49 protein-coding genes and 1 pseudogene (1 of these 50 running past the window's edge) are annotated in these 57671 nt (G+C 72.8%); 42 read left to right on the top strand and 8 right to left on the bottom strand.

The annotated features are described in order from the left end of the window. The 12 genes from AB0K25_RS28775 to AB0K25_RS28720 form a co-directional block, all read left to right on the top strand. Nucleotides 1-1149 carry the 3' portion of a PLP-dependent aminotransferase family protein gene (locus AB0K25_RS28775; RefSeq protein WP_219463106.1) on the top strand. Its footprint begins 390 nt before the window's first position, so only the last 1149 of its 1539 coding nucleotides appear in the window; its start codon lies off the left edge, out of view; it ends in the stop codon at nt 1147-1149. Nucleotides 1150-1330: 181 nt separating this feature from the next. Continuing rightward, the gene (locus AB0K25_RS28770; RefSeq protein ID WP_363823709.1) at nt 1331-2545 is read left to right on the top strand and encodes a 3-deoxy-7-phosphoheptulonate synthase; all 1215 of its coding nucleotides are present in this window, start codon (nt 1331-1333) and stop codon (nt 2543-2545) included. A 45-nt stretch (nt 2546-2590) separates the two neighbouring features. Then, nucleotides 2591-4672, top strand: coding sequence for an aminodeoxychorismate synthase component I (gene pabB / locus AB0K25_RS28765; protein WP_219463103.1), 2082 nt, complete (start codon nt 2591-2593; stop codon nt 4670-4672). After that, a complete protein-coding gene (locus AB0K25_RS28760) occupies nt 4659-6593 on the top strand; it encodes an FAD/NAD(P)-binding protein (RefSeq protein ID WP_357534145.1) in 1935 nt (644 codons plus the stop codon). The genes pabB and AB0K25_RS28760 overlap by 14 nt, the downstream gene beginning before the upstream one ends. Next, the gene (locus tag AB0K25_RS28755) at nt 6590-8020 is read left to right on the top strand and encodes a lyase family protein (protein ID WP_363823707.1); all 1431 of its coding nucleotides are present in this window, start codon (nt 6590-6592) and stop codon (nt 8018-8020) included. Before AB0K25_RS28760 ends, AB0K25_RS28755 begins: the two co-directional genes overlap by 4 nt. Then, nucleotides 8017-9075: a nitronate monooxygenase gene (locus AB0K25_RS28750; RefSeq protein ID WP_357534149.1), complete on the top strand. Its 1059-nt coding sequence runs from the start codon at nt 8017-8019 to the stop codon at nt 9073-9075. The genes AB0K25_RS28755 and AB0K25_RS28750 overlap by 4 nt, the downstream gene beginning before the upstream one ends. 74 nt (nt 9076-9149) lie before the next feature. Further along, nucleotides 9150-9374, top strand: a complete 225-nt coding sequence (locus AB0K25_RS28745) for a tautomerase family protein (RefSeq protein ID WP_088647261.1) — start codon at nt 9150-9152, stop codon at nt 9372-9374. Nucleotides 9375-9406: 32 nt separating this feature from the next. Next, nucleotides 9407-10369, top strand: coding sequence for a cysteine synthase A (gene cysK / locus AB0K25_RS28740; protein WP_208570042.1), 963 nt, complete (start codon nt 9407-9409; stop codon nt 10367-10369). Nucleotides 10370-10397: 28 nt separating this feature from the next. Then, nucleotides 10398-11687 carry an ATP-grasp domain-containing protein gene (locus tag AB0K25_RS28735; protein ID WP_357534151.1) on the top strand — a complete coding sequence of 430 codons (1290 nt, stop codon included), beginning with the start codon at nt 10398-10400 and terminating at the stop codon, nt 11685-11687. 1 nt (nt 11688) lies between these two features. Beyond that, the gene (locus AB0K25_RS28730; protein ID WP_363823705.1) at nt 11689-12951 is read left to right on the top strand and encodes an ATP-grasp domain-containing protein; all 1263 of its coding nucleotides are present in this window, start codon (nt 11689-11691) and stop codon (nt 12949-12951) included. After that, on the top strand, nt 12948-14279 hold the full coding sequence (locus AB0K25_RS28725; protein WP_357534155.1) for an MFS transporter: 1332 nt from the start codon (nt 12948-12950) through the stop codon (nt 14277-14279). Before AB0K25_RS28730 ends, AB0K25_RS28725 begins: the two co-directional genes overlap by 4 nt. After that, nucleotides 14279-14950, top strand: coding sequence for a DNA methyltransferase (locus tag AB0K25_RS28720; RefSeq protein WP_208570038.1), 672 nt, complete (start codon nt 14279-14281; stop codon nt 14948-14950). Before AB0K25_RS28725 ends, AB0K25_RS28720 begins: the two co-directional genes overlap by 1 nt. 8 nt (nt 14951-14958) lie before the next feature. Here AB0K25_RS28720 and AB0K25_RS28715 read toward each other — a convergent pair whose 3' ends face one another. Both AB0K25_RS28715 and AB0K25_RS28710 read right to left on the bottom strand, forming a co-directional pair. Next, on the bottom strand, nt 14959-16602 hold the full coding sequence (locus AB0K25_RS28715) for an AMP-binding protein (RefSeq protein ID WP_357534156.1): 1644 nt from the start codon (nt 16600-16602) through the stop codon (nt 14959-14961). Continuing rightward, a complete protein-coding gene (locus tag AB0K25_RS28710) occupies nt 16592-18136 on the bottom strand; it encodes an NAD(P)-binding domain-containing protein (protein WP_219463086.1) in 1545 nt (514 codons plus the stop codon). Before AB0K25_RS28710 ends, AB0K25_RS28715 begins: the two co-directional genes overlap by 11 nt. A gap of 63 nt (nt 18137-18199) precedes the next feature. Here AB0K25_RS28710 and AB0K25_RS28705 point away from each other — a divergent pair, with 63 nt between their 5' ends. From AB0K25_RS28705 to AB0K25_RS28650, 12 genes are all read left to right on the top strand, one after another. After that, complete coding sequence (locus AB0K25_RS28705) at nt 18200-19717, top strand: aromatic amino acid ammonia-lyase (protein ID WP_219463084.1); 1518 nt, start codon at nt 18200-18202, stop codon at nt 19715-19717. Then, the gene (locus AB0K25_RS28700; RefSeq protein WP_219463082.1) at nt 19698-21269 is read left to right on the top strand and encodes an FAD-dependent oxidoreductase; all 1572 of its coding nucleotides are present in this window, start codon (nt 19698-19700) and stop codon (nt 21267-21269) included. Before AB0K25_RS28705 ends, AB0K25_RS28700 begins: the two co-directional genes overlap by 20 nt. 1 nt (nt 21270) lies before the next feature. Further along, nucleotides 21271-22332, top strand: a complete 1062-nt coding sequence (locus tag AB0K25_RS28695) for an alpha-hydroxy acid oxidase (protein WP_357534157.1) — start codon at nt 21271-21273, stop codon at nt 22330-22332. Beyond that, nucleotides 22329-23666, top strand: coding sequence for a cytochrome P450 (locus tag AB0K25_RS28690; RefSeq protein ID WP_308290809.1), 1338 nt, complete (start codon nt 22329-22331; stop codon nt 23664-23666). The genes AB0K25_RS28695 and AB0K25_RS28690 overlap by 4 nt, the downstream gene beginning before the upstream one ends. Then, on the top strand, nt 23663-24928 hold the full coding sequence (locus AB0K25_RS28685; RefSeq protein WP_219463080.1) for a cation:proton antiporter: 1266 nt from the start codon (nt 23663-23665) through the stop codon (nt 24926-24928). The genes AB0K25_RS28690 and AB0K25_RS28685 overlap by 4 nt, the downstream gene beginning before the upstream one ends. Nucleotides 24929-25008: 80 nt before the next feature. Then, nucleotides 25009-25650 carry a response regulator transcription factor gene (locus tag AB0K25_RS28680; protein ID WP_255597633.1) on the top strand — a complete coding sequence of 214 codons (642 nt, stop codon included), beginning with the start codon at nt 25009-25011 and terminating at the stop codon, nt 25648-25650. Continuing rightward, the gene (locus AB0K25_RS28675) at nt 25650-26930 is read left to right on the top strand and encodes a HAMP domain-containing sensor histidine kinase (RefSeq protein ID WP_219463078.1); all 1281 of its coding nucleotides are present in this window, start codon (nt 25650-25652) and stop codon (nt 26928-26930) included. Before AB0K25_RS28680 ends, AB0K25_RS28675 begins: the two co-directional genes overlap by 1 nt. Before the next feature lie 139 nt (nt 26931-27069). After that, entirely contained in the window at nt 27070-27477 is a 408-nt protein-coding gene (locus AB0K25_RS28670; protein ID WP_363823702.1) for a YciI family protein, read from the top strand. Nucleotides 27478-27480: 3 nt separating this feature from the next. Continuing rightward, on the top strand, nt 27481-28626 hold the full coding sequence (locus AB0K25_RS28665) for a DUF6596 domain-containing protein (protein WP_363823700.1): 1146 nt from the start codon (nt 27481-27483) through the stop codon (nt 28624-28626). Nucleotides 28627-28718: 92 nt separating this feature from the next. Further along, complete coding sequence (locus AB0K25_RS28660) at nt 28719-28973, top strand: hypothetical protein (RefSeq protein ID WP_363823698.1); 255 nt, start codon at nt 28719-28721, stop codon at nt 28971-28973. A gap of 86 nt (nt 28974-29059) precedes the next feature. After that, nucleotides 29060-29185 carry a hypothetical protein gene (locus AB0K25_RS28655; RefSeq protein ID WP_255554102.1) on the top strand — a complete coding sequence of 42 codons (126 nt, stop codon included), beginning with the start codon at nt 29060-29062 and terminating at the stop codon, nt 29183-29185. A gap of 129 nt (nt 29186-29314) precedes the next feature. Next, on the top strand, nt 29315-30382 hold the full coding sequence (locus AB0K25_RS28650) for a TauD/TfdA family dioxygenase (protein WP_219463071.1): 1068 nt from the start codon (nt 29315-29317) through the stop codon (nt 30380-30382). 15 nt (nt 30383-30397) lie between these two features. Here the strand turns inward: AB0K25_RS28650 and AB0K25_RS28645 are convergent, their stop codons facing one another. Then, on the bottom strand, nt 30398-30883 hold the full coding sequence (locus AB0K25_RS28645; RefSeq protein WP_363823712.1) for a DUF4386 family protein: 486 nt from the start codon (nt 30881-30883) through the stop codon (nt 30398-30400). Continuing rightward, on the bottom strand, nt 30823-31605 hold the full coding sequence (locus AB0K25_RS28640; RefSeq protein WP_357534165.1) for a DUF4386 domain-containing protein: 783 nt from the start codon (nt 31603-31605) through the stop codon (nt 30823-30825). Before AB0K25_RS28640 ends, AB0K25_RS28645 begins: the two co-directional genes overlap by 61 nt. 94 nt (nt 31606-31699) lie before the next feature. Between AB0K25_RS28640 and AB0K25_RS28635 the strand changes: the two genes are divergently transcribed. Continuing rightward, nucleotides 31700-32344: a TetR/AcrR family transcriptional regulator gene (locus AB0K25_RS28635; protein WP_219463068.1), complete on the top strand. Its 645-nt coding sequence runs from the start codon at nt 31700-31702 to the stop codon at nt 32342-32344. A 133-nt stretch (nt 32345-32477) separates the two neighbouring features. On the opposite strand, the gene AB0K25_RS28630 is transcribed toward AB0K25_RS28635, so the two are convergent. Together AB0K25_RS28630 and AB0K25_RS28625 are read right to left on the bottom strand one after the other, a co-directional pair. Next, complete coding sequence (locus AB0K25_RS28630; RefSeq protein WP_219463066.1) at nt 32478-34739, bottom strand: cytochrome P450; 2262 nt, start codon at nt 34737-34739, stop codon at nt 32478-32480. Between the two features lie 142 nt (nt 34740-34881). Continuing rightward, nucleotides 34882-35964, bottom strand: a complete 1083-nt coding sequence (locus AB0K25_RS28625; RefSeq protein ID WP_219463063.1) for an NAD(P)-dependent alcohol dehydrogenase — start codon at nt 35962-35964, stop codon at nt 34882-34884. 73 nt (nt 35965-36037) lie between these two features. Between AB0K25_RS28625 and AB0K25_RS28620 the strand changes: the two genes are divergently transcribed. The 12 genes and pseudogenes from AB0K25_RS28620 to AB0K25_RS28565 all read left to right on the top strand — a co-directional run. After that, nucleotides 36038-37507, top strand: coding sequence for an aldehyde dehydrogenase family protein (locus AB0K25_RS28620; RefSeq protein WP_219463061.1), 1470 nt, complete (start codon nt 36038-36040; stop codon nt 37505-37507). Continuing rightward, on the top strand, nt 37504-38820 hold the full coding sequence (locus AB0K25_RS28615) for a helix-turn-helix domain-containing protein (protein ID WP_219463060.1): 1317 nt from the start codon (nt 37504-37506) through the stop codon (nt 38818-38820). Before AB0K25_RS28620 ends, AB0K25_RS28615 begins: the two co-directional genes overlap by 4 nt. Nucleotides 38821-38993: 173 nt before the next feature. Next, entirely contained in the window at nt 38994-40016 is a 1023-nt protein-coding gene (locus AB0K25_RS28610) for a zinc-binding dehydrogenase (RefSeq protein WP_219463058.1), read from the top strand. Further along, on the top strand, nt 40013-41488 hold the full coding sequence (locus tag AB0K25_RS28605) for an amidohydrolase family protein (RefSeq protein ID WP_363823694.1): 1476 nt from the start codon (nt 40013-40015) through the stop codon (nt 41486-41488). The genes AB0K25_RS28610 and AB0K25_RS28605 overlap by 4 nt, the downstream gene beginning before the upstream one ends. Beyond that, on the top strand, nt 41485-42564 hold the full coding sequence (locus AB0K25_RS28600) for a BMP family ABC transporter substrate-binding protein (RefSeq protein WP_255597632.1): 1080 nt from the start codon (nt 41485-41487) through the stop codon (nt 42562-42564). The genes AB0K25_RS28605 and AB0K25_RS28600 overlap by 4 nt, the downstream gene beginning before the upstream one ends. Before the next feature lie 37 nt (nt 42565-42601). Then, nucleotides 42602-44194: an ABC transporter ATP-binding protein gene (locus tag AB0K25_RS28595; protein ID WP_308290808.1), complete on the top strand. Its 1593-nt coding sequence runs from the start codon at nt 42602-42604 to the stop codon at nt 44192-44194. Then, the gene (locus tag AB0K25_RS28590; RefSeq protein ID WP_357534175.1) at nt 44194-45582 is read left to right on the top strand and encodes an ABC transporter permease; all 1389 of its coding nucleotides are present in this window, start codon (nt 44194-44196) and stop codon (nt 45580-45582) included. Before AB0K25_RS28595 ends, AB0K25_RS28590 begins: the two co-directional genes overlap by 1 nt. Next, nucleotides 45579-46493 carry an ABC transporter permease gene (locus AB0K25_RS28585; RefSeq protein ID WP_208570019.1) on the top strand — a complete coding sequence of 305 codons (915 nt, stop codon included), beginning with the start codon at nt 45579-45581 and terminating at the stop codon, nt 46491-46493. Before AB0K25_RS28590 ends, AB0K25_RS28585 begins: the two co-directional genes overlap by 4 nt. Nucleotides 46494-46771: 278 nt before the next feature. Beyond that, nucleotides 46772-47716, top strand: coding sequence for an alpha/beta hydrolase (locus tag AB0K25_RS28580; RefSeq protein WP_357534177.1), 945 nt, complete (start codon nt 46772-46774; stop codon nt 47714-47716). A 4-nt stretch (nt 47717-47720) separates the two neighbouring features. After that, the gene (locus AB0K25_RS28575) at nt 47721-48968 is read left to right on the top strand and encodes a histidine kinase (RefSeq protein ID WP_357534179.1); all 1248 of its coding nucleotides are present in this window, start codon (nt 47721-47723) and stop codon (nt 48966-48968) included. Next, the gene (locus AB0K25_RS28570; protein WP_219463048.1) at nt 48965-49567 is read left to right on the top strand and encodes a response regulator transcription factor; all 603 of its coding nucleotides are present in this window, start codon (nt 48965-48967) and stop codon (nt 49565-49567) included. The genes AB0K25_RS28575 and AB0K25_RS28570 overlap by 4 nt, the downstream gene beginning before the upstream one ends. 123 nt (nt 49568-49690) lie before the next feature. Continuing rightward, nucleotides 49691-50188 (top strand): annotated as a pseudogene (locus AB0K25_RS28565) (LacI family transcriptional regulator); the annotation flags it as partial. A gap of 75 nt (nt 50189-50263) precedes the next feature. On the opposite strand, the gene AB0K25_RS28560 reads toward AB0K25_RS28565, so the two are convergent. Then, a complete protein-coding gene (locus tag AB0K25_RS28560) occupies nt 50264-51736 on the bottom strand; it encodes an arabinofuranosidase catalytic domain-containing protein (protein ID WP_219463046.1) in 1473 nt (490 codons plus the stop codon). Between the two features lie 324 nt (nt 51737-52060). Here AB0K25_RS28560 and AB0K25_RS28555 point away from each other — a divergent pair, with 324 nt between their 5' ends. The 3 genes from AB0K25_RS28555 to AB0K25_RS28545 all read left to right on the top strand — a co-directional run bounded on the left by AB0K25_RS28555 (nt 52061) and on the right by AB0K25_RS28545 (nt 55164). Further along, entirely contained in the window at nt 52061-52270 is a 210-nt protein-coding gene (locus tag AB0K25_RS28555) for a helix-turn-helix transcriptional regulator (RefSeq protein WP_363823691.1), read from the top strand. Nucleotides 52271-52396: 126 nt separating this feature from the next. Beyond that, nucleotides 52397-53608, top strand: coding sequence for a helix-turn-helix transcriptional regulator (locus AB0K25_RS28550; protein WP_091243678.1), 1212 nt, complete (start codon nt 52397-52399; stop codon nt 53606-53608). Between the two features lie 353 nt (nt 53609-53961). Beyond that, nucleotides 53962-55164, top strand: coding sequence for a helix-turn-helix domain-containing protein (locus AB0K25_RS28545; RefSeq protein ID WP_363823689.1), 1203 nt, complete (start codon nt 53962-53964; stop codon nt 55162-55164). Nucleotides 55165-55496: 332 nt separating this feature from the next. Here AB0K25_RS28545 and AB0K25_RS28540 read toward each other — a convergent pair whose 3' ends face one another. Then, complete coding sequence (locus AB0K25_RS28540; protein ID WP_363823687.1) at nt 55497-56525, bottom strand: aldo/keto reductase; 1029 nt, start codon at nt 56523-56525, stop codon at nt 55497-55499. A 186-nt stretch (nt 56526-56711) separates the two neighbouring features. Here AB0K25_RS28540 and AB0K25_RS28535 point away from each other — a divergent pair, with 186 nt between their 5' ends. Beyond that, on the top strand, nt 56712-57161 hold the full coding sequence (locus AB0K25_RS28535) for a VOC family protein (RefSeq protein ID WP_308290806.1): 450 nt from the start codon (nt 56712-56714) through the stop codon (nt 57159-57161). After that, a complete protein-coding gene (locus AB0K25_RS28530; RefSeq protein ID WP_363823685.1) occupies nt 57149-57589 on the top strand; it encodes a nuclear transport factor 2 family protein in 441 nt (146 codons plus the stop codon). Before AB0K25_RS28535 ends, AB0K25_RS28530 begins: the two co-directional genes overlap by 13 nt. Nucleotides 57590-57671 lie beyond the last annotated feature (82 nt).

The following is a 57671-nucleotide window of genomic DNA, read 5'->3' as shown; positions in this document are numbered from 1 at the left end:
CTGCGCTACCCGGACCGTCCGTTCACCCTCGGCATGCCCGCCCTGGACCTCTTCCCGTCGAAGGTCTGGGGCCAGATCATGTTCAGCAAGTCGCATCAGCTGACCAGTGCCCTCTACACCCACCGCGACCCGGCCGGCTACTGGCCGCTGCGCAAGGGCATCGCGGCCATGCTCGGGCTCATGCGCGGCGTCCGGTGCACCCCGGAACAGGTGATCATCCAGCCGAGCGCCCAGATCGCCGTGCACGTCATGGCCGTGACCCTGCTCGAACCGGGGGAGAAGGCCCTGGTCGAGGACCCGGGCCTGCAGGCCATCCGGGGTGCCCTGCACTCCGCCGGCGTCGAGACCTGCCCGGTGCCGGTCGACGCCGAGGGCATGTGCATCGGGGTGGGCCAGGCCCGCCATCCGGACGCCCGGATGGCGGTGGTGACCCCCAACAACCAGTTCCCCCTGTCGGTCCGGATGTCCGCGGCCCGCCGGGCCGAGGTGTTGGCGTGGGCCAGTGACAACGACGGCTGGATCATCGAGGACGACTACGACGGTGAGTTCTGGGCGGAGAATCCCGGTCCACCGCTGCACCAGGCCGACGAGCGTGGACGGGTCATCTACGTCGGGACCTTCAGCAAGGTTCTGTTTCCCGGCCTGTGCCTGGCCTATCTGGTGGTGCCACCGGATCTCGTCGACATCGTCACCGAGGTGCAACGGGCGACCGTCAACTCGCTCAACATCCTCACCCAGTCCGCGCTCGCCGAGTTCATCGAGGCGAATCATCTCGCCCGGCACGTCAGGCGGATGCGTGACGTCTATCGGGAACGCGGCGACATCCTCGTCGGCGCGCTGCGCGGCAGGCTCGGCGGGTTCGTCACGATCGACAACCCGCCGCGGGGCACCCACCTGGTCGCCAGCCTGCCGGAGACCGCCGACGAGCAGCGCCTGGCCCGGCTCGGCCGGGAGGCACGCCTGCGGGTCTATCCGCTGTCGTCGTTCGGCGACGAGCTGGAAGGGATCGGCCGGGGGCTGGTCCTCGGTTACGCGGCCACGCCACCCGAGAAGATCCTGGCCGGCGTCAACCGCCTGACGACAGTTGTCGAGCAATTCACCGGCCGTGCCCATCCGGGTAGTCGTACCGCATTGAGGAAGAGCGTATAAGTCGTTTCGTCGGTGCCAAAGGGCCATGTAGCCAAATAGTCAGGTGCCAATCCCAGTGGTACTAGCGAGATGGCAAACATGGCCCTGTGCCAATCGTCTTCCCCGCCGATACGGTCCGTACCGGATCGCGGCACCCTCTTCGGTGACCGGGCCGCCCCGAAGAATACAGGGGGAGACTTCCATGGCATCACCACAGCTTCTCGTACGGCGCCCCGAGGCGCCCACCACCGACAGTTGGAGCCCCGCCGGCTGGCGCAAGCTGCCCATCACGCAGCAGCCGACCTGGCCGGACCGGGACGAACTCGACGCTGTCGCCGACTACCTGTCCGGCCTGCCCGCGCTGACCGGCGTCGAGGAGATCAGGCGGCTGCGCGAGGAACTGGCCCTCGCCAGCGCCGGGAAGGCGTTCGTGCTCCAGGCCGGCGACTGCGCCGAGCCACTCGGCATGGCCGCCACCGCCTCGGCACGGGCCAAACACCGGGCCATCACGGCGCTCGGCGAGCGCCTGGCCCGTGAGCTGCACCGCCCGACCATCGGTCTGGGACGGCTCGGCGGCCAGTTCGCCAAGCCCCGCTCCGAGCCGTTCGAAGCGGTCGACGGGCAGCTGCTGCCCGTGTTCCGCGGGCTGATGGTCAACGAACCGGAGGGCACCGCGCTGGCCCGCCAGCCCGACCCGTACCGGCTGCTGTCCTGCTACTACACCGCCCGTCAGGTGGTGGCGGAGCTGGCGCGGGCCGGCGGCGGCGTATGGACCAGCCACGAGGTGCTCATCCTCGAGTACGAGCAGGCGCTGACCCGCCTCGACGAGGTCACCGGCGAGTGGTTCCTGCGCTCGACGCACCTGCCCTGGGTGGGTGACCGCACCCGTGGGGTGGACGATGCGCACCTGAACTTCCTGGCCGGGTTGGGCAACCCGGTCGCGGTCAAGGTCGGCCCCAGCGCCACCGTCGACGACGTGCTGCGGATCTGCGCGTTGCTCGACCCGCACCGCCGGCCCGGCCGGCTCATCCTGATCAGCCGGATGGGTCAGCAGCGGATCGCCGATCACCTGCCGCCCCTGGTGCGGGCGGTGGTCGACGCCGGCCACCCGGTCGCCTGGATGAGCGACGCCATGCACGGCAACACCGTCCGCGGCGCCGGTGGGGTGAAGACCCGCCACCTGGACGCCATCGTGGGCGAGCTGACCACCTTCGTCGAGGTGCTGCGCGGTCACGGTCTGGAGCCGGCGGGCCTGCACCTGGAGATCGCCGCGGACGACGTCACCGAGTGCGTGGGCGCGAGCGTGACCGACGAGAGCCAGCTCGGCCGCAACTACCGGTCGCTGTGCGACCCGCGGCTCAACAACGAGCAGGCCGACGCGGTCGTCGACGCGCTCGTCGCCGCGATGCACCGCTGAACACCCGTCCCCGACAACTTCGTGACCCGAGCGGAGGAGGCATCAGTGCGCACCCTGCTGGTCGACAACTACGACTCCTACACCTACAACCTGTTCCAGCTCATCGCCGTCGTCAACGGCGTCGAGCCCACCGTGATCCGCCACGACGATCCGGCCGTGGCCACCCTGGACCTGCGTCGTTTCGACAACGTGGTGATCTCGCCCGGCCCCGGTCGACCCGACCGGGAGAAGGACTTCGGCTTCTCCGCCCAGGTCATCGCGGACTCCCCGGTGCCGGTGCTCGGGGTCTGCCTCGGCCACCAGGGCATCGCCTCCGGCCACGGCGCGGCCGTCCACTCCGCGCCCGTGCCGCGGCACGGCCACCTGGCGTCGATCACCCACGACTCCGACGGCCTGTTCGCCGGCATCCCGCAGCAGTTCACCGCCGTGCGGTACCACTCGCTGTGCGTGTCGGACCTGCCCCCGGAGCTGGTGGCGACCGCCTGGGCCGAGGACGGCGTGATCATGGGCCTGCGGCACGTCAGCCGGCCCATGTGGGGGCTCCAGTTCCACCCCGAGTCGATCTGCACCGAGTACGGGCAGACCCTGCTCGGCAACTTCCGTGACCTGACCCGGGCCCACCAGGCCCGGGAGAGCATTCAGGTGGCCGCCCCGCCGCCCATCGCCGCGCCGACGCACCGGCTGCACGTGCGCACCCTCGGCTGGGAGACCGACGCCGAGCAGGCGTTCACCCGGCTGTTCCGGGACGCCACCCACGCCTTCTGGCTGGACAGCGCCCGGGTCGAGGAGGGGCTGTCCCGCTTCTCCTACCTCGGTGACGCCTCCGGGCCGCTGTCCGAGGTGGTCCGCTACGACGTCGGCACCGACGCGGTCGAGGTCACCTCGGCGGCCGGCGCCCCGACCCGGGTGCCCGGCACCATCCTGTCCTACCTCCAGCAGCGGCTGGCCGGCATCCACCTCGACTCGTCGGCCCTGCCCACCGACCTGACCTGCGGCTACGTCGGCTACTTCGGCTACGAGCTGAAGGGTGACCTCGGCGCTGCCGGGCCGCACCGCGCCGACACCCCGGACGCGTACTGGATCTTCGCCGACCGGTTCGTCGCGGTCGACCACCGGGACCGGCAGACCTACCTGGTGGCCCTCTCCGACGGCAGCGAGGGCAGCGACGACGCGGCGCAGGACTGGGTCGAGACCGTCGCCGAGCAGCTCACCGCGATCCCCGAGGCGGGACCGGTCACCCCGCTCACCCCGCCGCCGGTCGACACCACCTCGCTGGTCGCGTCGCTGGAGCGGGACCGGGAGCAGTACCTGGCCGACATCGCCGCCTGCAAGCGGGAACTGGTCGCCGGGGAGAGCTACGAGATCTGCCTGACCAACGGGCTGCGCCTGCCGCGTCCCCGCGACGGGTTCGCCTTCTACCGGGCCATGCGCCGCTACAACCCCGCGCCCTACTCGGCCTACCTGCGGCTGGGCGACATCGAGGTGGCCTGCTCCTCCCCGGAACGCTTCCTGCGGCTGACCGCCGACCGGGTGGTCGAGACCAAGCCGATCAAGGGGACCGCGCCCCGGGACCCGGACCCGACGGTCGACGCGGCGCTGCGCGACGAGCTGACCACCAGCGACAAGACCCGCGCCGAGAACCTGATGATCGTCGACCTGCTCCGCAACGACCTCGGCCGGGTGTGCGAGGTCGGCAGCGTCACCGTCCCCAAGCTGATGCAGACCGAGTCGTACGCGAGCGTGCACCAGCTGGTCTCGACCATCCGGGGCCGCCTGCGGGCCGAGGCCACCGCCGTCGACTGCGTCGAGGCGTGCTTCCCCGGCGGCTCGATGACCGGGGCGCCCAAGCTGCGGACGCTGGAGATCATCGACGGGCTGGAGACCACCGCCCGGGGCATCTACTCCGGCTCGCTGGGCTTCCTCAGCTGCAACGGCACGGCCGACCTCAACATCGTGATCCGCACCGCGGTGCTGTCCGGCGACGGGATGCGGGTCGGTGCGGGCGGGGCCATCATCCTCGACTCCGATCCGGAGGGGGAGTTCGACGAGATGCTGCTGAAGGCCGCCGCCCCGTTGCGCGCGCTGCTCAGCGGCGGCTACCAGGAGGACGTCGATGTCTACCAGTGATCCGCTGTCGGTGTGCGTCGTCGGCATGGGGCCGCGTGGCCTGTGCGTGCTGGAGCGCCTGGTCACCAACGCCGCGGCCGACCCCGACCGCCCGGTACGCATCGACGTCGTCGACCCGTACCCGCCGGGGGCGGGCCGGGTGTGGCGGGCCGACCAGTCCGACCGGCTGCTGATGAACACCGTGGCCTCCCAGGTGACCGTGTTCACCGACCCGACCGTGGAGCTGGCCGGCCAGCTGCGGGAGGGCCCCAGCCTCTACGAGTGGGCCCGCTTCCAGGTGCTGATGGGTGACCTCGCCCAGTTCCCGTCCGACGTCGCCGAGGAGCTGCGCGGGGTGGGACCCGACACCTACTCCACCCGCCGGTTGTTCGGCCACTACCTCACCTGGGTCTACCACCGGGTGGTCGCCACGGCACCGGCGAACGTCAGCGTCCACGCCCACGCCACGGTCGCCGTCGCGGTGTGGGACGAGTCCGACGGCCGGCAGTGCGTGCAGTTGCAGACCGGCGACCGGCTCCCCGGCCTGGACGCGGTGGTGCTGGCGCAGGGCCACTTCCCGGTCACCCCGACGGTGCAGGAGCAGAAGCTGGCCGAGTTCGCCGTCGAGCGGGGACTCACCTACATCCTGCCGGCCAACCCGGCCGACGTGGACCTGTCGATGGTGCGGCCCGGCGAACCCACCCTCCTGCGGGGGCTGGGACTCTGCTTCTTCGACTACCTGGCCCTGCTCACCGAGGGCCGCGCCGGCCGCTACGTCCGGGGCGACGACGGCCAGTTGACCTACCTGCCGTCCGGGTTGGAACCGCAGTTGCTGGCCGGGTCCCGGCGGGGCATCCCGTACCGGGCGCGGGGGCGCAACGAGAAGGGCGCGCACGGGCGGCACGAACCGCGTGTGCTCACCGTGGAGCTGGTGGAGCGGCTGCGTACCGCCCCGGACGCGACGCCGTTGGACTTCATGACCGACCTGTGGCCGCTGATCGCCAAGGAGGTGGAGACGGTCTTCTACGTGGCCGTGCTGCGCCGCCGCGGCTGCCGGGGCAAGGCCCGACGGTTCGAGGCCGAATACCTCGCCGTGCCCCGGGGCGACGGGCAGGAGGAGCAGATCCGCGAGCGTTACGGGATCACCGAACGGTGGGACTGGGACGCGGTGCTGGACCCGGCCCGCGACGAGACCTTCGCCGACCCGGCGGCGTTGCAGGAATGGATGCTGCGTTACCTGCAGGAGGACGCCGACACGGCACAGGAGGGCAACGTCAGCGGCCCGCTGAAGGCCGCCATGGACGTCCTGCGCGACCTGCGTAACGAGGTACGCCTCGCCGTCGACCACGGTGGCCTGCGGGGCAGCTCGCACCGCCACCACCTGGACGACTGGTACACCCCGATGAACGCCTTCCTCAGCATCGGACCGCCGGCCCACCGGGTCGAGCAGTTGGCCGCGCTCATCCGCGCCGGGGTGCTGCGGGTCGTCGGGGCCGGGATGCGGGTGTCACCCTGCCCCGAGCAGGGCGGGTTCCTCGTCGAGTCCCCCCGCACGCCGGGGACCCGGGACGTGGTGACCGCGATGATCGAGGCGCGGCTGCCGGAGGTCGACCTGCGTCGTACCGCCGATCCGTTGCTGGGGTGGATGCTCGCGCACCGCTCCTGCACCCCGCACGTGGTGGCCGACCAGGAGGCGCAGCCGCACGTCACCGGTGGGCTGGCCGTCACCGGCCGGCCGTTCCACCCGGTGACGGCGGCCGGCGAACGACACGCCCGCCGGTTCGTCTTCGGGGTGCCCACCGAGGGCGCACACTGGGCGACCGCGGCGGGGGCACGGCCGGGCGTCAACTCGGTGATGCTCGGCGACGCGGACGCGATCAGCCTGTCGGTGCTCGCCCTCACCGTGCGGGCGACCACCACGACGGGAGCGGTGACGACATGACCGAAGGCTTCGACCACGGGCTGCTCAGTCCCAGCAGCGCCGACCGGGCCATCGAGCACGCCGTGCGGGACCGGGCGGTGCTCCAGGCGATGCTCGACGCCGAGGCCGCGTTGGTGCGGGCCCAGGCCCGGCTGGGGGTGGTGCCGACGGAACACGCGGATACCATCACCGCCGTCGCCGACGCGCGGCGGATCGACCTGGACACCGTCGCCCGTCGGGCGACCGAGACGGCGAACCCGGTGGTCGCGGTGGTCGCCGCGCTCACCGACCTGGTCACGGCGCTGGACCCGGCCGCCGCGGAGTACGTGCACCGCGGCTCCACCAGCCAGGACATCCTGGACACCGCCCTGATCCTGGTGGCGGAACGGGCGCTGCGGGTCGTCGACGCGGACCTGGCGGCCACCGCCGATGCCCTGGCCGGCCTCGCGGACCGGCACCGGGGCACCGCGATGGCGGGTCGGACCCTGACCCAGCACGCCGTGCCGACCACGTTCGGCCTGAAGGCGGCGACCTGGCTCTCCGGTGTCCTCGACGCCCGGCAGGCGATCCACGCCCTGCTGGCCGAGGGGTTGCCGGTGCAGCTCGGCGGGGCCGCCGGCACCCTCGGCGGTTACCTGGAGTTCGCCCGGCTGGCCGGGGACACCGACGACGCCTACGCCGAGAAGCTGATCCACGCCTTCGCCGCGGAACTGTCCCTGGCCGAGCCGCACGCACCCTGGCACACCGTGCGGACGCCCCTGCACGCCGTCGTGGGCGCGTTGGGTCTCACCGCCGGCGTGCTCGGCGCGATGGCGGCGGACGTGCAGGTCATGACGCGTACCGAGATCGGGGAAGTGGCGGAGCCGACCCGCCCGGGGCGCGGGGTGTCCTCCGCGATGCCGCACAAGCGCAACCCGGTGCTGGCGACCCGGATCCGGGCGGCGGCGGCACAGTTGCCGCAGCTCGCCGCCACCGTCGCGCACTGCCTCGTCGCCGAGGACGAACGCCCCGGTGGCGCCTGGCACGCGGAGTGGCAACCGTTGCGGGAGGCGTTGCGGCTGACCGGGGGTGCCGCCGACGCGGCGGCCGAACTGGCCGCCGGGCTGACGGTGTTCCCCGACCGGATGCGCACCAACCTCGACCTCGCCGGGGAGTTCATGGCCTCGGAACGGTTGGCCGTCCGGCTGGCCCCGCTGCTGGGCCGGGTCGAGGCGAAGGAGCTGCTGACCGCGCTGACCGGCCGGGCCATCGAGACCGGGCAGCCGTTGCGTGACCTGGTCACGGCCGACCCCCGGGTCACCGCCGTCCTGGATCCGGGTGAGGTCGCCACCCTGCTCGACCCGGCCCGCTACGTCGGCGCCGCCGACCTGCTGGTGGACCGGGCCCTGCACCGGCACCGCACGTTCGGGATGCGGGCGGCGGCACCGGCCGAGGGTCGGCGGCCGTGAGCCGGCCGGGTCCGCTGGCGCGTCCGGTGGTCGGTGCGCCGATGGCGGGAGGCGTCAGCACGCCCGCCCTCGTCGCGGCGGTCAGTGACGCCGGGGGCCTCGGTTTCCTGGCCGCCGGCTACCAGCGCCCGGCGGACCTGGCCGCCGACATCGACCGGGTCCGTCGGGCCACGGCCGGCCCGTTCGGCGTCAACGTGTTCGTGCCGGAGTCCCGGCCGGTGGACCCGGCCGCCGTCGCCCGCTACCGGCAGGCGCTGCTGCCGCTGGCCGCCCGCCGGGGGGTGACCCTGCCCGACCCGCCCGAGCGGGACACCGACCACTTCGCCGAGAAGATCGAGGTGCTGCTCGCCGCGCGGGCACCGGTGGTCAGCTTCACCTTCGGCTGCCCGTCCCGGGCGGTCGTGGACCGGCTGCACGCCACCGGGTCGCAGGTGGTGGTCACCGTCACCGACGTGGCGGAGGCGCAGTCGGCCGTCGCGGTGGGCGCCGACGCCCTCTGCGTGCAGGGCGCCGGGGCCGGCGGTCACCGGGCGGGCTTCACCCCCGACGTCCGCACCGACCCGCAGCCGGGCACGGCCGAGCTGGTCAGGGCGGTACGACGGGTCGTCGCGGTGCCGCTGATCGCTGCCGGCGGCATCACCGGACCGGCGGAGGTCGACGCGGTGGTCGCGGCCGGCGCGTCGGCGGTGCAGGTCGGCACCGCGCTGCTGCTGACCCCGCAGGCCGGCACCCACCCGGTGCACCGGGCGGCGCTCACCGATCCCGGGCGACCCGGCACGGTCGTCACCCGGGCGTTCTCCGGCCGCCCGGCCCGGGGCCTGCGCAACCGGTTCGTCGACGCCTTCGACGCGTCGGCACCGGCCGGGTACCCGCAGGTGCACCACCTGACCAGGCCGCTGCGGGCAGCGGCGGCGGCACGCGGTGACGTCGAGGAGATGGCGCTCTGGGCCGGGGTGGGCTACCGCCTGGCCCGGCCGGAACCCGCCGGACAGGTCGTCACCCGCCTCGCCACCGCGGTGGCCGCCGCGACCCCGCTGCGCCCCGCATCCCACTGACAACTGCACCCCACTGACATCCGCACCCACCGACGTCCGTACCCCACCGACGTCCGCGATCCCAGGAGGATCCGATGCCGCACATCAACATCAAGTTCTTTCCGGTCGACCTGCACCGGGACACCGAGCAGCAACTGGTCGACGAGTTGACCGAGGCGGTCACCACCGCGTTCGGGTGCAGCCCGAACGTGGTGTCCATCGCCCTGGAGCCGGTGGAGGAGCAGCGCTGGCAGGCGCAGGTCTACCAACCGGAGATCGTCGAACGGCAGCACCTGCTGCGCAAGGTGCCGAACTACTGACGCCCCGGCCCCTGGAGGAGGTGGAGACCGCCATGGCGCAGCCGAACCGTACCCTCGCACCGAGACCGCTACCCAGCATCGCCGACGGCATCGACGACCTCGTCGGCAACACACCGCTGCTGCGGTTGCCCGTCGCGCACGGGGCACCCGGCGTCGAAGTGCTGGCCAAGCTGGAGTGCGCCAACCCGGCCGCGAGCGTGAAGGACCGCGCGGCGCTCTACATGCTCCGCGCGGCGGAGGCCGACGGCCGGCTGCGCCCCGGCGGTGTCGTCGTGGAGGCGACGTCGGGCAACACCGGCATCGCGTTGGCCGCCCTGTGCGCGGCGCGCGGGCACCACTGCATCATCGTGTTGCCGGACAACGCCACCCCGGAGCGGATCGGCCTGCTGCGGCGCTTCGGTGCCGACGTGGTGCTGACCCCGCGCGAGGCGCGCTACCAGGGGGCCGTGGACAAGGCCGAGGAGATCTGCGCGATGACGCCGGGCGCGTGGTTCGTCCGGCAGCACGACAACGACGACAACCCCCGGGCCCACCGGGAGACCACCGGCCCGGAGATCTGGGCCGACACCGGCGGCCGGGTCGACGTCCTGGTCTGCGGGGTCGGCACCGGCGGCACGCTCAGCGGCACCGCCGGCTATCTCAAGGAGCGCAACCCCGCGCTGCGGGCGGTCGCGGTCGAGCCGGCGGGCTCGCCGCTGTTGTCCGGGGGTACGCCGGGCACCCACGCCATTCCCGGTTTCAACGGTGGGTTCGTCGCCCCCACCACCGATCTGAGCCTGATCGACGAGGTGGTGACCGTCACCGACGACGAGGCGGCCGAGACGAGCAGCTGGCTGGCCCGGCGGGTGGGGGTGCTCGCCGGGGTGTCCTCGGGGGCGGCGACGCACGTGGCGCTGCGGGTGGCCCGGCGACGCGACAGCGTCGACAAACGGATCGTGGTCATCCTCCCCGACACCGGGGAGCGCTACCTGAGCATGTGGTCGGAGCGTCCGTGAGACGCCCGAGGATTGGAGAGGAACTCCCGTGAGGACACTGCTTCTCGTCGGTGGCGTCGACGACACCCTCGTCGCGGCGAAGGAACTCGGTCTGCGGGTGCTCCTGCTCCAGCACCCCACCAAGATCACCGATCGGCAGCGGCGGCTGGCCGACGTCGCCGAGGTGCTCGACTACACCGACTGGACCCTGACCGCGCCGGTGGTGACCCGGCTGCACCAGCAGTGGCGCATCGACCAGGTGGTCTCGCTGACCGAGCCGGGCCTGGACGTCGCGGCCCGCGCCCGTGACCTGCTCGGCCTGGACGGCACCACCTACCCGGTGTCCCGCCGGTTCCGCGACAAACTGGCCATGCGCCGCCACCTGGTCCGCCGCGACGCCGACGCGGTCGCGGCGACACCGCTGCACGACTTCGACGACCTGGGCGCCTTCGGCGCACGCCACGGATACCCGTTCGTGGTGAAACCGACCGCCGCCACCGCAAGCATCGGGGTGTTCCGGGTCGACGACCCGTCCGGGCACGAGGCCGTCTGGGAGCAGGTGTGCCGGCTGCGGGGGACCCGCACCGACCGGGTGTCGACCCTGCTGGTGCTCGACGACTTCCTGATGGAGGAGTACGTCCACGGTCGGGAGTTCAGCGTCGAGACGTTCAGCTTCGCCGGCCGGCACGTGGTCGTCACCGTCACCGAGAAGATGACCGACCCGGCTCACTTCGCCGAACTCGGCCACGCCGTACCGGCCCGGCTCACCGAGGACGCCTGGGACCGGGTCGGCGAGTGCGTCGGCACGTTCCTCGACCACCTGGAGTTCACCGACGGGCCCTGCCACACCGAGGTCCGCCTCAGTGGCACCCGGGCCCGCATCATCGAGGGCCACCACCGCTACGGCGGGGACGCGATCCCCGAGCTGGTGCGGGCGGTCTACGGCATCGACCTGGACCGGCTCGCCGTCGGGTGGCCGTTCCGCCTGGTCGACGCGCTGCCGGACAGCCCCGCACCCCGGGGTGGCGGCTGCGTACGGGCCATCGTCGGTCCACCCGGCCGGGTGCTGTCCGTCGAGGGGGTCGAGGAGGCGCTGCGCCAACCCGACGTCCTGGCGGTACGGATCAGCGCCCGCCCCGGCGACGAGGTACGTCCCCTGCGGGACAACTGGGACCGGCTCGGGCTGGTCGCCGTCACCGGGCCCACCGCGACCGCCGCCGCCGCCCGGGGCGCCCAGGTCATCGACGAGTTCATCCGGATCCGGATCGTCGACGACCGGGGCGGGGAACACCTCGCCCGGGCCGCCGAGGTGGCTCAGGTGTCCGGGGCGGTGGCCTGACATGAGCGTGCTGATCCTGCACCGCAATCCGTTGGAGCCGTTCCCGTACCGGGACTGGCTCGCCGACCACGACCAGCCGGTGGTGGTGCTCGCCGCCCGCGACAAGATCGAGTCCTTCGGTGAGCAGGTCCCCACCGACACCCTGGGCCTGGCCCACCTCGAGGTGCTCGACCACTACGACCGGGACGTGACGGACCGGGCCATCGCGCTGGCCGAGCGCTACCGGCCCCGGCACGTCGTCGCCCTGCACGAGGCGGACCTGGAACTCGCCGCCGACCTGCGGGTGCGCTGGGGGCTGCCCGGTCCCCGACCGGCGGACATCCGGCCGTTCCGCGACAAGCTGCTGATGAAGCAGCAGGCGGCGGCGGTCGGCATCGAGGTGGCCCCGTACGCCCTGGCGGCCACGGCGGCGCAGGTGTCGGACTTCGCCGCCGAGCACGGGTACCCGGTCGTGTTGAAGCACCGGGCCGGCTACAACTCCATCGGGTTGCGTATCGTCCGGTCACCCGGGCAGCTGCGGACCCACCTGGACGAGCTGTACCGGGGCGGCAGCCGCGACGACATCATCGTCGAGCGGTTCGTGCCCGGGAGGATGTGCCACGTCGACGGGTTCGTCCGGGCCGGTCGGACCGCCGTGGCCTGGCCCTCGCAGTACCAGTACGACCTCGCCTCGTTCGGCAGCGACCCGGGCCCGCGCGTCGACGTGACGCTCGACCCGGACGACCCGCTCACCGGGCGGCTGCTCGATCTGGTCGACCGGGTGCTGGCCGCCCTCACCCGCCGCCCCGGTGGGCTCACCGACCATGCCTTCCACGCCGAGGTGTTCCACACCCCCGACGACCGGTTGGTGCTCTGCGAGATCGCCTGCCGCAGCGGCGGGGCGAAGATCCGCGAGGTGTTCGAGGTGATGTTCGGCGTCAACCTGGCGGAGGCGGAGCTGCGTACCCACCTCGGGTTGCCCGTCCCCGCCGTCGACCGGCTCGCCGGCGGCGTCCGGCCGCGTCCGCGCAGCATGTCCGGTCAGGTGCTGATGATGAAGCGTCCCGGGCTGGTCCGCACGGTGCCCACCCCGCCGACGGAGCCCTGGGTGCGCCGGTTCTGGTGCTGGGCGCGACCCGGGCAGGTGATCCCACCGGCCGCCGGGTCGGCCGACTTCCTGACCGCCGCCATCGCCGTCGCCCCGACCCGGGTCGAGTGTGAGGCGCGGCTGCGCCGGCTCGGCGACCGGGTCGCCGCGCAGATCCAGATCGGGGAGCCGTCGTGACGACCCGGGGTGTCCAGGCCCGGTACATGGCCGCGATGGTGATCGACGCCACCGGCAGCGGCATGTACCTGCCGCTGTCGCTGATCTACTTCCAGCACAGCACCGGCCTGTCCGTGGGGCGGGTCGGCGCGATCGTCAGCGCGGCGGCGGTGCTCGGCCTGATCGCCAATCCGCTGACCGGGGTGCTCGTCGACCGGTTCGGCGCGCGGGCCGTCGTGGTGGGCGGTTACCTGCTGCGGGCCGCCGCCTTCGCCTGTTACCCCCTGGTCGACTCGGCGGGGCCGCTGTTCCTGGCCGTGCTGGTGGTGGCGTTCGGCGACGTGTCGTTCTCCCCGTCGGTGCATTCGCTGGTCGCCGAGATCGCCACGGGCAGCGCCCGGGACAAACTCATCGCCGCGCAACGCAGCCTGCGCAACGCCGGCCTCGGCGCGGGTGGCCTGCTCGCGGGGGCCGCCCTCACCGTCCGGGCCGACCGGGCGTTCACCGTGATCGTGCTGACCGCCGCGGTGGCCTTCACCGTCGCGGCCGGGCTGATCCGCGCGATCCCCGTCCAGGGCGGTCGACCCGATGCCACCGCCCCGGCCGCGGCTGCCCGCCGGGGTTACCGGCTGGTGGCCCGCAACCGGCCGTTCCTCGCCCTCACCCTGCTCAACGTGCCGACCGCGTTCGGTTACATGGTGTTGTCGGTGAGCCTGCCCGTCTACGTGACCCTGCACCTGGGGCAGCCGGCCTCGCTCGTCGGCGCGCTCTACGCGGTGAACACCATCGGCATCGCGGTGGCGCAGATCCCCGTCACCCGGGCGCTGACCCGGTTCCGCCGGTCCCGGGCCGTGGCGGCCGGCGCCGGCATCTTCGGGTTGTCGTTCGTGTCGTTCGCGGTGCTCGGGGCGACGGCCGGAGGTGCGGTCCTGCTGGCGGGCGTCTTCGCCGCGACCGGGCTGTTCACCGTCGGGGAACTCCTGCACGGGGCGACCGCGTCGGCGTTGGTGGTCAACGCCGCCCCCGCGCAGACCCGGGGTCGGCACCTGGCCGTCTACCAGCTGTCCTGGGCGGTGCCGGGCGCGTTGGCGCCGGCGGTGCTGACCGGTTTGCTGTCGCTGTCGCCGACCGGCATGTGGCTGGTGCTGGCGGTGGGTGTGGTGGTCGCCGCCGTCGGCGTGTTGCGCCTCGAACCCCACCTGCCGCCGGAGGCGCTCCGACCGCAGCCGGCACCGGCGCAGGAGACCCCACCGCCCACCACCACCGACCCCGACGGGGGCTCCACCGAAACCGACCCCGGGGATGGCCGTGCTGCCGCCGGGCTCGTACGAGTCAGGGAGAAGAACTGATGGGAGTTGCCAGCTGGGTGGTGCTCACCGGCGACGATCCCCGGCACGCGCCACCGCAGGCCGCCGGGCAGTGCGGCTGGGTGAGTCAGATCGCGCCGCTGATCACCGAGTTCACCCACCCCGGGGACCTGGTGTTCGACCCGTTCGCCGGGTGGGGGACCAGCCTGGTGGCGGCCTCGGTCACCGGTCGGCGGGGCATCGGCCTGGAGATATCCCCGGACCGGGCCGCGCAGGCGTCGCGCCGGCTGGGGGCGTACCCGCAGCAGGTGATGATCTGCGGTGACGCCCGCCGGCCCCCGGTGCCCGACCGCAGCGTCGACTTCGTCGTCACCGACCTGCCCTACTTCGGCACCGCGCTCGACACCGACTCCCCGGTCGACGGTCAGTTCTATGCGCTGCGCGACTACTCCGCCTACCTGACCGCCCTCGACCATGCCTTCCACGCGCTGGCCCGGGTCCTCAAGCGGGGCGCGTACGCGGTGGTCGCGGTGCAGAACCGGCGGGTCGCCGACCGGTTCGTGCCGTTGGCGTGGGACGTCGGCCGGGTGCTCGGGGGTCACCTCACCCTCGGCGACGAACGCATCCACCTGTATCCGCGCCCGGTCACCGGGGGAGACCCGCTGGTCAACAACCGGGCCCACGAATATCTGCTCGTCGCGCAGAAGCGGTAGTCGACGGCTCAGCCGGTGCCCACGCCCAGGGCGCGCTTGTCCGGCTTGCCACTCGGCCCCACCGGGACCCGGTCGATCACCTCGACCGTCGTCGGGACGGCGGCTGCGCCCAGGGTCGCCGCGACCCGGTCGCGTAGCCGGCCGACGTCCAACGGGCACCCGGTGGCCGGCACCACGTACGCGTGCACCGCCTCGCCGGTGACGTCGTCGGGACGGCTGACGACGTACGCCTCGGCGACGGCGGGGTCGGCGGCGAGCACCCGTTCGATCGGGCCGGCGTACACCAGGTTGGCGTTGACGATGATGACGTCCCGGACCCGGCCGGACAGGTGCAGGTAGCCGTCGGCGTCCAACCGGGCCAGGTCGCGGGTGCGCACCCACCCGTCGGTGAACACCTCGGCGGTCTCGGCCGGGTCCGCCCAGTAGGCGCTGGCCTGCGCCGGGGTCCGGACGAAGAGTTCACCCTCGGCGGCAGGTCGGCCGGTGGCGTCGCGGATGGACAGGTCGACCACGTCGGGCGCGCGCCCGACCGAGGCGAGCCGGCCCGGGTCGGCCAGCAGCTCGGTCGGGGTGACCATCGCGATCATGCCGGTCTCGGTCTGCCCGTAGCCGTGGAAGACCACCGGCCCGAGCACGTCGAGCGCCTCGGCGAGCCGGGACGCGGTGAGCGGCGAACCGGACACCACGAGCGCCCGCAGGCTGCTCAGGTCGACCGGGTCGGTGCGCTGGTCGCGGACGAGCTGGTGCAGCTTGCCGACGGTGATCACGCTCGCGGTGGCCCGGTGCCGGGTGATCATGCCGGGGAAGCCCGGCGGGCGGGCGGCGACCAGGGTGCCCCCGGCAGCGAGGGTGAGGATGCCGTACTCCAGCATCACCTGGCTGCTCAGTGAACCGAAGACCAGGTAGCGGCCCAGCCGGGGCGCGAGGTCGGCGATCGCCGCCGGCCACCGTTCGGGGTACGCCGCCCAGGCCGCGCCCATCGCCGCGTACGTCTGGGCGCAGCCCTTGGGGTTGCCGGTGCTGCCGCTGGTCCAGGTGATCCGGGCGATGTCGGCGGGCCGGCCGGCGGCGACCAGCGGGCTGCCGTCGTCGGGGGTCCGCGCCAGCGCGGCGAGCCGGGTGTCGTCGACGAGCAGCGCGTCGTCGCTGGCGAGCAGCCGGTCGAGTTGTGCCGGCGTCAGCTCGGGCCGGATGCCGGAGACCCGGGCGCCGACGGTGAACGCGGCGAGGACACCGGCGAGCGCCTCCGGGGTGACCCCGATCCGCAACGCCACCGCCCGACCCGGCCCGATGCCGGCGGCGCGCAGTCCGCTGGCGGTCCGCCGGACCAGGTCCGCCAGCTCGGCCGCGCCGACGATCCGGTCGCCGTCTTCGAAGACCGGCCGGTCGCCACCGGTGGTGAGCAACCGCAGCACGGGCTGCGGCCACCGCTCGTCACCGGCGGCGACCGTGCCGGAACCGGCCCGGTCGCGGTCCGCCGACCCGCGACCGGCCCGGTCGTGCCCGCCGTGGTGGCCGGGCTCCGTCGCGCGGCGGTCGGCGTGCTGGTGCTCCGCCGCGCGACGGCCGTCGTTGTGGTGCTCAGTCGCGCGGTGGTCGGCGTGCTGGTGCTCGGCCGCGCGACGGCCGTCGTTGTGGTGCTCAGCCGGCATCGGACAGGACGCCCTTGAGGAACAGCGCCAGGGGCTGCTGGTGCACGCCGGGCAGGTCCCAGTTGTTCTCCAGGTTCTCGGCGAGGTGGTGGGTGGCGACGAGCTGCCCGCCCCGGTGCACCCGGACGACGGGGTGCAGGTAGCTGGCGTCGTGGGCGCGTTCGGCGTCGTTCTCGGCGATCCGGGGGACGGTGATGTCGAACGGGTCGACCTGGTCGTGGTCCGGGCCGTACTCCAGGGTGGTCACCACGGCGAACGGCTCGGCCCCCAGGCCACCGTCGTGCAGGTGGGCCACCGGCACCTCCTCGTGGTAGCGCGCGACGCCGTCGGCGATCACGACGACGTCGCCGAGGACGGTGAACTGCTGCCACAGCGCGGAGGTCCGGTTGATCCGGGCGATGATCGCGTCGGTGATCGCTTCCGGGGTGGCGTCCAGGGTGGTGGCCGGCCACGGCGTGCCGTGGTGCCGGGCGGCGAGCATCCGGTGCAGGGCGCGTACGCCGTACCGGAAGCCGTGGATGAAGCCGTTGGTGGAGCGCTTGAAGTCGCGCTGCTGGGTGAGGGTGCCGGCGAAGTACAGACCGGGCACGTTCACCGACTCGAAGCTGGAGGTCTGCTCGGGGAAGCGGTCGTTGACGGCCAGCCGGGGTCGCGCCGACGGGTCGAAGATGCTGGCGTCGAAGCGGAAGCCGGTGCACAGGATGACCCGGTCGTAGTCGAGTTGCCGGATCGACTCGCGGGTGCGGGCGTACCGGAAGTCGATGCGGTAGCCGCCGTCGTCGCGGCGGGCGATCCGCTCGACGGTGCCGTCGAGCACCGCGTTCTGCGACTTGAGCTGGTAGGTGTCGAGGAAGTTGTTGTTGACCGCACGCAGGTGCCCGACGTAGTGCGTCTGCCAGGCCAGCCGGATCGAGTGCGGGCCGGCGACGTGGATGACGGCGGCGGTCTCGACCAGGGCGTCGGCGGTCTCGAAGGCCGAGTTGCCCTTGCCGATGATCAGGACCCGCTGGTTGGTGAAGTCGTCCGGGTCGACGCTGACGGTGTCGTAGCGTTCGGCGAGGTCGACGCCCTCGATCGGCGGCACGTACAGCTGGGAGACGCCGGTGGCGACGACGACCCGGCGGGCGGTCAGGGTGTCGGCGTCGGTCTGAACGGTGAACAGGTCGCCGTCGCGGGCGATCCGGGTGACCCGGGTGTCGTACCGGACCCGCAGCCCCTGCGCGAAGGCGGCCAGGTAGCGCACCATGTCGTCGGCGTCGGGGAAGTAGCGCCGGCTGAAGTTGCGGAACAGCAGCGCCGGGTCGTCGGTGAGCAGCGAGTTCCAGTCGGAGCGTAGGTTGAACTCCGGATCGTCGGAACCGGTCCAGACCTTGTTGATCGAGATCAGCTGCCGGTGCCGGGGATAACGGGCGAAGAACGCCCCCGGCGTCGGCCCGGCCTCCAGCACCAGGTGGTCACGGCCGTCGCGCTCCAGCAGGGCGGCGAGCTGGAGCCCGGCCGGCCCGGCTCCGATGATCAGGTAGTCGAGCGTCATGCGGCGCACCGTATCGGCCCGATTTCAAAGCGTTCTGAGATTTCGTCTCTAGGGTCCCGTCGCATGACGACAGAGGTAGATCTCGCGGCCCCGCTGCGGATCGCCGACCTGAGCGCCGCCCGGGACCCGGTCCGGGTCGTGGTCGGGCCGCAGGTCCGCGACCGGGTCACGCACACCCGCATCTTCCTGTCCGAGGTGCTCGGTGAGGACCGCGCGGTGTACGGCAGCACCACCGGTTTCGGTGCCCTCGTCGGGTACGCCGGCCGGGCCGACCTGCGCGACCAGGCCGACAACACCCTCGCCCACCTCGGCGCGGGCCACGGCCCCGACCTCGCCCCCGGGATCGTCCGGGCGACGGTGCTGGTGCGAGCCTGGTCGCTGGCCCAGGGCGCGTCGGGGGTGTCCCCGCACGTGGTCGACGCGTTGGCGGCGATGCTCGGCACCAGCTTCGTGCCGGCGGTGCCGCGGTGGGGTTCGGTCGGCGCGAGTGGCGACCTGATCCCGTTGGGGGCGGTGGCCCAGGCGCTGCGCGGTCGCGGCCACGCCTACCTCGACGGGGTACGCCTGCCGGCGGCCGAGGCGTTGCAACGGGCGGGTCTGGAGCCGTTGCCGCTGGACGGTCGGGACGCGCTCGCCCTGGTCAACGGCACCTCGCTGACCACTGCGGCGACGGCCTTGGCGTTGTCCGCCGTGCGGGCAGCGCACCGGGCGGTGCAGGTGCTCACCTGCTTGCTGGCCGACCTGCTCGGCGCCGATCCGCAGTTCCTCGACGCCCGGCTGCTGCGCGCGTACGGCCATCCGGGCGCGATCGACGTGGGCGTGCGGATGCGGCGGGTCAGCGACGGGCTGGTCCCGTCGGGCAAGCGCCCGTTGCAGGAGCCGTACAGCATCCGGTGTGCGCCGCAGCTGCTCGGCGCGGCCGAGGACGCGCTGCGCCACGTCGATGCCGTGGTCACCGCCGACCTGGGCAGCGTCAGCGACAACCCGCTGTTCTTTCCCGACGACGATCTCGTGGTGCACGGCGGCAACTTCTTCGGCCAGCCGGCCGCGTTCGCCGCCGACCTGCTGTCGATGGTGGTGGCGCAGGTCGGCAACCTCGCCGAGCGGCAACTCGACCTGCTCGTCGACCCGCACCGCAACGGTGGCCTGCCGCCGATGCTGGCCGCCGGCCCGGGGCAGCAGCACGGGCTCCAGGGGGTGCAGTTGGCCTCGACCGCGCTGATCGCCGAGATCCGCCGGGACGCCATGCCGGCGAGCATGCAGAGCCTGCCGACCAACCTGCACAACCAGGACGTCATCCCGCTCGGCACCCAGGCCGCCCTGCGGGTCTGGGACCAGGCCGGGCTGCTCCGGCTGATCGTCGGGTCGCTCGCGTTGGGGCTGCGACAGGCCGCGTACGTGGGTGCCCGGACGCCCACCGCGCCGGGCTGCGGCGAAGCGCTGGCGGCGTTGGTGGAGGCGATCCCCCCGGTGGATCCGGACCGGCCGCTCGACGGTGACGTGCGGCGGGCCGCCGACGTCATGGACACGCTCGAACTTCCGTTGACCCCTCTCACCCTGGATGGCCGTCGTGACGCTTGACTATCTGATCATCGGGGCCGGGCCGGCCGGCCTGCAACTGGCGGCCCTGCTGGAGGCCGACGGCCGGCGCGACTACCTGGTGCTGGAGGGCGCGGACATCCCGGGCGCGTTCTTCGCCACCTATCCCCGGCACCGGCAACTGATCTCCATCAACAAGCCGCACACCGGCTCCGACGACCCGGAGTTCAACCTGCGGCTGGACTGGAACTCGCTGCTCACCGACGATCCGGCGCTGCGGTTCACCACGTACACCGAGCGGTACTTCCCGGACGCCGACGTGATGGTCCGTTACCTGGCGGACTTCGCCGCGAAGACCGGGGTCAAGGTGCGTTACGGCAGCCGGGTGACTTCGGTGTCCAAGGTGGACGGCGTCTTCGAGGTGCACGCCGGGGAGACCTTCCGGGCCCGGCGGGTGGTCGTCGCCACGGGGGTGTCCCGGCCGTACCTGCCGGACATCCCGGGGCTGGAGCTGGCCGAACAGTACGCGGACATGCCCGTCGACCCGCGTGACTACCTCGACCAGAAGGTGCTGATCATCGGCAAGGGCAACTCCGCCTTCGAGACCGCGGACAGCCTGATGGAGACCACCACGCTGATCCACCTGGCCGGCCCGAGTTCGGTGCGGTTGGCCTGGCGCACCCACTACGTCGGGCACCTGCGCGCGGTGAACAACAACTTCCTCGACACCTACCAGCTCAAGTCGGCCAACGCGATCCTGGACGGCACCGTCCGGCAGATCACCCGCGACGCCGACGGCTACCTGGTGACGTTCGCGTTCTCCCGGGCCGACGAGGTCACCAAGGAACTGCGCTACGACCGGGTGCTCGCCTGCACCGGGTTCGCGTTCGACGCGTCGATCTTCGACGAGTCCTGCCGGCCGGAGCTGGCGATCCGGGACCGTTTCCCGGCGCAGACCCCGGCGTGGGAGTCGGTCAACGTCCCCGGCCTGTACTTCGCCGGCACCATCACCCAGGAACGGGACTTCAAGCGTTCCACCAACGGTTTCATCCACGGTTTCCGCTACGCCGTACGGGCCCTGCACAAGATCCTCGAACGGCGGTACGCGGATGCGCCGTGGCCGGCGGAGAAGCTGGACGCCACCGGTGCGGCGATCACCGACGCGATCATCGCCCGGGTCAACCGCACCTCCGCGCTGTGGCAGCAGTTCGACGTCCTCGCCGACGTGGTCACCGTCGCCGACGCCGACGCGCGTTACCACGAGGAGGTGCCGGTGGCGTACTTCGCCGAGGCCGGTCTGCGTACCGTCGACCACGACTACTCCGACGCTTTCGTGGTCACCCTGGAGTACGGCCCGGAGCACGACCAGGTGGACCCGTTCGACGTGACGGTGAAACGGGTGGCCCAGGATGTCGTCGGTCAGGCCCACGACGCGGCATACCTGCATCCGGTGGTGCGCCACCACCGGGCGGGGCAGGTCGTCGCGACCCACCACCTGGCGGAGAACCTGGAGAACCGGTGGGACCGGCCGCAGGTGCACGTGACACCGTTGGCCGCGTTCGTCGACCGTTGCCTGCGCAGGGCCGGGGACTGACGTGCCAGCCGCCGACGAGGTGGGGTTGAACCTGGCCGACGTGGCCGCCGCCGCCCGGCGTCGGCTCGACCCGGTGCACTGGGATTTCTTCGCGGGCGGGGCCGACGACGAACGGACCCTGCGGGCCAACGAGGCGGCCTTCGGCCGGCGTTGGCTGCGGCCCCGGGTGCTGCGCGGTGCCGGTGAGCGCGACCTGCGGATCTCGCTGTTCGGTAGTGCGCTGTCGATGCCGGTGCTGGTCGCACCGACCGCGTTCCACCGGCTGGCCCACCCCGAGGGGGAGGTGGCGACCGCCCGCGCCGCCGCCGAGGCCGGCACGGTCATGGTGGTCAGCATGGCGGCCACCCGGCCGGTCGAGCAGATCGCGGCGGCCGGCGGGCCGCTGTGGTTCCAGCTCTACCCGCACACCGACCTGGAGTTCACCACCACCGTGGTACGGCGGGCGGTGGCCGCCGGCTGCCGGGCCCTGGTCGTCACGGTCGACTCGCCCGTGTTCGGTCGGCGCGAGCGCGACCTGCGGCACGGTTTCGTGGACCTGCCCGCCGGCATGGTCTGCGAGAACATGCGTGACGCGAACGGCCGGGTCCGGGACATCGAGATGAACGCCCGGGTGGGCTGGGAGCTGGTCGCCGTGCTGCGCCGGCTCACCACCGTGCCGATCCTGCTCAAGGGGGTGCTGCACCCCGAGGACGCCCGGCTGGCCGTCGAGCACGGGGTGGACGGGGTGTTGGTCTCCAACCACGGCGGCCGGCAACTCGACGGGGTGACGGCCACCCTGGACGCGTTGCCGGCCGTCGTGGCGGCGGTCGACGGCCGGTTGCCGGTCCTGGTCGACGGGGGCCTGCGACGCGGCACGGACGTGCTTGTCGCGTTGGCGCTCGGGGCGACGGCGGTGCTGGTCGGCCGTCCGGTGTTGTGGGGGCTGGCGGTGGCCGGCGCGGCCGGGGTACGGCACGTGCTCGACCTGCTGCGCGCCGACCTGGACCGGGCGTTGGCCCTGGTCGGCGTCGCCCGACCCGGCGACCTCAGCGCCGATCTCGTCACCACGGGAGCGTCGGCGTGAGCGGGCCGGTGGTGTGGGGCGCGGTGGTCGTGCTCGGGGTGGGTTGGACGCTGCCCCGGTGGCTGCCCTCGGCGGTGGTGCGGCTGCGGCAGTGGGTCTTCGCCCGCGTCAACGGCGGGGAGGGCATCCCGGTGCCGGGTCCGCTGGTCGGCGTGGAGGACTTCGAGCGGCTGTACGCCGATCCGGCGGCGGACGGGCGCAGCCGGGGCGCCGGCCTGTCCGACCTGTTCTGGTACTGGCTGTCACCCGGCCCGCACATGCACCAGGAGCACCTGGAGCCGGGGGAGCGTTACCGGGCGGTGGCCGGGGTGACCCGGCGGGTGCTCGCCCTGCGCCCGCAGCGTGCCGACGCCCTCGCGACCGCCGCCACCCGGCGGGTGCTCGACGAGTTGCCGGCGGGGCGGGTCCACGTGCGGCTACGGGACCTGATGATGCCGGTGTGGGCGGAGGTCTACCACGAGCTGATCTTCGGCGAGGTGTGCCCGAGGGAGGTCCGGGCGCTGTTCGTCGCCAACGCCGCCGACGTGGCCGCCGCGCTGAAGTGCACCGGCCTGCGGCACCTGGACCGGCGTGCCCCGTTGACCCGGTACCTGCGCGGGCGGGTCGAGGCGGGCACCTGCCCGGTGACGTTGCCGCCGCCGTTCACCGCCGAGGAGACGGCCTGGTACCTGCACGGCGCGTTCGGCACCACGGCGGTGGTGCAGATGTCCGAGGCGATGTCGCACGTGCTGCTGGCGCTGGCCAACCATCCGGATCTCCAGCGGGGCCTCGACGACGACGACGCCCTGGACCGGGTGATCGACGAGACCCTGCGGCTGCATCCGCTCTTCGGGGTCGCCCACCGGATCACCTCCGCGCCGATCGCGCTGCCCGCCGGGGTGACCCTGCCCGCCGGGTCGGTGCTGCTCTTCAACTACCTGGCGTTCCAGCGCAGCGGGCCGGCCGGCGACGAGCGGTTCGACCCGGACCGGTGGCGGACGCTGACCCGCCGGGATGCCCGCTTCATCCCCTACGGCGTCACCGCCAACCGGGCCTGCCCGGCGCGCGGGGTCGCGCCGGTGATGATGCGGGCCGCGACCCGTGAGGTGCTGCGCCGCTACGCCCTGGCGTCGTCGGCCGCGCACAGCCGGTCGCTGCCCAGCCGGGGCCCGGCGTACCTGACCCCGGCCGGTGTCCCCGGCCCGGGGCGGCTGCGGTTGGCCGCGATGCGGTGGCGGGACCGCTGGGCCGACGTGGGACGCAGCGTCCGGCAACTGGTGTTCGGCGCCTGGATGGTCGTCGACGCCCGACGACAACGGTTGTGCACCAACTACTTCGAGGAGGCGGTCCGGTGACCCCCACCCAGTTGGCTCCACGGTTCTTCATCGCGGTCGCGGTGATCCTCATCTTCTGTAAGGCGGTGGCCTGGCTGCTCGGCCGGGTGGGCCAACCCGCCGTGGTCAGCGAGATGCTCGCCGGGGTGCTGCTCGGCCCGTCGCTGCTCGGGTTCGTCCTACCGGAGGTGAAGGACGCCCTGTTCCCGACGGCGCTGCTGCCGGTCCTCTACGTGGTGGGCCAGGTCGGTCTGGTGCTGTTCATGTTCCAGGCCGGGTACGCGTTCGGCGCCCACCGGGTCACCGGTCTGGCCGGCACCGCCGGGCTGGTGTCGCTGGCGGGGGTGACCGCGCCGCTCGTCCTGGGGGTGGGGCTGGTCCTGGCCACCGCGGACGCCGTGCCGATGCGGGCCGACGGGACGTCGATCGGGGTGTCGGCCGCGTTCGTCGGGGTGGCGCTGGCCATCACCGCCTTCCCCATGTTGGCCCGGATCATCACCGAACGCGGGCAGGCCGGGACCCGGCACGGCACGTTGTCGCTGGCCAGTGGTGCGCTCGACGACATGGTCGCCTGGATCATGCTGGCCGTGGTGCTGGCGTTCGCCTCCGGCCGGGCCGGGCCGGCGGTCGTCACCGCCGCAGGCGCGGTGCTGTTCGGGCTGGTGCTGTGGTTGGCCGGGCGTCGGGTGACCGCCGCGTTGATGACCAGCCCCCGCCTCAACGACGGTGCCCGGGTGCTCGGCACGGTGGCCCTGCTCTTCCTGGTCGCCTGGTACACCGACGAGATCGGGCTGTACGCGGTCTTCGGCGCGTTCGCGGTGGGGGTGGTGATGCCGCACACCGCCAACACCGACCGGGTGGTGGACACCCTCACCCCGGTCGCCGCGACGGTCTTCCTGCCGCTGTTCTTCACCTATTCGGGGCTGCGTACGGAGTTCGGGTTGCTGGGCAGCGCGCCGGTGCTGCTCTTCGCGGCGGCCTGCGTGACGGCGGCGATCGTCGGCAAGTTCGGTGCCTGCTGGGCGGCGGCCCGGGTGCGGGGCGAGTCGCAGGGTGTCGCGTTGCGGGTGGGCGCGTTGATGAACGCCCGGGGTCTGATGCAGCTCATCGCGCTCAACGTCGGCCTGGAGGCGGGCATCGTGAACGCCTCGCTGTTCACCGTGCTGGTGGTGGTGGCGCTGGTCACCACGATGATGACGACTCCGTTGCTGAGTTGGATCGAGCACCGGGAGGCCCGTAGGCAAACCCCTGTCCGACCCCAGACCCTCGCGGTGGTGAAATGATAAAAAGATAGCTGTCACTATTTAGCCTTACTCTGTGCGATTGTGGACGCATGCCCGGGGGAGGATCGAACCGTCTGCTGTTGGTCGAGGACGACGAGGAACTGGCCGGCCTGCTCACCGAGTCACTGGTCGGTGACGGGTTCCTCGTCGACCACGCCTCGGACGGCCAACGGGGTCTGCATCTCGGACTGACCCGCACCTACGACGTGATGGTGATCGACCGGATGCTGCCGGCGCTCGACGGACTCGACCTGGTCGTCCGGCTGCGTTCGCGGAAGGTCCCGGCCCGCGCGCTGATGCTCACCGCGCTGGGCACGGTGGGCGACCGGATCGCCGGGCTGGACGCGGGTGCCGACGACTACCTGATGAAACCCTTCGACCTGGACGAGCTGAGCGCACGGATCCGGGCGTTGTGCCGGCGGGCGTCCGAGGCCACCACCGTGCTGCGCATCGGGGCCGGGTTGCTCGATCTGACGTCCCGCGACGCCGTGCTGGCCGACGGCACCCGGGTGGCGCTGTCCGCCCGGGAGTTCGAGCTGCTGCGGGTGCTGGCGGCCCGGCCCAACCTCGTGCACTCCCGGGCGGAGCTGCGCCGCCGGGTCTTCGACGAGACCGCGGCGGCGTCCATGGTGGACACCTACGTCTACTACCTGCGCCGCAAGCTCGGCCGGACGGTGGTCCGCACCGTGCACGGGCTGGGCTACCGGCTCGGAGCGCTCTGATGGAGCTGGTGGAGCAGGCGATGGTGCGCCGCGCCCGGTTGCGCATCGGCCTGCTGGTCGGGCTGGCCATCGGTGCCCTGCTGCTGTTGGTCGGCGGCATCTCGTACGCCGTGCTGGTGCGCAGCCAGGAGGCCCAGATCCACCGGGAGCTGGCGTGGGGCACCAGCCACGCCACCATTCCGGGTCCGCCCGCGTGCAGCTGGATCTTCCGCTACAACGGCCTGATCACCGACACCGGTCTCAACCCGCCGCCGCCGGGCTTTCCGCTGACCGGTGCGCTGACCTCGGTGGCCGCGACCGGTGTCACCGAGGTCACCACCGTCACCCGCAACGGCACGACCTACCACGTCCGCACCGAGTCCCGCAACGACGGGCTGGTCGTCCAGGCGGTGTTCGACGCGCGGTTCCAGCTGTCCGACCGTCGGCACCTGCTGCTGGCGTTCAGCCTCGCCGCGGCGGTCGGGCTGCTCGTCGCCGTGCTGACCGGTGCGCTCGTCGGTCGACGGGCCGTCGCGCCACTGGCGGAGGCGTTGACCCGGCAACGGCGGTTCATCGCCGACGCCAGCCACGAGCTGCGTACCCCGATCGCCCAGGTGCACATCCGCGCCCAGCTGATGGCGCGGCGGGCCCATACCGGTGGCAGCGCGGCGAGCCTGGAGGATCTCGACCGGCTGATCGGCGGCACCCGCCGGCTCGGCGAGATCGTCGACGACCTGCTGCTCTCGGCCCAGCTCGCCGCCGCTCCCGCCGACCGCCGGGCGTACCCGCCGGTGGATCTGACCGCGCTGGTCGGGGCGGCCGTCGCCGCCGAGGCGGACCGGGCCGCCGAACGCCAGGTCACTGTCGCGGCGGACCTGCCCGGCGAGGCGTTGCCGGTGCCGGGGGTCGAGTCGGCGCTGCGCCGGGTGGCCGGGGAGCTGCTCGCGAACGCGCTCGCCCACACACCTCCCGGTGGCCGGATCGACGTGTCGCTGCGCAGTGGCGGCGACTACGCCGAGTTCGTGGTCGCGGACAGCGGGGACGGCTTCGACCAGGCCGACGCGCGGCGCATCTTCGACCGGTTCCACCGTGGCGGGGGTGCCGGGGAGCACCGGTTCGGGCTGGGGTTGGCCCTGCTCCAGGAGGTGGTCACGAGCCACCGGGGCACGATCGAGGCCGAGGGCCGGCCGCACCGGGGGGCGGTCTTCACCGTCCGTCTGCCCGCCACCCGACCGTCCGCCCCCACGGAGCGGGTCTCGGGAATCCGACGTCTGCGGGTACGGCAGCTCGTGGAGCGGTGAGCGGGGCGGTACGGCCGTCGCCGCGCCGGTCCGCGCCGGGAAAAAATCCCGGCCGGGATGTCGAGAACGGGGGACCAGCGTCGTCCCCGGGGTGAATGCGGCCAGAATGGTGGTCGCACCGGCACCGAGGAGACACCCGATGGCGAAGTACCTGCTGCTCAAGCACTACCGAGGCGCCCCCGCCGCGGTCAACGACGTCCCGATGGACCAGTGGACGCCCGAGGAGATCACGGCCCACATTCAGTACATGAACGACTTCGCGGCCCGGCTGGAGGGCAGCGGGGAGTTCGTCGACGGGCAGGCGCTCGCCCCCGAAGGGACGTTCGTCCGGTACGACGGGCCGGGCCGTCCGCCGGTCACCGACGGGCCCTTCGCCGAGACCAAGGATCTCATCGCCGGCTGGATGGTGATCGACGTGGACAGCTACGAGCGTGCCGTCGAGCTGGCCGGGGAGTTGTCGGCCGCCCCGGGGGCGGGCGGGCGACCGATCCACGAGTGGCTGGAGCTGCGCCCGTTCCTGACCGAGCCGCCGACCATCACCGACTGACCGGTGGACGGTGACCTGCTGCGCCGGCTCACCCCGCAGGTGCTCGGGGTGCTCGTCCGGCGCGGGGCCGACTTCGCGGCGGCCGAGGACGCCGTGCAGGACGCCCTGGTCCAGGCGGTCCACGGCTGGCCGGCCGACCCGCCCCGGGACCCGTTGGGCTGGCTGGTCACCGTGGCCTGGCACCGGTTCCTCGACGCGGGCCGGGCGGACGCCGCCCGGCGTCGGCGTGAGGACCTCGTCGTCGAGGAACCGGCCCCCGGCCCCGCGTCGGGGGTGGACGACACGCTCCAGCTCTATTTCCTGTGCGCCCACCCGTCGCTGACCCCGTCCTCGGCGGTCGCGTTGACCCTGCGTGCCGTCGGCGGGCTGACCACCCGGCAGATCGCCCGGGCGTACCTGGTGCCGGAGGCGACCATGGCGCAGCGGATCAGCCGGGCCAAGCGCACCGTGTCCGGCGTACGCCTCGACCGGGCGGGCGATGTCGCCACCGTGCTCCGGGTGCTCTACCTGGTGTTCAACGAGGGCTACTCCGGCGACGTCGACCTCGCCGCCGAGGCGGTCCGGCTCACCCGGCAGCTCGCGGCGATGGTCGACCACCCCGAGGTGGCCGGGCTGCTCGCCCTGATGCTGCTGCACCACGCCCGCCGCGCGGCCCGGACCACGCCGGACGGCAGCCTGGTCCCGCTCGCGGCGCAGGACCGCAGCCGGTGGGACACCGCCCTGATCGCCGAGGGGGTACGCATCCTGCAGGCGGCGCTGGCCCGGGACCGGTTGGGTGAGTTCCAGGCCCAGGCCGCCATCGCCGCGTTGCACGCCGACGCGCGCACCGCCGGGGAGACCGACTGGGTGCAGATCGTCGAGTGGTACGACGAACTCGTGCGGCTGACCGACAGCCCGGTGGTGCGGCTCAACCGGGCGGTGGCCGTCGGGGAGGCCGACGGGGCGTGGGCCGGGCTGGCGGCCCTGGCGGCGGTGGACCCGTCGGTGCCCCGCCACGCGGCGGTGACGGCGTACCTGCACGAACGGGCCGGTGACCGGGCGACGGCGGCCCGGTGGTACGCCGAGGCCGCCGACCGGGCCGCCCACCTCGCCGAACGCGACCACCTGATCCGCCAGGCCGCCCGCCTCAACGCCCGTCCGCCCGGCTGAGTTCCGGTGCGCCCGCCCGGCACCCGGGGCTGCCGGCGGTGCCGTCGACCCGGGACGGGACCCTTTCATTGATACCCTTGACTGCTCTCGGGGTGGCCGCATTCGACGTCGCCCTGGAGGCGTTGCCGGTGGGCATCCTGCCCCTGGTCGCCACCGACCTGGACGTGTCCGTGTCGCACGCGGGGCTGTTCGTCACCGGCTACGCGGTCACGGTCGCGGTCGTCTCGGTGCCGCTGACCCACGTCACCCGGCGGGTGCCGCGTCGCCGGCTGCCGGGTGTCCTGCTGGGCGTGCTGGTGGTCGCCCGGGGCGGTACGGCGCGACGGGCCGTCCGGGGACGAGAATAGATCGTATTGCGAGATGGTGTCTCTGTTGACGTTGCGGTGGGTGTTGGTTAGCCTGGACCGATCATCGCCAGCCGCAGGAGAACGCCATGATCCGAGTTCCGCAAGGCTCTGGATTGCTGGTGCGCGGCTACGAGGAGCCGTTGCGGGTGCACCCGCCGCGGGAGGGCATGCGCCCCGGGACCGCCGCCGGGGACCCGCAGACCCCGTTCTGATGGACAGGCACGCCGTCTCCCTACCGGGACACGGCGATCGCCCACGTCGTTGATCAGCCCGGTAGGCGGCACCGCCGCCCCGGGACATTGACCCGTTTTCCGCAGAACCGACCCTCGGAGCGCACCATCATGACCACCGCAATCGATCTCGCCCCCATCTCCGGCCCGTCCGCCTGGCGCGGTGACGAGCTGCGTACCTCGACCGAATGGGTCTACCAGCTCAGTGACGCCGAGCGCGCCGAGCTGGAGACCGTCGGCCGTCAGTTCGTCGCCGACAACCCCGACCTGCGTACGGTGACCGCCGCCGACTACCCGCTGGCGGCCTGTGCCGGGCTCAACGAGGAGTGCGCCCGCCAGCTCGACAGCGGACGTGGCTTCATCCTGGTCCGGGGCCTGCGCACGGAGGAGTACGGCGACACCCTCGCCGGGGCGATCTTCTACCTGATGGGGCTGCACCTCGGCGTGCCGATGGGGCAGAACCAGATGGGCGACGTGCTCGACCACGTCATCGCCACCTCCAACAAGACCCTCGACGACCCGTCGGCCCTGCCGTCGCGGGTCCGCGACCGGCTGCCGTTCCACTCCGACAGCTCCGACGTGGTCGCGCTGATGTGCCTGCGGGCGGCCAAGGCCGGCGGGGCGAGCAGCCTGGTCAGCGGCACCACCATCTACAACGAGATCCTGCGCCGCCGGCCCGACCTCGCGCCGCTGCTGTTCGAGCCGTGGCACTGGGACTGGCACCGGCAGGACCCGGACGCCCCGGCCCACACCTACACCTCGCCGATCTGCAGCTACGTCGACGGCATCTTCAGCACCTACGCCGGCACCTCGATGATCTTCTCGGCGCAGGACTACCCGGAGGTGCCCCGCCTCACCGAGGCGCAGATCGAGCTGCTGCACCTCTACGACGAGGTCTCCCAGGCTCCCGGCCTGGCCCTGGACATGGACTTCCAGCCCGGTGACGTGCAGTGGCTGCTGAACTACGCCGCCCTGCACTCGCGTACCGGTTACGTCGACTTCCCGGAGCCGGAGCGCCGCCGGCACCTGCTGCGGCTGTGGCTCAAGCGCGACGTCGGCCGGCCGCTGGTGGGCGGCTTCGGCAAGCACGTGGTGACCGAGCGCGGCAGCGAGATCGCGCCGGGCGGCCGGTTCCACATCGCCGAGGCGGTCGAGCCCAACTTCGAGTGGGGCAACTGACCCACCGGCCCCTCGTCAGGACGGCCCGCAGCGCCCCAGTGTCGTGGCGCGGCGGGCCGTCCCCGTGCGGTCGGCACCCGGTGCATCGTCGGGTGGGGTGGCACCGGGGGAGCGGTGGCGGGCGGCGTAGGTGAGTAGCCAGCCCATCAGGACGACCTCGCCGACGAAGGTGACCCCGGAGACCTGCACCGGCTGGTCGGCCGACAGCAGCGACCCGACCGAGTCGGCGAGGTAGCCCGCACCGGCGACCGCCACCAGCGCCGCCACCCAGGTCGGCACGGTGTCCGACCGCCAGGCCAGCCATCCGACCAGCAGCAGGTGGACGCCGAACAGCAGCAGGCCCAGGTCCCAGACCTGCTGGAAGTCGGTGAGTCGTGGAGGCCCGTCGGCGGCGAGCCGGTCGGTTCCCGCGCCGTCGCGCAGCAGGCCGGCGACGGCGATCAGGTGGGTGAGCGCCACGGCGAGGACGACCGCGTACCCGGTGCGGCACCAGGCCGACAGCAGTGCGACGGTGGGCCGGGTGCGGCTGAGCGGCGCCCGTAGCGCCCAGCCGACCAGCACGTGGACCCGTCCGCTCCCGCCCCGTCTGCTCCGCCGGTGTTGTTCGGCACGGCTGCACCGCCGGTGGTGGCCGGGGCGTCTGCACCGCTGGCGCTGGTCAACGTGCCTGCTCCGGTGGCGGCGGCAGTGGCGGGGCCGGGCGGCGTGAAGCCCCGGGTGAGCAGCCGCAGGCCGAAGAGGATCTCGAACAACCCGCCCGGGACGGCCAGCGCGACCCCGACCGCCATGCCGGCCAGCTCGGCTGCCGCGCCGACCGCCAGCAGCGCGTAGCCGACGGTTCCCCAGAGTGCGAGCCAGCGGGGCAGCCAGTGCCGCCGGGCCAGGGTCAGGCAGAACGGCACGCTGCCCAGTCCCAGCGCCAGCATGGCCAGCTGGTAGGCGAGGTCGCCGGCCCCGTCGCCGAACCGGTCCCGCAGCACGATGCCGGCGGCGAGCAGGAACGCCTCCGCGCCCCGGGCCACCAGGTAGACCCAGGCGGCGCCCGGGTGCACCCGGCGCAGCGCCCGGAAGGCCAGCGCACCGATCGCCGCCACCAGCACGGAGTTGGCCAGCACCAGCACCACCCCGGCCGGGTGCCCGGCGAGCGCGCTGCCGGCGCCGTAGGCGACGAACGCCGCCAGGAAGAACGCGCCGGCCCACCGACCGGCCACACGCAGGGACATCGTCGCCTCCAGGGCTCTTCGTACTAAGTACGACTTACTTAGTACGGTACGGTGGGCGGTGCAGGCGGTCAACCGGGTGTCAGGGGAGCGACAGGTGGGCGAACCGGTGCGGCAGCTCAGCCGGGAGCGGGTGCTGCGGGCCGCCGTCGCCATCGCCGACGCAGACGGTCTCGGCGCGCTGACCATGCGCTCGCTCGCCGCCGCGCTGCACGCCAAACCGATGTCGCTCTACCACTACATCCGCAACAAGGACGAGCTGCTCGACGCGCTCGTCGACGGGGTCTTCGCCGAGATCGACCTGCCCGCGCCGGGCGGCGACTGGCGGGCCGAGGTGCGCCGGCGTTGCCTGTCGGCCCGGACGGTCCTCGCCCGGCACCCCTGGGCGCTGACCCTGATCGAGACCCGGACCAGCCCCGGCCCGGCCACCCTGCGCCACCACGACAGGATGCTGGGCGTGCTGCGGGGCGGGGGCTTCTCACTGCCGATGACGGCCCACGCCTACGCGGTCATCGACGCGTACGTCTTCGGTTTCGTGTTGCAGGAGGCGTCACTGCCGTTCGACGGCGGCGACTCCGCCACCGAGGTCGCCGATGCGATCATGGCGGGTTTCGCGGCGGGCGACTACCCGCACCTGGTCGAGTTCGCCACCCAACACGTCCGGCAGCCCGGCTACGACTTCGGCGGACAGTTCACCTTCGGCCTCGACCTGATCCTCGACGCCCTGGCGAACGCGGCCTGACGACCACCGGCTCCGGTCGGGCCGCACGCATCAGAGGCCCCGGCCGCGCCACGTGGTGCGGCCGGGACCTCCAGCCCGGAGGCGGACGCCTGGACGGCCGACCCCGGGACCGGGCCGGCCGTCCAGGCAGGACCTACAGGTCCAGCACCAACCGCTCCGAGTGGCACCGCCCGACGCAGATCATCATGCTCCGGCCGGCCGCGCGCTCCTCATCGGTGAGCAGCGAGTCGCGGTGCTCCGGTGTGCCGGCGAGCACCCGGGTCTCGCACGCGCCGCAGTAGCCCTTCTCGCAGTCGTAGGTCAGGCCCGGCACGACCTCGCGCAGCACGTCGATCATCCGGCGGTCCCTCGGCACCCGCAGGGTCGCCCCGGTCCGCGCCAGGTGCACCTCGAACTCGGTGTTCGCCGCCGGGTCGAAGGCGACCTCGAGGTCGTCACCGGCGGTGAACCGCTCGACGTGCAACTGCCCCGACCGGTCCGTCTCGGCGCAGACCCGCTCCACCGCGTCGATCATGCCGGTCGGTCCGCAGCAGTAGACGGCGGTGCCCGGCCCGGTGGCGTCGAGCAGCGCCCGCAGGTCGGGCAGGCCGGCCTCGTCCTGTGGCAGCAGGGTCACCCGGTCTGCGGCCAGCGCCGTCACCTCGTCGACGAAGGCCATCGAGGCGCGGGTACGCCCGCCGTACACCAGGTGGAACGGCACGCCCCGGCGGTCGGCCTCGCGGGCCATCGCCAGGATCGGGGTGATCCCGATGCCCCCGGCGAGGAAGAGGTAAGCGGGGGCGTCGACGAGCGGGAAGTGGTTGCGTGGGCCGCGTACCGAGAGGGCGACGCCCGCTCGGGCCAGCGTGTGCAGCTCCACCGAACCGCCCCGGCCGGCGGGCTCGCGCAGCGCCGCGATCCGGTAGTGCCGGGTGTCGGCCGGGTCGCCGCACAGCGAGTACTGCCGGACCCGCCCGGACGGCAGCCGCACCTCCAGGTGCGCACCCGGCGCCCAGGGTGGCAGTTCCGCGCCGGTCGGGTCGGCCAGGCATACCTCCAGCACCTCGTCGGTGGCGGTGGCGGTGGCCGCCATGACCAGTTCCCGGTCGCCGGTCAGGCTGGCGGTGGGCCGGGTCCCCGCCGCGTCGGCGTCGCGGCGGGGACCCGGGGTGAAGACGGCCGGGATCGCATCCCAACCGCTCTGGTTGCCCCGGGTGGGGTAGGCGACGAGGCCCTCCTCCACCACCCGGAAGTCGGGCAGCCGGGTGAGCACCTGCGTGATCATCTCGCGGAACATCAGCCGGGCCAGGTGGGCACCGGCGCAGCGGTGGCTGCCGATGCCGAAGCTCAGGTGCCGGGCGGCGTCGCGGTCCAACCGGAGCTGCTCGGGCTCGGGGAAGACGACGGGGTCGTGGTTCGCCGCGACCCAGGGGATCAGCACCCGCTCACCGGCGGCGACCGGGCAGCCGCCGACCTCGGTGTCGGTGCGGACGGTACGGGCCATCGACTGCGACGGGGCGAACACCCGCAGGAACTCGTCGGTGGCGGTGAGCAGCAGGTCGGGGGACTCGATCAGGCGTTGCCGGTCGTCGGGATGCCGGCTCAGGTGCACCAGGGTGGAGCCGGTCAGCGAGGTGGTGGTGTCCACCCCACCCGCGATCAGCAGCCCGATCACCGAGACCAGCTCGTCGGCGGCGAACAGCTCCCCGTCGGGGCGGCGCTGGGCGGCCAGGTAGCTCACCGCGTCGCCGGTCGGCACGGCCCGCCGCTCGACGATCAGCTCGCGGATGCGCTGGTCGAGGTAGGCCAGGCCGGCGGCCCCGCGTACGGCGCGTTCGCTGCCGGGCAGCGCGGCGAAGATGTCGTGGATCGGGCCGGCGAGCTTGGCCCAGTCGGATTCGGGGAAGCCCAGCCAGTCGAGGGTGACGGCGGCCGGCAGCGGGTTGGTCAGGTCGCGGACGAAGTCCACCGACCCCTCGGCGATGAAGGCGTCCACCACGCGGGTGGTGTGCCGGGCGACCATCGGGGCCAGCTCGGCGACCGCGTCCTGGGTGAGCAGCGGGTTGATCAGGTCGCGGTAGCCGGTCGCGGCGGGCGGGTCCAGCTCGATCGGGTACTGCTCCAGGCCGGGGCCCCGGGGGATGACGATGGCGGTGCCGTCACCCCCGGCGGTGGCGCGGGCGGAGGAGAAGGTGTCGTCGTCGCGGGCGATCCGGACCACGTCGGCGTACCGGGTGGTGTAGACGAAGCCGCCGTGCGCGTCGGTCCGGCCCACCGGGCAGGTCTGCCGGAACTCCCGGTAGTAACCCACCGGGTCGGTGTTGCACTCGGCCGAGTGGTGGTCGAAGGGCGCGACGGGCCGGTCTGCGGTCGCGGTCTGCGCGGCGGCCGGGGCGGTGCGCTGCTGTTCGGTCATCGGGACGTGCTCCACAGGTGCGGGACGCTGCGCGGTGTTGCCCAGCCGCGCCACTGGGTGTGGGTCTGACGCCAAGGGTAATGTCGCTCACATAGCGAGACAACGTTTCACGATAAGATGCAGAAACGTCGATGTCGGCCGGTCAGAGGGTCAGTACGGCCTTGCCGACCTCGCCGGACCGCAGCGCCGCCACCGCCTCGTTGATCTGCGTGAAGGGGAACCGGGTGATCAGGCGGTCCACCGGGAAGTTGCCGGCGGCGTGCAGGTCCAGCAGCTTGGGCAGGAACACCTGCGGGAGGCTGCTGCCGCCGATGATGCCGGTGATGCTGCGGCCGTTGAGCACGCTGCGCCACTCGAAGCTCATCTGCTCGCTCGGGCCGATCCCGACCACGCCGCAGCGGCCGAGCGGGCCGAGCGACTCGACGGCCAGGCGCAGCACGTCCTCCCGACCGGTGGTGTCGATCGCGACGTCGAAGCCGTGCGGGGCGATCGCGGTCAGCAGCTCGCGGGGGTCGCCGTCGGTGGAGTTCACCCCGTGGGTCGCGCCGAGCAGTCGGGCCGTGTCGAGCTTGCCGGCGTTGACGTCGACCGCCGCGACGACGGCGCAACCGGCCACCCGGGCGGCCAGGATCGCCGCGACGCCGACGGCGCCCGCGCCGAAGACGACGAGCGAGGAGCCGACCTCCGGGCGCAGCACGTTGAGCACCGCGCCGGCCCCGGTGCCGAAACCGCAGCCGAACGGGCCGACCACGCCCAGGTCGATCTCCTTGCTGATCGGCACCACCGCGCGGGCCGGGGCGACCACGTGGGTGGCGAACGACGACTGGCCCAGGAAGTGGCCGTTGACCTGCTGCCCGTCGCGGGAGAGCGCCGAGCTGCCGTCGGGTCGCCGGCCGGTGAAGTTGACCGCGTCGAACTGGCGGCAGTAGGCGGGGTTTCCGCCCCGGCACAGCGGGCAGTCGCCGCAGGAGGTGAAGCTCATCGCGACGTGGTCACCCGGCGAGACGCCGGTGACCCGCGCGCCGACCTGCTCGACCACTCCGCTGCCCTCGTGGCCGAGCACCGCCGGGGTGGGGAAGAAGTTGGCGAACTCCAGGTCGGTGGCGCAGATCCCCACGCTGTGCACCCGGACCAGCACCTCGTCCGGCCCGGGGTCGGCGAGGTCGATCTGCTGGAGGGTGAACGGCCCTCCAGCGTTCTCCAGCACCGCCGCTGTGATCCGCACGCGCCCTCCCTAGTGACTCACAAAGCGAGATTGCATCTTGACATGCGAAACGTAGAGGGTCAAGGATTCGCACATGGCTGACCTGGACATTCCCACCGCCCGCCAGCTCATCGACGGCGACTGGACCGCCGCCGCCGACGGCGGTGAGCTACCGGTGCTCGATCCCGCCACCCGGGAGACCATCCAGTCGGTGGCCCGCGCCCGCGCGGTCGACGTCGACCACGCCGTCGCCGCCGCCCGGCGGGCCGCCCCCGGCTGGGCGGCCACCTCGCCCAGCGAGCGCGGCGCGATCCTCTCGCGCTGGGCCGCGCTGATCGGCGAGCACGTCGAGGAACTCGCCGCGTACGAGTCGCGTGACGTGGGCAAACCCCGCTCCGGCGGGCGGCTCAACATGTACATCACCCAGGGCATCGTCGACTACTTCGCCGGGGCCGCGGACAAGCTCACCGGCGTCACCCTGCCCACCCGTACGCCTGACTACTTCGGCTACACCCGGCCCGAGCCGTACGGCGTCTGCGCGGTGATCATCCCGTGGAACGTGCCGGCCGTGCTCACCGCGGCCAACGTGGCCCCCGCCCTGGCCGCCGGCAACACGGTGGTGCTGAAGCCGTCCGAGGTCGCGCCGCTGTCGCCGTTCGCGCTGGCCGAGCTGGGCCGCCGGGCTGGGCTGCCGCCGGGCGTGCTCAACGTGGTCACCGGGCTCGGCCCCGAGGCCGGGGTCGCGCTCACCGGGCACCCCGACATCGACCACATCAGCTTCGTCGGCTCGACGGTGACCGGCCGGGCCGTCATGCGGGCCGCCGCGCAGCACCTGGTGCCGGTCAAGCTGGAGCTGGGCGGCAAGTCCCCGAACGTGGTCTTCGCCGACGCCGACCTGGACGTGGCGATCCCGGCGATCATCGCGTCGATCACCGAGAACGCCGGGCAGAACTGCTACGCCGGTTCCCGGCTGCTGGTCGAGGAGTCGATCCGGGCGCAGGTGGTGGAGCGGGTCGCCGCCGGCATGGCGGCCGTCCGGACCGGCCCCTGGGACCAGGACCTCGACATGGGCCCGCTGGTCAGCCAGGCCCAGTACGAGCGGGTCCGGGGCTTCCTGACCGAGGCCCCGGCCGCCGGGGCCCGGCTGGTCGTCGGCGGCGAGCCGGCCACCGCCGCGTTCGACGACGGCTGGTACGTCGCCCCCACCGTCTTCGACCAGGTCGACTCGGACATGCGGCTGGTCCGCGAGGAGGTCTTCGGCCCGGTGCTGGCGGTGCAGGGCTTCCGGGGCGTCGACGAGGCGGTGGCGCTGATGAACGGCACCGACTTCGGCCTGCTGGCCTGCATCTGGACCAGTGACGTGTCCCGGGCGCTGCGGGTGGCCGGGCTGGTTCGCTCCGGGCAGGTCGCGGTGAACCAGTTCCACGACGCCGGGGTGATCGGCTTCCCGTTCAACATGCAGAAGGAGAGCGGCTTCAGCCGGGGCGGCGGCTACGCGGCGCTGCGCGAGTACACCCAGGAGAAGGCCGTCGCGGTCCGGCTGCTCGACCGACCGTCGGCGTGAGCCGATCGGGTGAGCTGGCGGCGGCCCGCCCCCGGCTAGCCGTCGCCGCCGCGCCGTCGCCGGCCGCGTTCGCCCAGTGGCTCGCCGAACTCGCGTTCGGTGGCGCCGGCTGGCCGGAGCTGCTGGCCGCGGTGGCGGAGCGGACCGGCGCGGCCTGCCGGCTGGTGGCCGAATCGGGGGAGCTGCTCGCCGCCAGCGACGGCGCGGACGGCCCCCGTTGCGCCGCCACGCCGGACGACGTGCGCCGCGCCCTGGTCACCGGCCGGGCCGGAACGGGGGTGCCGACCCTGGTCCGCTGCGTCGACGGGTGGACCGGTCGGGCGGTGGCGGTGGGTGCGGGGTCCCGCCGGCTCGGCGCGCTGCTGCTGGCCGAGCCGGTCGCGGCCGGGCAACTGGCGCTGGCGGGGGCCGCGACCACCGCACTGTTGATCGAGGCGGTCCGGCACGAGTCGCCGCCGCCCGCCGTCCGGGACGCCGCGACGGTGCTGCGGGCCCTGCGTGACGGCCTCGGCGACCCCACCGGGTCGCCAGCCGGACCCGCCGGGGGCGGGGCCGGGCTGCTCCGGGCGGGCGAGGCCGGCCTGCCGCAGGCGGGCGAGACCGGGCCGTCCGCTGCCGGCGGGGCCGGGCCACTGCGACCCGGGGAGGCCGAGCTGCTGCGGGCGGGTGCGGCGCACGGCTGGCGGTTGGACCAGCCGCACGCCGTCGCCGGGATCGCCTACACCGGGGCGCAGCAGCGCCGCTGGGCGTCGGCGCTGAGCTGGCTGGACCGGCCGGTGCTGGCCGAGGGGCGGCGGGCCTGGACCCTGCTGCACGGTGACGTGGAGCGCGAGGTGACCCGGCTGCGGGTCCGGTTGGACCAGATCGTGGGGGCCGGGCAGGTGCGGGTGGTCGCCGGTGCGCTGGTGACCGGGCCGGCCCGGACGGCGGAATCGTTCCGGGACGCGGACCGGCTGCTGCGGCTGCTGCTGCGCGCCCCGGACGAGCGCGTCGAGCTGCCGTTCGGGCAGGCGGGGCTGGCGCAGGTGCTGTTGGCCGTGCCGGACGAGCGGTTGCGCTGGTTCGTGCACCGGCACCTGGGGCCGATCGCGCACCGCGACGACCTGCTGCGCACCCTGGACTGCTGGTTGGCGACCGGGGGCAGCCGGCAGGCGGTCAGCGAACGGTTGCACCTGCACCGCAACTCGGTGGGCTACCGGGTCGGTCTGATCAAGCGGCTGTTGGGGGTCGACCCGCTCGATCCGCAGACGGTCGCGGTGCTGCGTACGGCGTTGGCCGCGCGGGAGTTGCTGGCCGCGTCCGAGGCCGGTTGATCCCCTGGTGGGTGGCCTGTGAACGGCCTGGACGACCTGCTTCGTTAACCGTTCCGCCTCTTTTGCGGCAAGCCGTTGACACGCCGCCGCGCCGCAGGCAGAGTACGTCTCCAAGCAACGAGAATCACAATGCAAGACGCCATATTGACTGGTAGACCATGGGGGAGGTTGCGATGCGGGCGATGGTCCAGACCGGTTTCGGGGGGCCCGAGGTGCTGAGCCTGCGGCACCTGCCCGACCCCGAGCCGGGCGCCGGCGACGTGGTCGTCCGGGTGCACACCGCCGCCCTCAACCGCCTCGACCTGCTCCAGCGGCGCACCGCCCTGCTCCCCGGCTTCGCCCTGCCCCACGTCGGCGGCATGGACGTCGCCGGGCAGGTCGACGCCGTCGGGCCGCAGGTCACCACGGTACGCCCCGGCGACCGGGTGCTGATCGACCCGACCATCGGCTGCGGAGCCTGCGCCACCTGCAAGAACGGCCAACCGGGCTACTGCCCGACACTGGCCGTGGTCGGTGGCAACCGCCCCGGCGGGTTCGCCGAGTACGTCACCGTCCCGGCCACCGTCGTGCACCGGGTGCCCGCCCACGTCGACCTCGCCGACGCCGCCGCGCTGCCCACCGCGTGGAGCCTCGGCTGGCACGCCGTGCACCGCGTCGGTGAGGTCCGCGCCGGGGAGTGGGTGCTGGTGCAGGCCGCCACGAGCGCGGTCAGCATCGCCGCCATCCAACTCGCCCGCCGGGCCGGCGCCCGGGTGCTCGCCGTGGCGCGTACCGAAGCCAAGCGGGCCGTCGCCGCGGACCTCGGCGCGGACGTGCTCGACCTCGACGACCACACCGTGGAGCGGGTGCTCGAGCACACCGACGGTCACGGCGTCGACCTGGCCGTCGACCACGTCGGCACCGCCACCTGGGCCACCTCGCTGGCCAGCCTGCGCACCGGCGGTCGGATCGTGCTGCTCGGCAACACCACAGGCGACCAGGTCAGCTTCTCCCTCTCCGACGTCTACCGGCGCGGGCTGCGGCTGCTCGGGGCCGGGGCGTACAGCCCGGCGGACTTCGCCGACATGCTCGACGCCTACTTCACCGGTGGCCTGCGGGTGGTCCGGGGCGCGGAATACCGGCTGGCCGACCTGACCGAGGCGTACGCCCGGCAGGAGTCCGGCGACCTCATCGGCAAGATCCTCGTCCGGCCATGACCACCACCCCGACGGCGGGCACCGCCGACCTCCGCCCGGCCGACCTGCTGATCGTCGACGCCGAGATCGTCACCATGGCGGCCGACCGGGCGGTCGTGCCCGGTGGCACGATCGCCGTGGTCGACGGCCGGATCGCCGCGATCGGCCCGGCGGCGACGCTACGGGCGGCGTACCCGGGCAGTCCCGAACTCGACGCCACCGGCTGTGTGGTCGTCCCCGGCCTGGTCAACGCCCACCAGCACACCACCGCCGACCCGCTGGTGCGCAGCAGCATCCCCGACGACGTCCCGGCCCAGCAGGCGATCTTCGACTGGATCGTGCCGCTGCACAGCGCGGTCACCGGCGACGACGACGAGTTGTCGGCCACCCTCACCGCCGTCGAGTCGCTCAGCTACGGGGTCACCACCCTGCTGGAGCCCGGCACGGTGGCGCACCCGCTGCGGGTCGCCGCCGGGCTGCGTACCGCCGGCATCCGGGCCCGGGTCGGCGGCTGGGGCTGGGACGCCCCCGACGTGCCCTACGCCCGGCCGGCAGCCGACACCCTCGCCGTGCAGGCCGACACCGTCGCCGCCCTGGCCGGCGACCCGCTGGTCACCGGCTGGATCACCCTGGTCGGGCACGACCTGGTCAGCGACGCGCTGTTCACCGGCGCGGCGGAGCTGGCCGACCGGCTCGACGTGGGCATGACCTGGCACCTGTCGCCCGGCCCCGAGGACGCCGCCGCCTACGCCGCCGCCGGTCGGGCCCGGCCGGTGCGGCACCTGGCCGACCTCGGCGTGCTGGGCCCCCGGCTGCTGCTCGGCCACGCGGTGTGGCTCGACGACGCCGAGGTCGACGCGCTCGTCGAGACCGGCGCCGCGGTCGCCTCCTGCCCGGGGGCCTACCTGCGGCTCGGCCAGGGTTTCACCCGGGCCGGCCGGCACACCGCGCTGCACCGGGCCGGCGGCCGGCTCGCGCTGGGCTGCGACTCGCACAACGCCGGGGACACCCCGGACCTGTGGCGGGCCGCCCGACTCTTCGCCGGCCTGGAGCGGGACCGGGGCGTTCCCGACCCGCTGCGCGCCGACGAGGTCTTCGCCCTGGCCACCGTCGACGGCGCCGCCGCCGTCGGGCTGGCGGCGCAGACCGGCTCCATCGAGGTCGGCAAGGCCGCCGACCTGGTGCTGCTCGACACCCGGACCATCCCCTGGACCCCGCGCGGTGACCTGCCCACCCAGCTCGTCTGGGGTGCGGCCGGGCACACCGTCCGGGACGTTCTGGTCGACGGCCGGCTGGTGGTCCGCGACCGGCGGATCACCACCGTCGACGTCGACGCCCTGCGCGAGGAGGCCGCCCAGCGTCGGGCCGCCCTGCTGCGCCGGGTCGGCATCGACATCCCCCCTCGCTGGCCCACCGTGCCAGCGACCGAGTTCTCCGCGCGCCGGTCCGTGCCGGGCCGTGCGCCGACCCCACGTGAAGGGAAAGCACCATGACAATGAGGATTGGTCGGGGTCCGGCGGCGCTGCTCGCCGGGGCGCTGGGATTCGCCCTGGTCGGTTGCGCGAGCAACGACGCGACCGCACCGTCGGCGGCCGGTTCGGCCAGCAGCGGTACGGCCCCCGCCGGGCAGCCGGATGCCAACGGCGACGGCAAGGTCGTCATCGGGGTGCTCAGCCCCGGTGACATCAACGACAACGGCTACTACGAGAGCTTCGTGATCGGTGCCGAGAAGTTCGCCACCGAAAAGGGCTGGCAGGTCATCAAGCGCGGCAACGTGCCGCCGACCGAGGCGCTCAGCGCCGCCCGCGCGCTGTGCCAGCAGGGCGTGGACATGGTGGCGCTCGGGGCGTCCGAGCTCAAGGACGCCATCCCGGCCTCCGAGGAGCCGGTCTGCGCCAAGACCTCCTGGTACGTGCCGTCGTCGGAGAACATCCCGCAGAGTCCCCGGGTGACGCTGTCCAGCGACGACCCCAACCAGAGCATGCTCGCCGCCGGGTACGCCACCGGCCTGGTCATGCAGCAGAAGAACGCCACCAAGGCCGGGTTCGTCACCGGTATGGAGGCCGACTTCTCGGTCAACGCCGCCAAGGCGTACAAGGCGGGCATCCGGATGGTGGTGCCGAACGCGACCCTGGTGACCACCTACACCGGTGACTTCAACGACTCGGCGAAGGCCCGGGAGGCCGTCCAGGCGCAGATCAGCCAGGGCGTCAAGGTCGTCTACCCGTACCTGGGTGGGGCCACCGACGCCGCCGCCAAGCTGGCCAACACCGGCGGTGCGCTCACCCTGACCCCCGGCACCGACCGGTGTGACTCGACCGACCCGCGCTTCGACATCTCGGTCATCTTCGACCCGGGCGCGTACTTCGCCGCCGCGCTGGAGCTGTTCGCCAAGGGTGAGATGACCCTCGGCACCACCAAGAAGTGGGAGCTGGGCAAGGACCCGTACCCGGCCGTCAAGATCTGCAAGGCGACCCCGGAGCAGACCCAGAAGATGGACGCCTTCGTCGCCGACGTGGCCAGCGGCAAGACCGACACCGCCGCGACGGTCGCCAAGCTCGGCTCCTGATTCCCGCTGCCCGACGACCAACGAGGTGAAACGGACTGTGGACGTTGACGACCAGCTGACGCCGGCTCTCACCCTGCGCGGAGTCAGCAAGCGTTACGGTCCGGTCGTCGCCTGCGACGCCGTGGATCTCGCCGTACGACCCGGCGAGATCCACGGCCTGCTCGGCGAGAACGGGGCCGGAAAGTCGACCCTGATGAAGATCCTGCTCGGGTTGGTGCACCGCGACGCCGGCACCATCACGCGCGGCACCGAACCGGTCGAGATCGACAGTCCGCAGGTCGCTGCCGACCTCGGGCTGGGCATGGTGCACCAGCACTTCAGCCTGATCGAACCGCTCACCGTCTGGGAGAACGTCATCCTCGGCGACACCGGGCGGATCGACCGGGCGGCGGCCTGCGCCCAGGTCGAGGAGGTGTCCCGCCGCTACGGGCTGCCCATCGACCCGAACGTGCGGGTCGACCGGCTCTCCGCCGGGGAACGGCAACGCGTCGAGCTGATCAAGTGCCTGCGCCGTGACCCGTCCATCCTGATCCTGGACGAGCCGACCTCGGTGCTCACCCAGGCCGAGTCGGCGGAGCTGTTCACCGTGCTGCGCCGGGTGGTGCAGGCGGAACGGCGGGCGGTCATCCTGATCAGCCACAAGCTCGCCGAGATCATGGCGGCCACCGACCGGGTGACCGTGCTGCGGCGCGGCGCGGTGGCGTTCCACGGCGCGACGAAGGACACCACCGCCCAGCAACTCGCCCGGCAGATGGTCGGCCGGGAGGTGTCGTTGCAGTCCGAGAGCGCCGCGCTGGGCCTGCTGCCGGTCGAGCGCCCCGCGCCGGTCGGCGAGGCCGACGGGGCGGTGGTGCCCCCGACGGCCCCCGGCCCGGCCGCGCAGGACGAGCCCGCGGCGTTGCGGCTGCGCGAGGTCACCCTGCTCATCGGCGGCCTGCCGGTGCTGGACCGGCTCAGCCTCGACGTGGCCCCCGGCGAGATCGTCGGCCTGTACGGGGTCGAGGGCAACGGCCAGGCCACCGTCGGTGAGCTGCTGTCCGGGCTGCTCGTCCCCGACTCCGGCACCGTCGAGATCGACGGCCGGCCGGTCGACCTGGTCCGCCCCGGCGCGCTGCACCACGCCGGCCTCGGCATCGTGCCCGAGGACCGGCACCACTCCGGTGTGGTGCTGGACATGAGCGTCGCCGAGAACCTGGTGATGAAGTCCCTCGCCGGAGTGACCACCCGGGGGGTGCTCAGCCGGCGGCGGATGCACAAGATCGCCCAGCAGCAGATGACCGAGTTCAACATCGTGGCGCCCTCCCCGGACACCCCGCTGCGCAGCCTCTCCGGCGGCAACCAGCAGCGGGTGGTGCTGGCCCGGGAGCTGTCCGCCGGCCCGAAGGCGCTGGTCGCCGCCCAACCCACCCACGGGCTGGACGTCGGCGCGATCGAAGACATGTACGTGCGGCTGCGGCAGGCCGCCGCGGAAGGGGTGGCGGTGTTGCTGATCTCCACAGAGTTGGAGGAGGTGATGGCCCTGGCCAACCGGATCGCGGTGATCTCCTCCGGCCGGATCGTCGGGGTGCTCCCCACCGCCGAGGCCACCGCCGAGCGGCTCGGCATGCTGGTCGGCGGGGTGAGTCACTGATGGCCACCCTCGGTATCGACGGCACCGGCCAGCGGCTGCTGCGCCGGCTCAACCCCGGCCCCGGCGGCTGGCAGGTCGGCCTCGCCACCGTCGCCACGATCGGCGTCGCGCTCGGCCTGTCCGCCCTGCTGATCGCGGTCACCGGCGGCTCGCCGACCGCCTCGACCAAGGCCCTCTACCAGGGCAGCATGGCCTCCCCGGCGGCCTGGTCCACCTCCCTGCTCTATGTCGCGCCGCTGCTGCTGGTCGCGGTCGGGGCCTGCGTCAGCGCCCGCTCCGGCTTCTTCAACATCGGCCAGGAGGGGCAGGTGCTGATCGGCGCGCTCGCCGGCGCGTGGGTCGGCCTGCGGCTGGCCGTACCCGGACCGCTGCTGCTGGTCCTGGTGCTGCTCGCCTCGGTGGTCGGTGCCGGGATCTGGGCCGGGCTCAGCGCGTTGATGTACCGGTTCCGGGGCGTCAACATCGTGGTGAGCACGATGCTGATGACGTTCCTCGCCCAGCAGCTCATCTCGTTCGCGGTGAACACCCCGTGGCTGCTCCAGGAGTCCCGGCTCGGCCGGGGCACGCTGTCCCCGCAGTCCAACCCGGTGCCCGAGAACGCCCGGCTCACCTCCCTGGGCGAATACCCGAACCTCCAGCTCAACGGGGGTCTGGTGCTGGCCGTCGTGGTGGCGGTCGTGCTGGCGCTGGTGATGGCGCGTACCCGCTGGGGTTTCCGGTTGAAGATGGTCGGCCTCAACCCGGCGACGGCCCGGCACGCGGGTGTGCGGGTCGGTGCCCTCGGCGGCATCGCGCTGGCGATCTCCGGGGCGCTGGCCGGTCTGGCCGGTGCGCTGCTGCTGACCAGCCCGGTCGGCACCAACCGGTTGCAGCCGGGGATGTCGCTCAACATCGGCTGGGACGGCCTGCTGGTCGCCCTGGTGGCCCGGAACAACCCGCTGCTGGCCATCCCGGTGGCGGTGCTGTTCGGCGTGCTGCGGGCCGGCGGCAGCTTCCTGGCCGCCACCGGCGTGCCGTCGTTCCTGGTCGACGTGGTCAAGGCGCTGCTGGTGCTGGCCTTCGTCGCACCCCCGGTGGTGATCGGCATGCTGCGCCGACGTCGCCTGGCCGACGAGCCGTCGACCCCCACCTCCACCCCGACGGCACCGACCGCCGCCGCTGCCACCCCGGCGACTCCGGTCGCCACCACCCCGACGGCTCCGGTGGCCGCTGCCGCGTCGACCGACCCGGCCTCCGGGTCGTCCCCGGTAGACCCGGTTGCCGGGTCGGACCCGGCCGGATCGGCGGCGTCGGTGCCCGGACCCCGGGCCGCCGCGTCGCCACCGGCGGACCCCGGCGACGCCGGGACCGCCGGCACCAAGGACGCCATGGAAGGCAGGTTGGCATGAGCGCCGCCGACAACATCGCCACCATCCTCTCCAGCGGGGCCCGGCTCACCGTGCCCCTGGCCTTCGCCGCCTGCGGGGAGTACGTCGCCCAGCGCGCCGGCACCCTGAACATCTCCGTCGAGGCGATGATGCTCGGCGCGGCGTTCGGCTCGATCGCGGTCGCCAGCGCCACCGGCAGCGCCACCATCGGCCTGGTGGCCGGCGCGCTGGTCGGGGTGGCGGTGGCGTTCGTGCACGGCATCCTGTCGCACCGGGTGCAGATCAACACGTTCGTCGTCGGCCTGGTGCTCAACGCCCTGGTGCTGGGCCTCACCAGCTACCTGATCACGGTGAGCACCTTCACCGGCCACCAGGTCTGGCAGGTGGACATCCCGGTGCTGCGCGACATCCCGATCGTCGGCCCGATGCTGTTCGTGCAACGCTGGCCGGTCTATCTGCTGCTGGCGGTGATCCCGCTGACCTGGTGGCTGGTCGAGCGCAGCCGGTGGGGGCTGGAGCTGCGGGCGGTGGGGGAGAACCCGCAGGCCGCCGACGTCAGCGGGATCGAGGTCAACAAGCGACGGCGACAGGCGCTGCTCTGGTGCGGGCTGCTCGCCGGGCTGGGCGGGGCCTACCTGGCGGTCGGCGAGGTCGGCTCGTTCAACCAGAACATGACCGCCGGCCGGGGTTACCTGGTCATCGCGGCGGTCATCTTCGGGGCCTGGCGGTTGGGCCGTACCCTGATCGGCTGCGTCGTCTTCGGTCTGGCCGACGCGATGCGGCTGGCGCTGCCGGCGCTCGGGGTCACCATGAACTCGCAGCTGCTGATCGCCGCGCCCTACCTGCTCGCCCTGCTGGCGATGCTGGTGTTCGCCACCACCCACCGCGAACCCCGGGCGCTGGCCCAACCGTTCCAACGCGGCACCACCTGACGGGGGATTCCTCGACTCCGGTCCGCCCACACGGCGCAGCGGCCACCCTCCTCCGGTGGCGGTCGCTGCGCCGTGTGGGTCCTGGGTCGGCACCCGCCCGCCGTGGTGGTCGTATCTCGTTGATCACGAGGACCCGGGGGTCCCACGGGGCATACCATGACTTTTTGTCACGATCGGTCGTGACAACGGGACACTTCCGCAGCGCCTCGCGCGCTTGATTGGCTGGTCAGGCATCACGGGGGTGATCCGGATGCGCCGCCGATCCGAAATGAGAACCCATGCGAAAGCCCGTGCGAGTCGTGCTCACCACCCTCGGTGTCCTGGTCGCCGTGCCGGTGCTCCTGCTTGCGACCACCGCCGTGGTGAACGTGGTGGCGACGAAGTCGGAAGCCTCCTCGATCACCCGTTACGGGCAACTCGTGCCCGTGGACGGCAAGCAGATGAACGTGGTGGTCGCGGGCAGCGGTGCCGAGACGGTCGTGCTCCTGCCCGGCCTCGGCACCGCCGCCCCCGGGCTCGACTTCCAGCCGCTGATCACGGAACTCCGGAGCACCTACCGGGTCGTCGCGGTCGAACCGTTCGGCACCGGCCTGAGCGACCCCGCCGACACCGACCGCACCGCCGCGAACATCACCCGGGAGGTGCACGAGGCGCTCCGGCACCTCGGCATCGACCGTTACGTGCTGATGGGCCACTCGATCGCCGGGATCTACGCGTTGACCTACAGCGCCAGCTACGCCGACGAACTCGTCGCCTTCGTCGGCATCGACAGCAGCGTCCCCGACCAGCCCGGCGGGGACGAGCCGATCCCGACCGGGGTGATCGTCGGCCTGAGCAAGCTCGGCATCACCCGGGCGCTGGCGGCGATCGCCGACGACCCGTACGCGGGCCTGCCCTACGACGAGCGGACCAGGAAGCAGCTGCGGTTGCTCAGCGCGAAGAACACGGCGGCCCCGACGATGGTGAACGAGATGGAGCACGTCTCGGCGAACTTCGCCGCGGTCAGCGGGAAGACCTTCCCGAAGGGGCTGCCCGTCCTGTTGTTCGTACGGTCGGACGACCCCGACGTGGCGGGTTGGGTCGCGCTCCACGAGCAGCAGGCGGCGAGCGTCGACACCGGTCGGGTCGTCCTCCTGGCGGGCGACCACTATCTGCACCACACCCTGTCGGCGGAGATCGCGCAGGAGACCAGGGCTTTCCTGGCGGCACGGTCGCTACGCTGAGCCGGTGACGGACACCTGGCCGGGTGCACCGCGGGTGACCGCCGACCTCCGGGCGATGCGGCTGTTCACGGTGTTCTCCCTGGGGCTGGGGATGCTCGTCGGTGGCGTCGTGCAGGTGGTGCTCGGCGTGGGCACGGCCACCGGCGTGCGGGTGGTCACCCTCATGGTCGCGACGGTCGCCGCCGTCCTGGTCGGGCTGGCCACGATCCCCCTGTTGCTCCGGGCCCCCGACGAGGCGACGCCCGGTCATCCACTCGTCCTCGTGCTGCTGGCGCTGTCCGGCGCGGTGTGGGTGCTGGCCGTGCTGCCACCGTTCGCGGGCTGGGGGTGGGCGTTCACGCTCGCGGTGGCGGGCGGCGTGCTCAGTTGCCTCGTGCGGGGCTGGTGGCGCGCGACGGTGATCCTCTGCTGCTGGGCCGCGATCGGTCTCGGCGGCCTCATCGGCGTGCTGGCCTCGCCGCGTGCCGCCGTCGTGGCGTGGCACGCCGAAGCGGGTGCCGAGGCCGTCGTGATCAGCACCCTCGCGCTGGTCACGCTGCTGCCCCTGAGCGCGGTCTGGGTGCAGCAGGTGGTGCTGCGACTGGAACACGCCCGCCGGCTCGCCTCCGACCTGGCGGTGGCGCAGGAGCGGCTCCGGTTCGCGACCGACCTGCACGACATCCAGGGCCACAACCTCCAGGTGATCGCGTTGAAGAGTGAACTGGCGGAGCGGCTGCTGCCCGATCGGCCCGAGCGGGCCGGCGGGGAGATCGCCGAGATCCGCCGGATCGCGCAGGTGGCCCTCGACGACACCCGTGCCGTGGTGAACGACTACCGCACCGTCACCGTGGCGGTGGAGGCGCGCAACGCGGCGGCGGTGCTGCGCTCCGCCGGCATCCGGTGTGCGGCCCACATCGGGACGCCGGACCTGCCGGTGGCCCTCGGCGCGGTGTTCGCCGTCGCGATCAGGGAGGCGGTGACGAACGTGCTCCGGCACAGCAGGGCGACCGAAGCCACCATCGCACTCGTCCGCGTCGCGGCGGAGTACCGACTGACCGTCACCAACAACGCCGCAGGCGTACCGCGTCCGGACGGAACGGGCCTGGCCGGCCTCGCCCAACGCGTCGCGGCCCACCGCGGGACGGTCGAGACCACCCGCGAGGACGACACCTTCACGTTGACCGTCCGCATTCCGGCGCCCGCCGCCGGCGCGCCGGGGCCCGCTCCGCAGGAGCCGACCCGGCCGACGAGACGACGGGGGACCCGCCGGTGATCCGGATCGTGATCGCCGACGACGAGGAACTCATCCGGGGCGCGCTCGTGGCGTTGCTATCCCTCGAACCCGACATCGAGGTCGTCGCGGATGTCGCCGACGGCGAAGCTGCGGTCGCGGCTGCCGTCGCGCACCGACCCGACCTGACCCTGCTCGATCTCGAAATGCCCGGACTCGACGGGGTCGACGCCGCCCGACGACTGCTGCGTCTCGTCGCGACGCAGGTCGTCATCGTCACCCGCCACGCCCGACCGGGGACGTTGAAGCGTGCGCTGAGCGCCCGGGTGCACGGCTTCGTGCCGAAGTCCACCCCCGCGTCGGAGCTGGCCAGGATCATCCGGTCGGTCGCCGCCGGTGAACGCTACATCGATGCGCGTCTCGCCGCGTCGGCACTCACCGAGCAGGAGAGCCCGCTGACGCCCCGGGAGATCGACGTGCTGAGACTGACCCGGGACGGCCTGCCCACCAAGAACATCGCGCGGCAACTCGGCCTCGCCCACGGCACCGTCCGCAACCACCTCTCCTCCGCGATGGCGAAACTGAACGTCGATTCGCGCACCGCCGCCGCCACGATCGCCTGGGAACACGGCTGGATCTGAGCGCTCCGTTTTCGGTTCTCGCAATTTCGTTGATATAGCGGTATCGACGAGCCGTCGATACCGCAACATCGGCGACGATGAGTCGATCCCGGGATTCGAGTCTGGTCGCCGCCGCTTCTCCCCGTGGGGGGCCGGGTGAGGGGGCGTCATGTTAGATCCACACTCCCGCGGATCGTCACCGGGCGCCGGGTGGACGGTGTGGTCCTGATGGAGATCCGCTTGGAGGACGACCGGGTGACCCGCCTGACCAAGACCGGTCTGCCGTTCGTCACGATCGGGCGGATCGCCGAGCCGCACGACATGAGCTGGATCGACATCGACTATTCCGGGCTGATCGCCCGCTGCGTGCACCACCTGGCCGATCTGGGGCACCGGCACGTGGCCCTGGTCAACCGCTCCGCCGAGTTGGTCGCCGCGGGTTACGGGCCCAGCCATCGAGCGCTCGCCGGTTTCCGGGCGGCGGCGGTGGAACGGGGGCTGACCGGCGTGGAGGTCTGCCGCGGCGACGACACGGCCTCCGGCGAGGCGTGCGTGGAACAGTTGCTCGTGACACATCCCGACGTCACGGCCATCGCCACCATCAACGAGGCCGCCCTGCCCGGAATGCAGCGCGCGCTGACCGGTGCCGGCACCGCCGGCGCTGCCGGCACCGCGAGTCTCGCGGTGCCGGCAGCGCCGGTCGGGTGGTGGTACGGATCAGCTGCGGGTGGACCAGCGCTGGTTCTGTTGCCCGTTGCAGGCCCAGAGGAGGAGCTTGGTGCCGTTGGCGGTCCCGGCGCCGCTGGCGTCGAGGCAGAGCCCGGACTGGACGCCGGTGATGGTGCCGTTGGAGTTGATGTTCCATTGCTGGTTGGTGCCGCTGTGGCAGTCCCAGATGATGGCCTGGGTGCCGTTGGTGGTGCCCTGGCCGCTGGCGTCGAGGCACTTGTTGCCCAGCACCTGCAGTTGTTTGCCGGCGGTGTGGGTCCAGCGTTGGGCGGTGTTGCCGGTGCAGTCCCAGAGTTGGACCTGGGTGCCGTTGGTGGTGGTGCCGTTCGGCACGTCGACGCAGCGGTTGGACTGGCCACCGACGAGTTGGACGCCCTGCGGCGGGTTACCAACGGCCGGCGCGTACGCGGCGGCGGCGATGTTGGCCTGTACCGCGTCCTCGGTCGTCGCGGTCGGGTAGCCGGAGGTCATCACGCCCTCGTAGAAGGTGCCGCGGGCGGTGTTGCTGTTGTCGCCGCCGATGCCGAGCAGGATGGCGCCTTCCTTCTTCATCGGGTGGTAGCCGTTGGGGCGGCGTCCGTCGAAGTAGGTCGTCAGGCCGCCGGACTGCGCGCTGCCGCCGCGGATCGCCCAGTGGTTCGGTTCGCCCTTGACGATGGCCGTCACGAAGCGGTGGTTGATGGGCGGCATGGGGTTGTATCGCGGGTTCACTCCGGAGAAGAGTCCCCACTCCATGTCCATCATGATCCAGGGGCCGTTGCCGTCCCCGTAGCCCCACACCTTGTTGTTGCCGAAGTAGATGGTCTCCATGATGCCGATGTCGTCGGCCATGGCGTTCGTCTGCGCGTTGCCGTAGTCGAAGCAGCACCCGTTGTTGTAGTGCGTGCCGTCGAGGACGGCGTACATGCCCTCGGGCTGGTCGCCGGTCGCGATGCCGTTGGTGTTGTTGTTGCGGTAGCCGGTGCCCGGAGGGATGTAGACGCCGTACGCCTTCTGGCCGCCGATCGTGATCGGCGCCGCCTTCGCGTCGGCAAGGTTGTCCGACCCGCCAGGCCCGGGGCCCGGCACGCCGCCACCCAAGGCCTGGGTGAGACGGTTGTTGCGGCCGGTCTGGTCGTAGATGATCGTGATGACGCAGTTGGTGTTGGTGCAGAACGTGTCCTGCGCGGCGGCGTCGGCGTAGCCGCCCGCGCTCAGCACGCCGACGTCGCGGGTGGTGTTGTCCGACGAGCGGCGAACCTGGTAAAGCGGGCCGTTGTACGCGCCGTACAGCGCCCGGGTGGTGCTGTGCGCGGCCACGCACGGGGTGCCACCCGAGGCGTAGATGTCGCACGGCCCCGTGCCGGCGGCGCGGGCGACACCCGGCGCGTCCGAGACCACGTAGATGCTGGCGCCGACAGCGAGAACCAGCAGGGTTCCCGTCGCGGCGAGCAGACGACTCAGTCGTCCCTTCACATTCATCGGATCCTCTCGGCGGTGAGGTGGAGCGTGGTGGTGGCGGGTTGAGCCTGTGTTGCCGGACCGATCCAGTTCGACACGGTTGGTGCCGTGGGCGGCGGTGGTTCGAGCCTCGCTACCGGCCCAGACTGACGTCACACGTCATACCTATTACATTAATGCCCGTCCATGCGTTGCGCTACCGGGCGCGGGCCGTCGCATCCGACCCGGTCGACGCCCCGCTGGCCGGGGAACATGCCGACTCGGGGCTTGGGTTCCGGACGGATATGCCGACAGGGAAGAGGGTGCGTGCCCGTTTCGGGGCAAGAATCGATTCGAGGGCGCGGCATGAACATCGGGGAGATCGCCCGCCGGGCGGGGGTGTCCTGCAGCACCGTCTTCTGCGTCCTGAGCAGGAAGCGGACCGTCTCGGAGGGGACCCGGCAGCGGATCCAGGCGGTCATCGACGAGCTGGACTACCGACCGAACGCCAGCGCCCGCGCGCTCAAGGAGGGACGCAGCCGCACCCTCGGGCTGGCGATCCCCCCCCCGGGATAGCCGTCGAGCAGGTGCTGATGCGGGGCAGTGAGACGAGGGGTTATGCGGTCGCGGGATGGTCGGTAGCGTTGGTGTGACGGCGGCCGGTCGGTCGGCGATGCATCCCGCACTGACGAGGAGGTCGGGGTGGATTTCTTGCCGGAGTTGACGTTCGGGCAGCGGCTGAAGGTCTACCGGGAGCGTTCCGGCAAGACCCGCGCGGTGCTCGGTGGGCTGGTCGGCCGGAGCGCCGAGTGGGTCAAGGCGGTGGAGACCGATCGCATCCTGCCGCCGCGCATCCACATGTTGGACCGGATCGCGCGCGCCCTCAAGGTCGACGTCGCCGTCCTCGCAGGCGAGCTGGGTAACCGGTCGGCGGTGGTCAACGGCCCCGAGCATCCGGCGCTGGCATCGGTGCGGGACGCGGTGAACCGCTTCACGGTCTTCCCGGACGTTCCGGCCGAGTCCTTGTCCAGCCTGCGTGAGCGGCTTGCGGCGGCGTGGCGGGCGCGTCATCAGGCGTCGGATCACCGGACGGTGCTGGGTGCGTTGTTGCCCGCGCTGCTGCGGGATGTGCGGCACGCCGCCCTGGTTTACGAGGGTGCGCAGCGGCGACAGGCGCAGGCGCTGTTGGCCGAGACGCTCGGGGTGGTGCAGATGTTCCTCGCCTACCAGCCCGCCGCGGAGTTGATCTGGCGGGTTGCGGATCGGGCGATGGTGGCGGCGCAGGAGTCGGGCGACCCCGAGGCGATCGCCCGAGCGGGGTGGTTCCTGGGGCAGGTGCACCGGGACACCGGCGATTGGGACACCGCGATGGCGGTGACACTGGACGTGCTGTCGGCTCTGGAATCCCGGGCGGCCGAGGGAGACGCTGGTCTGCTGGCCCTGTGGGGAGCGCTGAACTTCGAGGCCGCGTACACCGCTGCCCGGGCGGGGGAGGAGGGCCGGGCGTGGCGGTACTGGGATCGCGCGGACCGGGTCGCGCAACGCCTGCCGCAGGGCTTCTACCAGCCACAGACGTCGTTCTCCCGGGTTGTCATGGGCGCTCATGCGGTGACCGTGGCCGTGGAGTTGCAGAAGTTCGGCGAGGCGGTCCGACAGGCGCGTCGCCACGAGGCGGCGACGATTCCGTCGAGGCCGCGCCGGGCGCGGCACCTGATCGAGGTCGCAAGGGCGCACCACGGGAAGGGCGACAAGGAGGCGGCCGTGGCGACGCTCCGGCAGGCGTACGAGTCGGCTCCGGAGACGATCCGCTTCAACGGGTACGCCCGACAGATCACCCTGGACCTGCTCGACGGTCCACGGTCCACCCGTGACGAGGCCCGCGACCTCGCGGTGAAGGTCGGCCTCGTCCCGTGAACCGGGGGTAGAGACCCTACCCGTTCCCCATGGTCACCATACGTAGCGTCTTCCGCACGGGATGCGGCGGGCGGTGCGACTTCGCCTGGTCGCCGCGTCCCCCTCAGCACGGGGCGAACGATGCCCCCGTGATCCGGCGCGGTGGTGACGTTCTCCCGAGCACATCGCCGCGCCCCTTCCGAAGGGGACGACGCGGATGGGTGGCGTGGACAGTGATCGGGGCGTAAGACGGGGTGAGCAGATCCAGGCGGCGGAGCGGGCGGCGGCAAGACAGCGGCTGCTCGTGCAGGCCGAGGCGGAGCGGATACCGGTGGAGGAGACGACCCGGGCGGTGCCGGATCGGCGGTGGCGTCGTGGACGGTAGTGAGGTGCTGCCGGTCGGTCGGCGGGTGGCGTACTGGCGAGGGCGGCGCAGGCTGTCGCAGCAAGTGTTCGCCGACCGGTTGGGCAAGTCGAAGAGTTGGGTGGACAAGGTCGAGCGGGGTGTCCGGACCCTGGACAAGGTGTCGACGCTTCAGGAGATCGCCACCGTGTTGCGGATCGACACGAGCGTTCTCCTTGGTCGCGATGTTCCGCCGGCCGGGGGAGTCGGTCGGGTCGAGGGGGTGGGGCGGGTCCGGGAGGCGTTGTCGGCGTACGACATCGCGGTGGGCCGGCCGGCGGGACGGGGCGGCGTGTTGTCGGCGGATCGGCTGGCGCGGGACGTCACCCACGCCTGGGTCACGTTCCAGCACGCCCGGTATCCGCAGGTGGTCGGGTTGATCCCGGGCGTGTTGGCCGCCGCGCAGCGTGTCCACGCGGATGATCCGGTGGCGGGGCGGTCGGTGCTGGTGCAGGCGTACCGGCTCACCGCGTCGTTGCTGGTCAAGCTGGGTGAGACGGAGCTGGCGTGGTTGGCTGCCGACCGGGCCATGACCACCGCGACCGGTGACGTGGTGCTGGTGGCCGCCGCGACCGTGCCCCTGGCGCAGGTGTTACGCGCGTCGGGGCGGGCGCGCACGGCCAGGTCGACGGCGCTGGCAGCCGCGTACCGGATCGCCCCGCCCGACCTCGACGGCGCGCCCGCCCCCAGGCTGTCGCTGTGCGGGACCCTGGTCGTGCAGGCCGCGCTGGCCGCCGCCCGCGACGGCGACGACCGCGCCACGGTCGACCTGCTCGACGAGGCCGCCGGGATGGCCGCCCTCGTCGGCGACGGCCACGACCACCACCGGACCGCGTTCGGGCCGGTCGCGGTGGACCTGGCCCGGGTCGCCACCGCCCTCGACCTCGGTCATGCCGGTGAGGCGGTGGCCTGGCACGAGAAGACCACCGCCCGCGATGCCTGGCGGTGGCTACCGGCCGAACACCGCGCCGCCCACCTGCTCGACGCCGCCCGCGCCTACCTGCACGCCGGTGACCCGGGCAACGCCGGCCGCGCCCTGCTCGCCGCCGAGCGCACCGCCCCCGGCGAGGTACGCCACCGGCCCACCGCCCGCGCGGTGATCGCCCGACTCGTCCACGACCCGCACGCCCCCGCCGCGATCATCCAGCTAGCCGCCGCCCTCGAGGTGGCCTGAGCATGACCGCCCCGTTCCTGTCCCTGGCCCAAATCCGCAACCGCCTGACTCTCCAGGCCGCCACGCCCTCCGCAACCCGCACCCGGCCCCCGCTACCCGCGACCCACGCCCGGCCTCCGCTACCCGCGACGACCCACGCCCCGCCTCCGACGACCGCTGCCCGCTCTGCGGCGCCGTCGCCGGCCAAGCAAGATCGTGCTATTTCCTGGTTGTAGTGGCCTCCGGGCGTAGCGAAGCCACTACAACCATGTTCGAGCGTGACCTTGTGGCACGGTTCCCGGCGTGCGTCGGGGTGGTCCCGGCGTGCGTCGGGGTGACCGCCGCTGACGACGTCAGGGACGACGGCGCAGGCTCGGGTCGGTCAACGCCGGCACCTGGTAGCCGGCGTCGGCCGGGTTGACGTCGTGGCCCGGCCGGACCAGGGCGTCGATCCGGTCCAGCACGTCGGCCGGCAGCCCGGCCGGCTCCCCGGCGGGCAGTTGGCTGCGCAGCTGGGCCAGGGTGCGCGGCCCGATGATGGCGCTGGTCACCGCCGGGTGGCTCAGCACGAAGCCGAGCGCCAGCTCGATCAACGTCAGGCCGCTCTCCTCGGCGAGCGTGGCCAGCTCGTCGACCAGGGCGAGCTTGCGGTCGCGGGCGGCGGCGTCGCGGAAGTCGAAGTGGTCGCCGTTGCGCCCGGCGCGGGAGTCCGCCGGTACGGCTGTGGACCGGTACTTGCCGGTCAGCCAGCCGCCGTTGAGCGGGCTGAACACCAGCACGCCCAGCCGGTACCGGGCGCTGGTGGGCAGGGCGGCGGCCTCGACGCCCCGGGTCAGGATCGAGTAGCCGAGCTGTTCGGTGGTGAAGCGTTCCCGCTGCCGGCGTTCGGCCACCCACTGCGCCTCGACGATCTGCTCGGCCGGGAACGCCGAGGTGCCGATCATCCGGACCTTGCCCTCCCGGACCAGGTCGGACAGCGCGCCGAGGGTCTCGTCGACGTCGGTGAGCGGATCGGGCCGGTGCACCTGGTAGAGGTCGATCCAGTCGGTGCCGAGCCGGCGCAGGCTGCCCTCCACCGCCTGCCGGATCCAGCGGCGGGAGTTGCCGCGCCGGTTGCGGTCGTCCCCCATCGGCTCGTGGAACTTGGTGGCCAGCACCACGTCGTCGCGCCGGCCACGCAGCGCCCGGCCGAGGATCTCCTCGGACTCGCCGTGGGCGTAGACGTCGGCGGTGTCGACCAGGTTGATCCCGGCGTCGAGCGCCTCGGCGACGATCCGGTGGCACTCCTGCTCGTCGGGGTTGCCCCAGGCGCCGAACATCATGGTGCCGAGGCAGAGGGTGCTCACCTCGACCCCGGTTCCGCCCAGTCTGCGGTACTGCATGATCCGATCGACCTCCCGTACGCGGTGTGCCCCCACGCTGGCACGCCGGCCGGCCGGTGGCACCGTCCCGGCGCGTCGAACCCGGCGCGCCGGCTTTGTGTCCCCGGCACATCGACCCTGCCGCCGAACAGTGAATAGGCTGGTGGACGCGATAGTGATGGACATTTCGGTACGGTGGAGGTAACAGTGGCGACCGGTCTGACCCAAGCCCGATGGACGCACGTGGCGTTGCCCACCGGCGACCTCGACAAGGCGATCTCCTTCTACACCGCGCTCACCCCGCTGGTGGTCGTGGAGCGGTTCGCCGACGCCGACGGGGAGAGCGTCTGGCTTTCCAACGACAAGCAGGCCGACACCCCGTTCGTGCTGGTGCTGGTCTCGTTCAACAAGGACAAGGGCGGCCAGCTCGGTCTGCTGCACCCGTTCGCGCACATCGGCATCGAGGTGCCGCAGCGCTCGGACGTCGACGAGATCGCCGCGCGGGCCCGGGAGCTGGGCTGCCTGCACTGGGAGCCCCGCCAGATGCCGCCGCCGGTCGGTTACATCTGCGCGCTGAAGGACCCCGACGGCAACGTCATCGAGATCTCCCACGACCAGCAGGTCTTCGACACCGTGCGGCGTCGGTGGGGGAGCTGACCGCAGCGTCGACCCGCGCCGCCGTACTGCGGTACCTGGCGGCGTTGAACGCCCACGACGCCGATGCCGTCGCCGGCTGCGTCAGCGCCGACTTCGTCAACGAGCACACCGCCGCCCTCGGCCGGACGGTGGTCGGCCGGGTCCGTTACCGGGCCCGGCTCGACGGTTTCCTGGCTGAGTTCGTCGACCTGCGCTACGAGGTGGAGGAGCTGCTCGTCGACGGTGACCGGGCGGCGGTGGCCTACCGGATGTCGTTCCGGCTGGCGTCGGCCGGCCGGGCACCGGTGCGCATCCGCGGCGTGTTCCGGTTCCGGGTCGACCCGGACGGGTTGATCGCCCACCGGGTCGACTACTGGGACAGCGGCGAGGTGCACCGTCAGCTCGCGGGTGCCACCGAACCGCCGCCCGCCCCCGGTTCGGGTAGATGATCCCGGCGAGCACCACGATCGGCCGCCCGCCGGTGCCGAAGATGACCAGCAGCAGCGGCAGGATCGCCACCACCGGGATCGG

Origin of the sequence: Micromonospora sp. NPDC049257 (assembly GCF_040678915.1) — a bacterium.
GTDB lineage: Bacteria > Actinomycetota > Actinomycetes > Mycobacteriales > Micromonosporaceae > Micromonospora > Micromonospora antibiotica.
The sequence above is the reverse complement of the archived record's forward strand: the minus strand, read 5'-3'. Positions and strand labels throughout refer to the sequence as shown.

Bases quoted from the DNA above. Each gene is read 5' to 3' on its own strand.
- AB0K25_RS28770 (WP_363823709.1), top strand. From the start codon at position 1,331: ATGGCATCACCACAGCTTCTCGTACGGCGCCCCGAGGCGCCCACCACC.
- AB0K25_RS28655 (WP_255554102.1), top strand. From the start codon at position 29,060: ATGATCCGAGTTCCGCAAGGCTCTGGATTGCTGGTGCGCGGCTACGAG.
- AB0K25_RS28580 (WP_357534177.1), top strand. From the start codon at position 46,772: ATGCGAAAGCCCGTGCGAGTCGTGCTCACCACCCTCGGTGTCCTGGTC.
- AB0K25_RS28705 (WP_219463084.1), top strand. From the start codon at position 18,200: ATGACGACAGAGGTAGATCTCGCGGCCCCGCTGCGGATCGCCGACCTG.
- AB0K25_RS28640 (WP_357534165.1), bottom strand. From the start codon at position 31,605: ATGTCCCTGCGTGTGGCCGGTCGGTGGGCCGGCGCGTTCTTCCTGGCG.
- AB0K25_RS28590 (WP_357534175.1), top strand. From the start codon at position 44,194: ATGGCCACCCTCGGTATCGACGGCACCGGCCAGCGGCTGCTGCGCCGG.
- AB0K25_RS28585 (WP_208570019.1), top strand. From the start codon at position 45,579: ATGAGCGCCGCCGACAACATCGCCACCATCCTCTCCAGCGGGGCCCGG.
- AB0K25_RS28600 (WP_255597632.1), top strand. From the start codon at position 41,485: ATGACAATGAGGATTGGTCGGGGTCCGGCGGCGCTGCTCGCCGGGGCG.
- AB0K25_RS28710 (WP_219463086.1), bottom strand. From the start codon at position 18,136: ATGACGCTCGACTACCTGATCATCGGAGCCGGGCCGGCCGGGCTCCAG.
- AB0K25_RS28720 (WP_208570038.1), top strand. From the start codon at position 14,279: ATGGGAGTTGCCAGCTGGGTGGTGCTCACCGGCGACGATCCCCGGCAC.
- AB0K25_RS28555 (WP_363823691.1), top strand. From the start codon at position 52,061: ATGAACATCGGGGAGATCGCCCGCCGGGCGGGGGTGTCCTGCAGCACC.
- AB0K25_RS28700 (WP_219463082.1), top strand. From the start codon at position 19,698: ATGGCCGTCGTGACGCTTGACTATCTGATCATCGGGGCCGGGCCGGCC.
- AB0K25_RS28675 (WP_219463078.1), top strand. From the start codon at position 25,650: ATGGAGCTGGTGGAGCAGGCGATGGTGCGCCGCGCCCGGTTGCGCATC.
- AB0K25_RS28760 (WP_357534145.1), top strand. From the start codon at position 4,659: ATGTCTACCAGTGATCCGCTGTCGGTGTGCGTCGTCGGCATGGGGCCG.
- AB0K25_RS28745 (WP_088647261.1), top strand. From the start codon at position 9,150: ATGCCGCACATCAACATCAAGTTCTTTCCGGTCGACCTGCACCGGGAC.
- AB0K25_RS28605 (WP_363823694.1), top strand. From the start codon at position 40,013: ATGACCACCACCCCGACGGCGGGCACCGCCGACCTCCGCCCGGCCGAC.
- AB0K25_RS28560 (WP_219463046.1), bottom strand. From the start codon at position 51,736: ATGAATGTGAAGGGACGACTGAGTCGTCTGCTCGCCGCGACGGGAACC.
- AB0K25_RS28630 (WP_219463066.1), bottom strand. From the start codon at position 34,739: ATGACCGAACAGCAGCGCACCGCCCCGGCCGCCGCGCAGACCGCGACC.
- AB0K25_RS28670 (WP_363823702.1), top strand. From the start codon at position 27,070: ATGGCGAAGTACCTGCTGCTCAAGCACTACCGAGGCGCCCCCGCCGCG.
- AB0K25_RS28755 (WP_363823707.1), top strand. From the start codon at position 6,590: ATGACCGAAGGCTTCGACCACGGGCTGCTCAGTCCCAGCAGCGCCGAC.
- AB0K25_RS28620 (WP_219463061.1), top strand. From the start codon at position 36,038: ATGGCTGACCTGGACATTCCCACCGCCCGCCAGCTCATCGACGGCGAC.
- AB0K25_RS28715 (WP_357534156.1), bottom strand. From the start codon at position 16,602: ATGCCGGCTGAGCACCACAACGACGGCCGTCGCGCGGCCGAGCACCAG.
- AB0K25_RS28730 (WP_363823705.1), top strand. From the start codon at position 11,689: ATGAGCGTGCTGATCCTGCACCGCAATCCGTTGGAGCCGTTCCCGTAC.
- AB0K25_RS28650 (WP_219463071.1), top strand. From the start codon at position 29,315: ATGACCACCGCAATCGATCTCGCCCCCATCTCCGGCCCGTCCGCCTGG.
- AB0K25_RS28610 (WP_219463058.1), top strand. From the start codon at position 38,994: ATGCGGGCGATGGTCCAGACCGGTTTCGGGGGGCCCGAGGTGCTGAGC.
- cysK (WP_208570042.1), top strand. From the start codon at position 9,407: ATGGCGCAGCCGAACCGTACCCTCGCACCGAGACCGCTACCCAGCATC.
- AB0K25_RS28540 (WP_363823687.1), bottom strand. From the start codon at position 56,525: ATGCAGTACCGCAGACTGGGCGGAACCGGGGTCGAGGTGAGCACCCTC.